This is a genomic window from Aerosakkonema sp. BLCC-F183 (genome assembly GCF_041929145.1).
Taxonomy (GTDB): Bacteria; Cyanobacteriota; Cyanobacteriia; order Cyanobacteriales; family Aerosakkonemataceae; genus Aerosakkonema.
In genome coordinates, this window is record NZ_JBHFNU010000013.1 from 1 (window position 1) to 57,671 (window position 57,671).

Annotated in this window: 50 protein-coding genes (1 of these 50 running past the window's edge); 31 read left to right on the forward strand and 19 right to left on the reverse strand. The window is 45.4% G+C overall.

Annotated elements, in window-relative coordinates:
* Positions 1–114: 114 nt before the first annotated feature.
* Positions 115–843 (forward strand): sensor histidine kinase, encoded by a 729-nt coding sequence (locus ACE1CD_RS02030; protein WP_374821215.1) that lies wholly within the window; start codon positions 115–117, stop codon positions 841–843.
* A 98-nt stretch (positions 844–941) separates the two neighbouring features.
* On the opposite strand, the gene ACE1CD_RS02035 is transcribed toward ACE1CD_RS02030, so the two are convergent.
* Positions 942–1,823, reverse strand: coding sequence for a tetratricopeptide repeat protein (locus tag ACE1CD_RS02035; protein ID WP_374799290.1), 882 nt, complete (start codon positions 1,821–1,823; stop codon positions 942–944).
* 358 nt (positions 1,824–2,181) lie between these two features.
* Here ACE1CD_RS02035 and ACE1CD_RS02040 point away from each other — a divergent pair, with 358 nt between their 5' ends.
* From ACE1CD_RS02040 to ACE1CD_RS02065, 6 genes are all read left to right on the forward strand, one after another.
* On the forward strand, positions 2,182–4,092 hold the full coding sequence (locus ACE1CD_RS02040) for an efflux RND transporter periplasmic adaptor subunit (RefSeq protein ID WP_374821218.1): 1,911 nt from the start codon (positions 2,182–2,184) through the stop codon (positions 4,090–4,092).
* A 127-nt stretch (positions 4,093–4,219) separates the two neighbouring features.
* Positions 4,220–5,434, forward strand: coding sequence for an ABC transporter permease (locus ACE1CD_RS02045; RefSeq protein ID WP_374799286.1), 1,215 nt, complete (start codon positions 4,220–4,222; stop codon positions 5,432–5,434).
* Positions 5,435–5,444: 10 nt separating this feature from the next.
* A complete protein-coding gene (locus tag ACE1CD_RS02050; RefSeq protein WP_374799284.1) occupies positions 5,445–6,200 on the forward strand; it encodes an ABC transporter ATP-binding protein in 756 nt (251 codons plus the stop codon).
* Between the two features lie 283 nt (positions 6,201–6,483).
* Positions 6,484–7,281 (forward strand): TIGR04255 family protein, encoded by a 798-nt coding sequence (locus ACE1CD_RS02055; RefSeq protein WP_374799282.1) that lies wholly within the window; start codon positions 6,484–6,486, stop codon positions 7,279–7,281.
* Positions 7,278–7,928: a helix-turn-helix domain-containing protein gene (locus ACE1CD_RS02060; protein WP_374799280.1), complete on the forward strand. Its 651-nt coding sequence runs from the start codon at positions 7,278–7,280 to the stop codon at positions 7,926–7,928. Before ACE1CD_RS02055 ends, ACE1CD_RS02060 begins: the two co-directional genes overlap by 4 nt.
* On the forward strand, positions 7,928–8,764 hold the full coding sequence (locus tag ACE1CD_RS02065; protein ID WP_374799278.1) for a hypothetical protein: 837 nt from the start codon (positions 7,928–7,930) through the stop codon (positions 8,762–8,764). Before ACE1CD_RS02060 ends, ACE1CD_RS02065 begins: the two co-directional genes overlap by 1 nt.
* Before the next feature lie 15 nt (positions 8,765–8,779).
* Here the strand turns inward: ACE1CD_RS02065 and ACE1CD_RS02070 are convergent, their stop codons facing one another.
* The 3 genes from ACE1CD_RS02070 to ACE1CD_RS02080 all read right to left on the reverse strand — a co-directional run bounded on the left by ACE1CD_RS02070 (position 8,780) and on the right by ACE1CD_RS02080 (position 15,944).
* Positions 8,780–12,190 (reverse strand): ATP-binding protein, encoded by a 3,411-nt coding sequence (locus ACE1CD_RS02070; RefSeq protein ID WP_374821221.1) that lies wholly within the window; start codon positions 12,188–12,190, stop codon positions 8,780–8,782.
* A 101-nt stretch (positions 12,191–12,291) separates the two neighbouring features.
* Positions 12,292–15,684: a response regulator gene (locus ACE1CD_RS02075; protein ID WP_374821223.1), complete on the reverse strand. Its 3,393-nt coding sequence runs from the start codon at positions 15,682–15,684 to the stop codon at positions 12,292–12,294.
* 26 nt (positions 15,685–15,710) lie between these two features.
* The gene (locus ACE1CD_RS02080) at positions 15,711–15,944 is read right to left on the reverse strand and encodes a DUF4058 family protein (protein ID WP_374821226.1); all 234 of its coding nucleotides are present in this window, start codon (positions 15,942–15,944) and stop codon (positions 15,711–15,713) included.
* A 399-nt stretch (positions 15,945–16,343) separates the two neighbouring features.
* Between ACE1CD_RS02080 and ACE1CD_RS02085 the strand changes: the two genes are divergently transcribed.
* From ACE1CD_RS02085 to ACE1CD_RS02105, 5 genes are all read left to right on the forward strand, one after another.
* On the forward strand, positions 16,344–17,531 hold the full coding sequence (locus tag ACE1CD_RS02085) for a sulfate ABC transporter substrate-binding protein (protein WP_374799270.1): 1,188 nt from the start codon (positions 16,344–16,346) through the stop codon (positions 17,529–17,531).
* Positions 17,532–17,617: 86 nt separating this feature from the next.
* Complete coding sequence (locus ACE1CD_RS02090) at positions 17,618–18,181, forward strand: NIL domain-containing protein (protein ID WP_374821229.1); 564 nt, start codon at positions 17,618–17,620, stop codon at positions 18,179–18,181.
* A gap of 92 nt (positions 18,182–18,273) precedes the next feature.
* Positions 18,274–19,131 (forward strand): sulfate ABC transporter permease subunit CysT, encoded by an 858-nt coding sequence (gene cysT / locus ACE1CD_RS02095; protein WP_374799266.1) that lies wholly within the window; start codon positions 18,274–18,276, stop codon positions 19,129–19,131.
* On the forward strand, positions 19,121–20,002 hold the full coding sequence (gene cysW, locus ACE1CD_RS02100) for a sulfate ABC transporter permease subunit CysW (protein WP_374799264.1): 882 nt from the start codon (positions 19,121–19,123) through the stop codon (positions 20,000–20,002). Before cysT ends, cysW begins: the two co-directional genes overlap by 11 nt.
* Before the next feature lie 257 nt (positions 20,003–20,259).
* A complete protein-coding gene (locus tag ACE1CD_RS02105) occupies positions 20,260–20,613 on the forward strand; it encodes an NIL domain-containing protein (protein ID WP_190465843.1) in 354 nt (117 codons plus the stop codon).
* A gap of 473 nt (positions 20,614–21,086) precedes the next feature.
* On the opposite strand, the gene ACE1CD_RS02110 is transcribed toward ACE1CD_RS02105, so the two are convergent.
* Entirely contained in the window at positions 21,087–21,731 is a 645-nt protein-coding gene (locus ACE1CD_RS02110; protein ID WP_190465842.1) for a response regulator transcription factor, read from the reverse strand.
* Between the two features lie 27 nt (positions 21,732–21,758).
* Complete coding sequence (locus ACE1CD_RS02115; protein WP_374821232.1) at positions 21,759–21,884, reverse strand: hypothetical protein; 126 nt, start codon at positions 21,882–21,884, stop codon at positions 21,759–21,761.
* 496 nt (positions 21,885–22,380) lie between these two features.
* Here ACE1CD_RS02115 and ACE1CD_RS02120 point away from each other — a divergent pair, with 496 nt between their 5' ends.
* Positions 22,381–24,009 (forward strand): cation:proton antiporter, encoded by a 1,629-nt coding sequence (locus tag ACE1CD_RS02120; protein ID WP_374821234.1) that lies wholly within the window; start codon positions 22,381–22,383, stop codon positions 24,007–24,009.
* Here ACE1CD_RS02120 and ACE1CD_RS02125 read toward each other — a convergent pair.
* Both ACE1CD_RS02125 and ACE1CD_RS02130 read right to left on the reverse strand, forming a co-directional pair.
* Positions 23,966–24,682 carry a potassium channel family protein gene (locus tag ACE1CD_RS02125; protein WP_374799257.1) on the reverse strand — a complete coding sequence of 239 codons (717 nt, stop codon included), beginning with the start codon at positions 24,680–24,682 and terminating at the stop codon, positions 23,966–23,968. The two genes, ACE1CD_RS02120 and ACE1CD_RS02125, sit on opposite strands and share 44 nt — an antisense overlap.
* Positions 24,683–24,795: 113 nt before the next feature.
* Positions 24,796–25,257: a ferredoxin gene (locus ACE1CD_RS02130; protein ID WP_374821237.1), complete on the reverse strand. Its 462-nt coding sequence runs from the start codon at positions 25,255–25,257 to the stop codon at positions 24,796–24,798.
* A 275-nt stretch (positions 25,258–25,532) separates the two neighbouring features.
* Between ACE1CD_RS02130 and groES the strand changes: the two genes are divergently transcribed.
* The 3 genes from groES (at position 25,533) to ACE1CD_RS02145 (ending at position 28,262) form a co-directional block, all read left to right on the forward strand.
* A complete protein-coding gene (gene groES, locus ACE1CD_RS02135) occupies positions 25,533–25,844 on the forward strand; it encodes a co-chaperone GroES (RefSeq protein WP_190465832.1) in 312 nt (103 codons plus the stop codon).
* Positions 25,845–25,945: 101 nt separating this feature from the next.
* Positions 25,946–27,586 (forward strand): chaperonin GroEL, encoded by a 1,641-nt coding sequence (gene groL, locus ACE1CD_RS02140; protein ID WP_374821240.1) that lies wholly within the window; start codon positions 25,946–25,948, stop codon positions 27,584–27,586.
* 187 nt (positions 27,587–27,773) lie between these two features.
* Positions 27,774–28,262, forward strand: a complete 489-nt coding sequence (locus ACE1CD_RS02145; protein WP_374821243.1) for a DUF4126 domain-containing protein — start codon at positions 27,774–27,776, stop codon at positions 28,260–28,262.
* Between the two features lie 29 nt (positions 28,263–28,291).
* Here ACE1CD_RS02145 and ACE1CD_RS02150 read toward each other — a convergent pair whose 3' ends face one another.
* Positions 28,292–29,272 (reverse strand): hypothetical protein, encoded by a 981-nt coding sequence (locus tag ACE1CD_RS02150; protein ID WP_374821245.1) that lies wholly within the window; start codon positions 29,270–29,272, stop codon positions 28,292–28,294.
* 202 nt (positions 29,273–29,474) lie between these two features.
* Positions 29,475–29,705 carry a type II toxin-antitoxin system HicB family antitoxin gene (locus tag ACE1CD_RS02155; RefSeq protein ID WP_374821248.1) on the reverse strand — a complete coding sequence of 77 codons (231 nt, stop codon included), beginning with the start codon at positions 29,703–29,705 and terminating at the stop codon, positions 29,475–29,477.
* Positions 29,706–29,950: 245 nt separating this feature from the next.
* Here ACE1CD_RS02155 and ACE1CD_RS02160 point away from each other — a divergent pair, with 245 nt between their 5' ends.
* Complete coding sequence (locus tag ACE1CD_RS02160) at positions 29,951–30,463, forward strand: hypothetical protein (RefSeq protein ID WP_374821251.1); 513 nt, start codon at positions 29,951–29,953, stop codon at positions 30,461–30,463.
* Positions 30,464–30,602: 139 nt separating this feature from the next.
* Here the strand turns inward: ACE1CD_RS02160 and ACE1CD_RS02165 are convergent, their stop codons facing one another.
* Complete coding sequence (locus ACE1CD_RS02165) at positions 30,603–32,843, reverse strand: methyl-accepting chemotaxis protein (RefSeq protein ID WP_374821254.1); 2,241 nt, start codon at positions 32,841–32,843, stop codon at positions 30,603–30,605.
* A 131-nt stretch (positions 32,844–32,974) separates the two neighbouring features.
* Between ACE1CD_RS02165 and ACE1CD_RS02170 the strand changes: the two genes are divergently transcribed.
* Together ACE1CD_RS02170 and ACE1CD_RS02175 are read left to right on the forward strand one after the other, a co-directional pair.
* Positions 32,975–33,130, forward strand: a complete 156-nt coding sequence (locus ACE1CD_RS02170) for a hypothetical protein (protein WP_374799239.1) — start codon at positions 32,975–32,977, stop codon at positions 33,128–33,130.
* A gap of 33 nt (positions 33,131–33,163) precedes the next feature.
* Entirely contained in the window at positions 33,164–33,724 is a 561-nt protein-coding gene (locus ACE1CD_RS02175) for a hypothetical protein (RefSeq protein WP_374799237.1), read from the forward strand.
* Positions 33,725–34,049: 325 nt separating this feature from the next.
* On the opposite strand, the gene ACE1CD_RS02180 is transcribed toward ACE1CD_RS02175, so the two are convergent.
* Together ACE1CD_RS02180 and ilvD are read right to left on the reverse strand one after the other, a co-directional pair.
* Positions 34,050–34,874 (reverse strand): hypothetical protein, encoded by an 825-nt coding sequence (locus tag ACE1CD_RS02180; RefSeq protein ID WP_374821257.1) that lies wholly within the window; start codon positions 34,872–34,874, stop codon positions 34,050–34,052.
* 124 nt (positions 34,875–34,998) lie between these two features.
* On the reverse strand, positions 34,999–36,684 hold the full coding sequence (ilvD, locus tag ACE1CD_RS02185) for a dihydroxy-acid dehydratase (RefSeq protein ID WP_374799233.1): 1,686 nt from the start codon (positions 36,682–36,684) through the stop codon (positions 34,999–35,001).
* Positions 36,685–37,009: 325 nt separating this feature from the next.
* Here ilvD and ACE1CD_RS02190 point away from each other — a divergent pair, with 325 nt between their 5' ends.
* A complete protein-coding gene (locus ACE1CD_RS02190; RefSeq protein WP_374799231.1) occupies positions 37,010–37,846 on the forward strand; it encodes a pentapeptide repeat-containing protein in 837 nt (278 codons plus the stop codon).
* 164 nt (positions 37,847–38,010) lie between these two features.
* On the opposite strand, the gene ACE1CD_RS02195 is transcribed toward ACE1CD_RS02190, so the two are convergent.
* Together ACE1CD_RS02195 and sir are read right to left on the reverse strand one after the other, a co-directional pair.
* Positions 38,011–40,077, reverse strand: a complete 2,067-nt coding sequence (locus tag ACE1CD_RS02195) for a tetratricopeptide repeat protein (protein ID WP_374821259.1) — start codon at positions 40,075–40,077, stop codon at positions 38,011–38,013.
* 395 nt (positions 40,078–40,472) lie between these two features.
* Positions 40,473–42,488 (reverse strand): sulfite reductase, ferredoxin dependent, encoded by a 2,016-nt coding sequence (sir, locus tag ACE1CD_RS02200; RefSeq protein ID WP_374821262.1) that lies wholly within the window; start codon positions 42,486–42,488, stop codon positions 40,473–40,475.
* Positions 42,489–43,070: 582 nt separating this feature from the next.
* Between sir and ACE1CD_RS02205 the strand changes: the two genes are divergently transcribed.
* Entirely contained in the window at positions 43,071–43,607 is a 537-nt protein-coding gene (locus ACE1CD_RS02205; RefSeq protein WP_374799225.1) for a hypothetical protein, read from the forward strand.
* Here ACE1CD_RS02205 and ACE1CD_RS02210 read toward each other — a convergent pair.
* A complete protein-coding gene (locus ACE1CD_RS02210; protein ID WP_374821265.1) occupies positions 43,600–44,685 on the reverse strand; it encodes a tol-pal system YbgF family protein in 1,086 nt (361 codons plus the stop codon). The two genes, ACE1CD_RS02205 and ACE1CD_RS02210, sit on opposite strands and share 8 nt — an antisense overlap.
* A gap of 27 nt (positions 44,686–44,712) precedes the next feature.
* Positions 44,713–45,450 (reverse strand): 16S rRNA (uracil(1498)-N(3))-methyltransferase, encoded by a 738-nt coding sequence (locus ACE1CD_RS02215; protein WP_374821268.1) that lies wholly within the window; start codon positions 45,448–45,450, stop codon positions 44,713–44,715.
* 93 nt (positions 45,451–45,543) lie between these two features.
* On the opposite strand from ACE1CD_RS02215, the gene ACE1CD_RS02220 reads away from it, so the two are divergent.
* Positions 45,544–46,053, forward strand: a complete 510-nt coding sequence (locus ACE1CD_RS02220; protein ID WP_374821271.1) for a sterol desaturase — start codon at positions 45,544–45,546, stop codon at positions 46,051–46,053.
* Positions 46,054–46,145: 92 nt separating this feature from the next.
* Here the strand turns inward: ACE1CD_RS02220 and ACE1CD_RS02225 are convergent, their stop codons facing one another.
* Positions 46,146–46,592 carry an NADAR family protein gene (locus tag ACE1CD_RS02225; protein WP_374821273.1) on the reverse strand — a complete coding sequence of 149 codons (447 nt, stop codon included), beginning with the start codon at positions 46,590–46,592 and terminating at the stop codon, positions 46,146–46,148.
* A gap of 584 nt (positions 46,593–47,176) precedes the next feature.
* Between ACE1CD_RS02225 and ACE1CD_RS02230 the strand changes: the two genes are divergently transcribed.
* Together ACE1CD_RS02230 and ACE1CD_RS02235 are read left to right on the forward strand one after the other, a co-directional pair.
* Entirely contained in the window at positions 47,177–47,293 is a 117-nt protein-coding gene (locus ACE1CD_RS02230; protein WP_374799215.1) for a photosystem II reaction center protein I, read from the forward strand.
* A gap of 115 nt (positions 47,294–47,408) precedes the next feature.
* Complete coding sequence (locus tag ACE1CD_RS02235; protein ID WP_374821276.1) at positions 47,409–50,096, forward strand: DUF3769 domain-containing protein; 2,688 nt, start codon at positions 47,409–47,411, stop codon at positions 50,094–50,096.
* Between the two features lie 209 nt (positions 50,097–50,305).
* Here ACE1CD_RS02235 and ACE1CD_RS02240 read toward each other — a convergent pair whose 3' ends face one another.
* Complete coding sequence (locus ACE1CD_RS02240; protein ID WP_374821279.1) at positions 50,306–52,204, reverse strand: hypothetical protein; 1,899 nt, start codon at positions 52,202–52,204, stop codon at positions 50,306–50,308.
* 263 nt (positions 52,205–52,467) lie between these two features.
* On the opposite strand from ACE1CD_RS02240, the gene ACE1CD_RS02245 reads away from it, so the two are divergent.
* The 7 genes from ACE1CD_RS02245 to ACE1CD_RS02275 form a co-directional block, all read left to right on the forward strand.
* Positions 52,468–52,617, forward strand: coding sequence for a hypothetical protein (locus ACE1CD_RS02245; RefSeq protein ID WP_374821282.1), 150 nt, complete (start codon positions 52,468–52,470; stop codon positions 52,615–52,617).
* The gene (locus tag ACE1CD_RS02250) at positions 52,604–52,756 is read left to right on the forward strand and encodes a hypothetical protein (RefSeq protein WP_374821289.1); all 153 of its coding nucleotides are present in this window, start codon (positions 52,604–52,606) and stop codon (positions 52,754–52,756) included. Before ACE1CD_RS02245 ends, ACE1CD_RS02250 begins: the two co-directional genes overlap by 14 nt.
* A gap of 227 nt (positions 52,757–52,983) precedes the next feature.
* On the forward strand, positions 52,984–53,154 hold the full coding sequence (locus ACE1CD_RS02255; protein WP_374821292.1) for a hypothetical protein: 171 nt from the start codon (positions 52,984–52,986) through the stop codon (positions 53,152–53,154).
* Between the two features lies 1 nt (position 53,155).
* Positions 53,156–53,329: a hypothetical protein gene (locus tag ACE1CD_RS02260; protein WP_374821295.1), complete on the forward strand. Its 174-nt coding sequence runs from the start codon at positions 53,156–53,158 to the stop codon at positions 53,327–53,329.
* 52 nt (positions 53,330–53,381) lie between these two features.
* Positions 53,382–56,681, forward strand: a complete 3,300-nt coding sequence (locus tag ACE1CD_RS02265) for an alpha-mannosidase (RefSeq protein WP_374821298.1) — start codon at positions 53,382–53,384, stop codon at positions 56,679–56,681.
* A gap of 38 nt (positions 56,682–56,719) precedes the next feature.
* The gene (locus tag ACE1CD_RS02270) at positions 56,720–57,169 is read left to right on the forward strand and encodes a hypothetical protein (protein ID WP_374799205.1); all 450 of its coding nucleotides are present in this window, start codon (positions 56,720–56,722) and stop codon (positions 57,167–57,169) included.
* Positions 57,170–57,508: 339 nt separating this feature from the next.
* Positions 57,509–57,671, forward strand: the 5' portion of a protein-coding gene (locus ACE1CD_RS02275; RefSeq protein WP_374799203.1) for a hypothetical protein. 254 nt of this gene lie beyond the right edge of the window; 163 of the gene's 417 nt are visible here — the first part of the coding sequence; the start codon lies at positions 57,509–57,511; its stop codon lies beyond the right edge, outside the window.

Sequence of the window (57,671 nt, forward strand, 5' to 3'; positions counted from 1 at the left end):
TGGAATCTCTAGATTTATTTAGTGAACAAACTGCTAAATTAATGTCTTTAAGTCCTCATAAATTACCTTATTATCAACGAGGTCATCGCGCCGAAATGCTTATCCAGTCTACCTTTGAGCTATAGTTGTCGCCCCGTCAGACTTTATCAACAGTGCTATCCCGCTCCCGATCCGCAAATTCAAGCTTTCATTGCAGAAAACGATCTCGATTTTTTGAGCGAAGATTTACCCAAAATTTTGTCTTCCATGAGATTTGGCTCAGAACGCATTCGGCAAATTGTTTTGACGTTGCGAAACTTCTCGCGAGTTGACGAAGCGGAAATGAAACAGGTCAATATTCATGAAGGTATCGATAGCACGTTAATAATTTTGCAAAATCGTCTCAAAGCTAGACCCGATCGACCAGCTATAGAAATTATCAAAGATTATGGAGATCTGCCTTTTGTAGAATGTTATGCCGGACAACTAAATCAGGTATTTATGAACTTGTTGACGAATGCCATTGATGCACTTCAGGAACAGAGGAAAGAAACCCCTGTTCCATATCTCTCGCCTTGTATCTGGATTAGTACGTCCGTTCTGAATCGGGATTGGGTGCGGATTGGGATAAAAGATAATGGGCCTGGTATGAACAACAGCATAAAAGCGCAAATATTTTACCCATTTTTTACTACTAAAGAGCCAGGTAAAGGTACTGGTTTGGGATTAGCTATCAGTTATCAAATTATTGTAGAAAAACACGGCGGCAAAATCCAGTGTTTATCTAAGCCGGGAGAGGGAGCGGAGTTTTTAATTGATATTCCTGTGCGGCAGAGCGATCGCGTACAATTAAAAGCAAGTTAATTGGGCTAGGGAAAGTCAAAAGTCAAAAGTCAAAAGTCAAAAGTCAAAAGTCAAAATTATGAATTTCTTCCTATTCCCTAACCCCGACGCCCTCACCCTTAATTAGAGGGTTTTTGCTCTGGTTGACTTTGACTTTGAGCCAGAGTAGCTTGAATTCTGGGGGTTTCTAAAAGTTTTTGCGTATCTTTAATTAGACGTTCTCCCCAAAGATTTTCTTTCAAAAACTCTACATCCCCATAGCGATCGTCCGTTTTCAGAGCTGCTTCTCCCATTGCCAAACCTTGTTCGCGATCGCCTTTAGCATAAAGCGCGACAGCTATAGCCAGTCTGGGTTCTGCCGCTTCTTTTTCAATAGCCAGCGCTGCTTCCCACTGTTTAATCGCTCCTTGCACATCGCCCTGTTCGTATTTAATCAATCCGATGTTGTTAATTGCAGGCCAGAATTTGGCATCAGATGAGACTGCTTTTTGATACTGGGCGATCGCATCGGGAAACTTCTTTAAGCGATAATAAGAGTTGCCTAAGTCGAATAAAGCTTCTGCTGAGTCAGGTTTGAGCTTCAAACCTTCTTGCAGGGAAGCGATCGCGTCTTGGTACTTCTCTTGTTGAAAATAAGCCGACCCCATCGCGAACAAAATTGATGGTTCGTCAGGTTTGAGAGACCTTGCCTGTCGTAAGGCGTCAATTCCTTTGTCCGCCTGATCTGTTTGCAAATACAAGCCGCCTAAGAGGAACCAAGCTTGATAATTTTTGGGAGCTAGCTGCGTTGCCAGTCTTGCTCGCGACAAAGCTACTTCGTATTGTTGGAATTGTGCTAATTGTGCAGCTTCTTGTGCTAGACTGATGCCCTGCTGCTCCAGCTGAGCCGAATCGAGTTGCAGCGTGTGGGGTACGAGTGCCTGTCCAGAAACTGGGCCAGCCACACTCCACATACCAAATATAAGCAGAAAATAAAACCAGGGTTTACGATTGCTAGGCACAGTACAGCCTCTAAGTCAGAAGATATCTTTAACTCACTTCAACCATACTGCATTCCATTCTGACGGACAAGTTTGTGTTCTCCCCAGACAAATTAGTTCCTGTTGAGTCCCGACCGGGCATTATTCTTGATGAATTTAACAGTTATAACAACCGAGAGCGATGGCGTCGATGGATACCCGACTGGGTGATGTCTTTACGGCACTTTAACGGTTAACATTAAGAAACATGAAGAATTAAGCGTACCTCTACGCAAATTTATTCACACTTACGCAAATATTTCGTCATTAAAGACTAGACGGCTTCTCCCAAACAGGCGACCCCCACGGCGACAGGCAGATCTTTACCCAAGAGTTGTATATGGAAATTCCCTTGATTGGCAAAAAAGTCGATCGGCGGACTCCCTGGATGATAGGGTTAATAGCCGCGACGCTTTTGACTGCCTCTGGTGGGGCTTACTTATTCCTCAATCGAGCTACACCAAAAAACTCTGATATTACGGCACTTACCGTACCTGTAGAATCAAAAAACTTGACGCTCCGAATCACCGCCAGCGGTACAGTAGTGCCATTTCAAACCGTTAACCTCAGTCCCAAAGCGACGGGTCGTGTGGCCGAGCTACTTGTCGAACAGGGAGATAAGGTAAAGCAAGGGCAGATTGTCGCTCGGATGGATGATGCAGATATTGTCGCGCAGATCGTACAGGCCAAAGCAAGATGGGAACAGGCGAAAGCTAGCTTAGCGAAAGCGCGTGCGGGAAATCGTCCAGAAGAAATTGCCCAAGCCAAAGCACGTTTGGCCCAAGCTCAAGCACAGTTAGCAGCTGCCCGTGCGGGGGCGCGTCCGGAAGAAATCGCCCAAGCTCGATCGCGTCTGGCCCAAGTCGAAGCGCAGTTAGCAGCTGCCCGTGCGGGGGCGCGTCCGGAAGAAATTGCCCAAGCTCGATCGCGTTTGGCCCAAGCCGAAGCGCAGTTAGCAGCTGCCCGTGCGGGGGCGCGTCCGGAAGAAATCGCCCAAGCTCGATCGCGTCTTTTGCAAGCCCAAGCTCAGCTAACGTCGGTACAAACAGCCAATCCCCAACAAATTGCCGCCGCCAAAGCGCAGGTAGAATCAGCGCAAGCACGGGTAGACTTAGCAAAGGAACGAGTCAATCGCTATCAAAATCTGCAACAGCAGGGCGCAATTACTCGCGATCGCTTTGACGAAGTGCTGACCGACTACCGCACGGCTACAGCTAGTGTGGAAGAAGCTCAACGCCGTTTGGCACAAGTTCAAAATGGCACTTCTCCAGCCGAAATTGCCCAGCGACAAGCGGCTGTTGCAGAAGCTCGACAGGCTTTAGAACTTCTCCAAAATGGCACCCGTCGCGAGGAAATTGCCCAGCGACAAGCGGCTGTTGCAGAAGCGCGAAAAGCATTAGAACTGTTGCAAAATGGCACTCGTCTCGAAGATATTGCTCAACGAGAAGCAGCTGTTGCAGAAGCGCGAAAAGCATTAGAACTGTTGCAAAATGGTACTCGTCTGGAAGATATTGCTCAGCGAGAAGCAGCTGTTGCAGAAGCGCGACAAGCATTAGAACTGTTGCAGAATGGCTCGCGTCCGGAAGATATTGCCCAAGCGGAAGCATCTGTTAAAGAAGCTCAGGGTCGATTGCAGCAGGTGCAAGTCCAGCTGGAAGATACGATCGTCCGCGCACCGTTTGATGGCACGATTACTCAGAAATATGCCAACGTTGGCGCTTTTGTCGCACCGGCAACATCTGGCTCCAGTACAGCTTCGGCGACTTCAACCTCGATTGTAGCGATCGCTAGAGGTTTGGAAATTTTAGCGAAAGTCCCGGAAGTAGATATCGGACAAATTAAACAGGGACAGTCGGTGGAAGTTGTGGCAGATGCTTATCCGGATAAGGTTTTCAAAGGTCGCGTGCGTCTAATTGCCCCGGAAGCTGTGATCGATCAAAATGTGACATCTTTCCAAATACGGGTAGCTCTCGATACTGGCCTTGAAGAATTGCGTTCTGGTATGAACGTCGATCTGACGTTCTTGGGCAACGAAGTGAAAAACGCCCTCATGGTGCCAACGGTCGCAATTGTTACCGAGAACGGACAGACTGGGGTGAAAGTACCCGGTACTGAGAAGAAATGCGAGTTTCGCGCCGTTACAATTGGGTCAAGCCAGGAAGACCAAACTCAGATTCTGGAAGGATTGAAGGAGGGCGATCGCATTTTCGTCGATTTGCCGAAAGAATGCCGACCGAGACCGCAGGCGTGAGCGGGGGAGTGGGGGAGTGGGGGAGTGGGGGAGTGGGGGAGAATGATCTATATACAATTCAAAATCCAAAATTCAAAATTCAAAATTCAAAATCTAAAATCCAAAATCCAAAATCCAAAATCGAACAATGGATATTTTAGAAAGCATTAAAATGGCTACCACGACATTGGTAGCAAACAAATTGCGAAGCAGTCTCACCATGTTAGGCATTATCATCGGTAACGCTTCAGTAATTGCAATGGTGGGCATTGGACAGGGGGCCCAAAAGTTAGCATCAGAGCAATTTGAATCACTCGGCCCTAACGTTTTGTTTATCATTCCCGGCAATCAGGACGCGCAAAGAAACCGCGATGTTCCGAAGACGTTGGTACTGGAAGATGCAGAAGCGATCGCACGTCAAGTTCCTTCCGTCAAAGGTGTTGCTGCTCAAATTCAAAGTAGACAAGCTGTTACTTATAGCAACAAAAATACCAATACTCAAATTCTGGGGGTGACGCCAGAATTTCTGCCAGTACGCAGCTTTAATGTTGCGAAAGGGCGGTTTTTTACTCAGCAAGATGTCAAGGCAAATACGCAAGTAGCTGTTTTGGGGCCAGATGTAGTTAAAAAACTGTTTGGCAATAAAGATCCGATCGGCCAAAGAATCAGGATCAAAAATATTAGCTTTCAAGTTATTGGCGTGATGGAACCGAAAGGTTCTTTCTTGGGAAGCAATCAAGATGACACTGTTTATACCCCTGTCACCACACTCGCTAACCGCATTATAGGGCGCACTTCTCCCTATGGCTTGGAAATATCGTTTATCTCGGTTTCTGCTAAAGATTCCAATAGCATTGGTGCAGCGCAATTTCAAATTTCCAATCTGTTGCGATTGCGCCACAAAATAACTACTGAAGATGATTTTACTGTCCGAACTCAAAAAGATGTGCTGACAATTGTCGGGACTATTACTGGTGCGCTGACCCTGATGCTGGCTGCGATCGCAGCTATATCGCTGTTTGTGGGTGGGATTGGCGTTATGAATATTATGCTGGTTTCTGTAACAGAACGCACTCACGAGATTGGACTGCGGAAAGCGATCGGCGCTACTCAGCAAGATATCCTGATTCAGTTTATGATTGAGGCAATCATTTTGTCAGCAGCTGGTGGGATAGTTGGTACTGTTATTGGCGTCAGCGGTATCATGTTAATTGGTGCTGTAACCCCTTTGAAAGCTGGGATTTCACCTGTGGCGATCGCAATAGCTGTAGGCGTTTCTGGTAGTATCGGTTTGTTCTTTGGTGTTGTACCCGCACGACGCGCCGCTAAACTAGATCCAATTGTCGCTTTGAGAAGCGCTTAATCAATTAAAAATGCAACAAATCCAAACTCAAAATCAAGAATTGAATACGGAATTTAAACCTGTAATTATTCGTCTGGAAAACATTACTAAGGTTTACGGTATAGGCGAAACTACAGTACACGCGATCCGAGATGCCAGTTTAATTGTAGAGCAAGGTGAATATTGCTCTATTATGGGAGCATCCGGATCGGGGAAATCTTCAGTTATGAATATTATCGGCTGTCTCGATCGTCCTACTTCCGGTCACTATTATTTGGATAAGGTAGATGTGTCGCAATTGGGAGATGCTGAATTAGCAAAGATTCGCAATCTTAAGTTGGGGTTTGTGTTCCAACAATTCCATCTGTTAGCGCAATTGACTGCGGTAGAAAATGTGATGTTGCCGATGGTTTACGCGGGTGTGAAAGCTGGGGAAAGACGCGATCGCGCTGTGGAAGCGCTGACAAAAGTAGGCTTGGCAAATAGATTGAACAATAAGCCGAATCAACTTTCTGGAGGACAGCAACAACGGGTGGCGATCGCACGCGCCATTGTCAATCGTCCGGTTTTATTATTAGCAGATGAACCGACGGGTGCTTTGGATTCCAAAACCACCCAGGAAGTGATGGATATTTTTACGGAATTGAATGAAAGCGGCATTACCATTGTGATGGTGACGCACGAACCTGATGTAGCGCGTCAAACTCGTCGGATTGTTTGGTTTCGCGACGGACAGGTGCTGCATTCTCATCTGAAGCCAGATGAAATTGGCCATGTGGCAATATAACCAAGATACTTGCCGATGGTTATAGTTTGACTCAGGGCTTGGCGTATAGTCAGCGGCAGCAGGTATCATTAAAGCCCAGCGCTAGCAGCATTCATCAGTGTGCTACGCCACCCTTGTTCGATCGCTTCTGCCACGATTACACCAGAAGCCTCTAGATAAAGCTTACTCAAACTTCACACTATACTTCACACTTTTGGTGTATGGTAGATCCAAGGAAGATTAGATAGTATTCCCAGAGTAGGGGTACTTACAGCTTCCATGAAAAGAAAAAGGATGGAAAGCATTGGTTAACACGAACCCACTCATCGCACAGCCACCTAGAGAGGTTCCTTTAAAGGAAGCACCTCTCATTCGTGTGCTTGCACAAGTGCGCTTCCCACCTATTCTCTCGATTCAGGACAGCAGCTTTGTTGCTCCCTTTCAGGAAGCGATTCGAGAAAATTATCCTATTCTAGATCCGGAGCAGACTCGTGGTTTTATCTTGGGTTCTCAAGGGGTAGAGCAGACCGAACTGACTACGATTTGGAGGTTTAGGGCTGCTGACGGTAACTGGCGGGTATCGCTAGCACCTGACTTCGTGGCGCTTGAGACAATTTCGTATTTAAGTCGGAGCGATTTCCTAAAACGACTGGAGAATGTACTCATAGCGCTTGATGTACATATCAAACCTCAAATCGTTCAAAGATATGGCTTGCGATATATCGATCGACTTACAGGTTCGGACACAAAAGATATCCCGAAGCTAGTGCGATCGGAGATTGCTGGTATTGTCGCAACAGAGTTGGGGAACTACCTACACCAAACGATCGCAGAGTCTCTATTTAACTTACCAAAGGAAGAGGGTCAGTTGATCGCACGGTGGGGGCTTCTACCTGCTGATACAACTATCGATATAGCAACAATTGAGGCAATTGCTGAGCCTAGTTGGGTACTAGATCTGGATATGTCCATCTCGAAACAGCAAGAATTCAGTACTGAAGCGCTTATGAGTGAAATGGAGCGGTTTGCCGAGCGAATCTATACTTTCTTCCGATGGGCGGTAACTGACGATTTTTTACGGCGCTTTGGAGGTGAGCCATGAATAGTCTGTTAACCAAAAGGCAATATTTGGGGAGTCATCGACCTATTACGGTTCCAGTTTTTCCGGCTCCTTCTGAAACAACCACTACTGAACCAATTTCTGATTGGGATTTGTTGATTGTTTCGGAGCGAACAACAAGCGGTCTTTCTTTGTCTCCCCAACCAACAGCTTCTACAGAAGCAACTCGAACCGCTCTCAACGAACTCAGAAAACTAAGTGGGTTAACATGGGAGCAACTTGCTAGGCTCTTCAATGTCTCACGAAGAAGTCTCCACTTTTGGGCAAGTGGTCAGCCACTTTCTCGTTTTAACGAAGAGAGTCTCAATCGACTGTTGGGTACTATCCGATATATCAACCGAGGTAGTGCAAGTATCAACCGCAGTATTTTACTGAGTCCTAGCAGTGACGGTAAAATACCCCTCGATCTACTGGTGGCTGGTCGGCATGAGGAGGTGAAACAGCTTATAGGTTCTGGTAATGCACCTCAAAGACCACAGCTTCAACCTCTCTCTCCAGATGCAATTGCATCGCGTATACCCCAGAAGCCAGAAGAGTTGGTTGATGCGCTTCACGATCCCATTCACCGCGAAGTCGGAAGGTCGCGAGCTGTCCGAGCGGTAAGAAGCCGCAAACCTGAAAACAAGTAATGAAGGAAGAATTAGTTCGGGAAGTAGATGCTGTTCTCAAAGAGTGGTGTCAGGGTGATTTTGTACTTGGCGAGCAAGGGTTTGTTTATCGCATCGATCCTCAGCGACCTCTGACAGAGGCATCGCTAGATGCTGTAGCGGAAGCGAGCAATCTCGATCTTGTCGAGATCGAGGTCAGAGGCTTTGTTGTGGTTACGCAAACGTGCGATATTGTGCGCCCCTGTTCTTCTCGTCCGTTTGTAGAAGTGGTTCCTCTTGTGGAAGTTGATGAACAAGATTTGCACGAGATTCAACGAAGCAGACGACCTCAGTACGCATTTATTCCAGGGGCAGCAAAACATGGCCTTGTTGCCGATCTCGATCGTGTAATGACGCTGGAAAAGTCTGTCGTTGCTCTCTGGAAGCGTCAATCTGGATGCCAAAGCGATCGAGAAGTCAGAACACTCGGTCAAGCACTTGCACGAAAACGGGTTCGTTTTGCTTTTCCTGATGACTTCACGCAATGTGCTGGAAAGCTCCAAAGTCGATTTCGAGAAAAACATCACAAGTCAAGCTCTGAGGGAGAGGCACTTCGATCTCTACGTGAAATTAGAGTACGAGCAACACCTTCTTGGAATGACTCTGAGATCCAACTGATGTTTTGGTTTATTAGGCATGAAGAACAAGTTCAGTTTCAGGGAACGGAATGGGATAAACTACTTCAACAGTGGTTGAAACTAATTCCTGAGTCAGGGCGCTTTAAATCTGTTGAAGGTCAAGTGGTTACTCTAGAGGATATTACAGCGAAAGACTATGTTGAAAGCGATCCTCTCGATCTCGAGCACCTATCTGGGTAAAGGTCTCTCGCCTCATTACTTCTCATCTATAGCTTCCACTCCATCCCACCCCTCCGGTACTCCATATAGTCGATGATGTTCGCATCGTTTTATATAAACGCTCGCCGCTTTATCTTGGGGATTGACTTGTAAAACTTCCTGAAATATTTGTTGCGCTTCTTCAAATTGTTTTTGGTAGTACAGAAATACCGCTACTTCAAAACGCGCCTGAGTTTGACTCTTTAATCGCTTTTGTTCTGGCTCATCTCCCTCATACACTTCAAACACGGCGACGGCTGATTTTTTCCCTTTTACTGTCACACGATCCAAAAATCGGAAGTGTTGTTCTTGATAATAATCCAGACAACAAAGGGTTTTATGACTGATTAAAATACCCGCTCCGTAAAGCTTGGTCAATCCTTCCAAACGAGAAGCTAAATTAACCGCATCGGCAATTACTGTGGTTTCCATTCTTTCTGATTCGCCAATCGTTCCTAACATTAAATTGCCTGTGTGCAAACCAATGCCGATCGCAATCGGTGGGTAACCCATTTTTTGCCGATCTTGGTTGTAAGTTTCTACTTCTTTTTGCATGGCGATCGCAGCTTGCACCGCATCATTGGCAGATTCAGGAAATAATGCCATAATTGCATCGCCAATATATTTATCGATAAAGCCGTTATGCTGGCGAATCGCCGGACTGACTCGACTTAAATAAGAGTTGATGAAATTAAACGTCTCTTGCGGCGTCATCGCTTCCGATAAAGTTGTGAAGGAGCGAATATCAGAAAACATTACCGTCATTTGTTGCTGTACTTGGTCGCCCAATCTAACATCAATAATACTTTCTTTCTCCAAAAATTTCAGAAAATTGCGCGGCACAAATCGCCCGTAAGCTGAAGTCAACTTGGCGAGAGAAATATGGGTTTTGATGCGAGCTAACATTTCTTTTTTTTGAATCGGCTTCGATAAATAATCATTGGCTCCCGATTCAAATCCTTCTACGATATCTGTGACTTGATTTTTCGCAGTGAGCATAACAATGGGAAGTTCGTAGGCGGGAAAGCGATCGCGTATTTTTTGCGCCACTTCATAACCCGTCATCCGTGGCATCATCACATCTAGTAAAATCAAGTCAGGAATAAAACCATCTTCCATTACCGCCAAAGCTTCTTGTCCGTTACTTGCTTCCGTAATCGCGTAATTGTACAGAGAAAGATTGTTGATTAGTACCTGGCGATTAATCGGTTCGTCATCGACGATCAAAACTTTGAACTGTTTTTGAGTATTAATCGTCGCTTCTAAATGTTGACTGAGTATTGAGGTTGTTAACTCTATATTTTGGTTGTCTTTGATAGCAATAACAGGTCTTGAAATTTCCACTTTACCGATGGAGGAGATGGGTAAAGTAAATGTAAATTGCGAACCTTCTCCCACTTTAGACTTAACGCTAAGTTCACCTCCATGCAATTGCACCAATTTTTTCGTGACTGCCAATCCCAGTCCCGTTCCGCCATAATCTCTCGCCGTAGAACCTTCTGCTTGTTCAAATGATTCAAATATCCGGTCAAATTTCTCTTCAGGAATGCCAATCCCGGTATCGGAAACGGTAATTTGAATTTTGCATTTGGCATTTGGGATTTGGGATCGGTCAGCGCTGGCTAATACCTTTTCAAAAGGCACCAATTCTGCTAGGACTTCCACTGTGCCAGCAGGTGTGAATTTAATCGCATTGCCGACAAGATTATGCAAAATTTGTTGCAAGCGATTTTCGTCAGCTTCTGCGGGGGGAAAGTCAGCCGGAATAGAATTGATCAATTTCAAATTTTTGTGAGCAACTAGCGGCTGACTGAGGGTAAGAATCACATTGGTAATCGATCGCAAGTCTACAGGTTTGAGTTGCAGTTCGATATTCTTGTGTCTGAGTTTGGAGAAGTCGAGAATGTCATTGATTAAATTGGACAGACGGCGACCGCTCGATACAATTAAATTCAGGTTGGCTTGTGTAGTTTGTGGGAGTTCTCCAGTTGCACCATCAATCAGAGATTCGGCGATCCCGATAATGCCGTTGAGGGGAGTGCGAAGTTCGTGGGATGTGTTGGCAAGGAATTCGTTTTTGAGTTGGTCGAGATGTTTTAAGTCTTCATTTTGCTTTTCTAGAGCGGCAAAGTAATCTTGGAGTTGCTTTGCCATGCTATTAAATGAATTTGTCAGCTTTTCAATTTCGATGATATTGCTAGGTTCGATGTGCTGTTCTAACTTACCTGCGGCAATTTCTTCCGAGGCAACAGAGACTTTTAACATTGGGCGGGTAATCCACCGTGCGGTGAGAATGCCAACAATAATTGCCAACAACAATGCTAGGCTACATAACAAAAGGGTATGTCGGGTATTGGCATAAATTTGCGCCATAAAGTCGGATTCGGGGATAACTACGACAGCTAGCCAATCGATACCTCGTCCATCCCGAATTGGCATGACCTCAACGTAGTGCCATGAATTTTCGATCTTAAACTTGAGGTTTTGACTGCCATCTATCGCTGCGAAGTCACCAAAATGTTCTTTTAAATAGCGAGTAGTAGAACTTACTATCTCATTTTGACTGTTATCTGCGGGAATGCGATCGATCTCCCGGTCTTTCCCTTCACCTTTGATAATGAACGGCTGGCTAATAGTTGAGCTAGCAATTAGTTCGCCCGATCGCTCGATAATAAAACTCTGCCCGTTTGGACTGATATTTAGACTTTTGAGGAAATCTGTAATTTGTCTCAAACTGAGGTTGATTGATAAAACTCCCAGAAGCTTATTATTAGAGTCGTAAATAGGGCGAACAGGAGAAACTACCAGAGAAGTATTTTCGCGAGAAAAGGAAGAAAAGATCGGACTCCAAGTGGCTTTGCCAGCAAGTTTTGCCGCTTCATACCAAGGGCGGGTGCGGGGGTCGTACTCCGCCGACTTCAATAGTTTTTGTTTCCCGCCAAATTCGTCTAACAAATAAATCTCCCGAATCGGTGCAGTAGCAGTTGTCCGCAGTCTGAGTTCGGCGCTACCATCTTCCATGCGTTCGACGCCGACAAACTCGCCTCGATCGTTCCCAAAGTAAATATAACTTTCCAGTTTTTCCTTTTGCACCACCTGCCAGAAATAGCGCCGCAATCCAGGAAAGTTATCTAGCTGTAAATTACGACTCTGCACGCCGGCTTCAATGAGTACGAGAACGTTATAAGATTTATCGAGATAGTCCGAAACGTGCTGATTGATGCGGACACCAATTTCTTTATTTAACTGAGTTGCCAGGTCATCGATCGCTCGCTGTCCGTTGCGGAAGGAGAGGTAGCCGACTAAGCCTACAGCAGCAACGATTTGCAAGAAAAAGGGAACCACCAGCATCGTTCGCAGACGAACTTTTCCGGAGATGTTGTATAAAGCGCCTTTTAATATGAGCATCGCGAAGCAGTTGGTTTACTTAAGGATGATTTAGATAGATAGTTGCACACCTGGTAATTAGTCGAAGTTCGGAATAAGGATGAGATCGAGATAGCCGAATATTACTTAAAATCCAAATCTGCCACACCTTCCCATCCTTCGGGAACGCCATATAGTTGATAGTGCTGACAGCGTTTCACATAAAGCATCGCCGCCTTATCTTCTGGGTTGATAGCTAATATTTCTGTAAATATTTGTTGTGCTGTATCAATATGTTGCTCATTATAAGCTATCGTCGCTTGCTCGAACATTGTCCGCGTCTGCATTTTTAACTGATTGGATAAGCTCAGGGATTCATCATAGATTTCATAAATCGCGACAGGTTCTTTTTTCCCTTTCACCCGCACGCGATCGAGAAATCTATCTTGATAATTTTTAAATCGATCCGCACCGGATATAGTATATTCGCTCACCAATATTCCGGCTCCATAATGCTTAGTTAATCCTTCCAAGCGAGAAGCTAAATTAACTGCATCGGCAATCACTGTTGTTTCCATTCTTTCTGATTCGCCTATCGTTCCCAACATTAAATTTCCCGTGTGCAAACCAATCCCGATCGAGATCGGAACATAACCTTGTTCTTGTCGATGTTTGTTATATAGTGCGACTTGTTTCTGCATCATCAGAGATGCTTGCACCGCATCCGAGGCTGAGTTAGCAAACAACGCCATAATCGCATCGCCAATATATTTATCAATAAAGCCATTGTGCTGGCGAATAATTGGACTCACTTCGCTTAAATAGGAATTGATAAAATTAAAAGTCTCTGGTGGTGTCATCGCTTCTGACAAAGTTGTAAAGGAACGAATGTCAGAGAACAAAATAGTCATTTCTTGCTGGACTTGATCGCCTATCTCAACATCAATAATGCTTTCTTTTTCTAAAAATTTCAAAAAATTACGCGGCACAAATCGCCCATAAGCTAAAGTCAGTTTTGCCAGAGAAATATGGGTTCTAATCCGAGCTAGCATTTCCTGCTTTTGAACCGGCTTGGACAGGTAATCATTGGCTCCCGATTCAAATCCCTCCACGATATCTGTGACTTGATTTTTGGCGGTGAGCATCACAATGGGGAGTTCGGAAGCAGGAAAGCGATCGCGAATTTTTTGGGCTACTTCATAACCTGTCATGCGCGGCATCATCACATCGAGTAAAATTAAGTCCGGGATAAAGCCTTTTTCCATAATTTCCAAAGCTTCTTGTCCGTTACTCGCTTCTGTAAGCGTGTAATTGTACAAAGATAGATTGTTAACCAATACCTGACGATTTACGGGTTCATCATCAACTATTAAAACTTTAAATTGTTTGTTGTTGGGTGAGCCAGAAGTAGTGTTTTGAATTGATATTAGAGTAGCTAATTCAGAAGTCTCGCTGTCTCGAATTGCACTAATTGCTTGAGTCGATCGATCTTGGTTCTGCGAGATGGCCAAGGTAAAGGTAAATTGCGAACCTTCTCCTAACTTAGACTGCACCCTAATTTCACCGCCGTGTAATTCTACCAGTTCTTTCGTCACGGCTAATCCCAGTCCCGTACCGCCATATTCTCTAGCCGTAGATCCTTCAGCTTGTTCAAAAGATTCAAAGATGCGATCGAGTTTATCTTCTGCGATACCAATTCCTGTATCAGCAACGGTAATTGCTAATAGTTGATTTTTGATTGTTAATGGCTCATAGCTATTAACTATTTTGGCGGATATTTCTACCTTACCATGATGTGTGAATTTGATGGCGTTACCGATGATATTGTGGAGAATTTGTTGGAGGCGATTTTCATCTGCTTCTGCGCTGGGGAAGTCTTCAGGAACCGCGTTTAGAAGTTCCAAATTTTTGCTTTTCGCTAGGGGTTGACTGAGTGCGATCACCACATTGGTAATTGCTCTGATATCTACAGGTTTGAGTTGCAGTTCTAGGTTTTCGTATCTGAGTTTAGCAAAGTCGAGAATGTCATTAACTAAGCTGGACAAACGGCGACCGCTGGAGACAATTAAGTTGAGGTTAGCTTGGGTAGTTGGAGATATTTCTCCAGTTGCACCATCAATGATAGATTCAGCAATACCAATAATACCGTTGAGGGGAGTGCGAAGTTCGTGGGAGGTGTTGGCAAGGAATTCGTCTTTGAGTCTATCCAAACGTTGTAAGTCTGCATTTTTAGCTGACAAAGAGGCAAATGATTCTTTCAACTGGCGTGCCATTTGGTTAAAAGATTCAGCTAAAACTGCCAATTCCTCAATGCTTTTGACTTTGACAAAATTGTCTAATTCTCCATTGGCAAGGTTGGCATTAGCAGCTTGCTTCGCTAATGTGCGAGAAGCTTCGCTTAACTGGTAAATCGGTTGAGTAATCCAGCGTGAAGTGAAGATTCCCAGCACGGTAGATACTGCCAATGCACCCAAGCATAAAAAGATAGTATGGCGCGTGTTTTGGTGAATGCGCTCCATAAAATCTGCTTCGGGAACGACCACCACAATTAACCAGTCCAATCCTTGGTCGTCCCGTAAGGGTGTTACTTGTACAAACTGGCGTTGACCGTCAATAAAAAACTCAAGCTGTTCCGATCTCGCTTTGGCAACCTTGCCAAAGCGATTTTTTAAATGTTGTGCTGTAAGTCGAATTAATTGATTGCTACTATTGATTGCCAATTGTTGTTCCTCTTGACTGTCATTAGCAATATTAGAGGCGTTTTCATCAGCGGAGGAAGCTACTAGCAACCCAGAGCGATCGATCACAAAAATTTGTCCTGACTTACTGACTTTGATGCCTTTGAGAAATTCAGATATTTCTGAGAGAGTACGGTAAGTAAAAACTACTCCCAGCAATTTTTTAGTTTTGTCATAGACGGGTTCAGAGAGAGAAATAATTAGTTTTTTATTGACAAAGTGTGGAAAAACTGGGCTCCACACCGATTTGCCAGCTCGCTGTGCAGCTATATACCAGGGTCTATTTCGAGCATCATAATTTTTGACCGCACTGAGCAGTTTGGTTGGATTCCCTCCATTATCTAGGGCATAAGTACGAAAGTCGCCACTAACCTTGTCCGTTGTGTTCAGTAAAAAACCGTTTCCTACCCGTTCAACGGATGTGTTTAACCCCTGATTGCTACCAAAGCCACAAAGATTTACCGAAGGATAGAATATCTGCACCAACTCCCAGCACTGTTTTCTCTGGCTGTCAAAGTCCTCTATACTCCAATAACCGCTACGTATAGCCTTTATATTTATTTGATTCACTTTACGAGGTGCATCCAAATAATTAGCGATTTTCTGCTGAATGCGGACGCTTACTTCGTTGTGCAGTTGGCTTGCTAGGTCATTAACTGCTCTGTGTCCGTTGCGAAATGAGAGATACCCTGTCAGCCCAACTGCGCCGAATATTTGGATCGCAAAGGGTACAAGCAAGACTTGGCGCAGCGGGATTTTTTTGGGAATTTTGGAAACAATATATTTTAGAGGTTGCATTGATATTAGGGTAGTCGTTCCATTTATTAATGGATTACATTAGACCTCTCCACAAAAGAATCTCTCTCGGCAGGCTGGATGCCTACCCCACAAGAATTTTTGAAGATGTCTATTGAGAGCATCGGACTCAGACCAAGGTGTTTCGGTATCAGTTGCGGAATTAACCCTCTAGCCAGTGCAGCCACCAACTGATTGTGGAAGTCTGACCAATATTCTGGCCCTTCCAAGTAAGGGTTCATTCCAGGAAATGGGTTAGGCATAGGACTTATAGCTTAAGGATTCATCATTTTGTTGGGTTTTTTACTTCACTTTAACTAAAAAGTAAAGCTGGTTCCGATCGCATCTCTACTTCGATCGAATGATGCTAAATTTTAATCGATGTAGTATATGATGCAGTCTAACAAATAGTTGCTCCGCTACACGGTCGTAGAACAGACTCCTTTGCCCGATAAATAGCTCATTTCGCCTACATTGACAAGTTTTTGGCTCTTTTAACGGAAAGATCGCACAAATCGACCAGACCAACTGCGACAGCGCCCGATCGCAAACCTTTGAAAATACCCATTGCGTTTTTGCCGCAGCCTGGTTAGGATGTAAAGTCATAAGCATTAAATACGGTATTCCTAGCAATTAACCGTAGATTCTAAGGAGAACGTGGGATGGGTCTGTGGCAGGGTAGAAAAAAACCAGGGTTATCGGCAGTTGAGCCGGTGACTCGTCGAGCAGCTGAGTTATGGAGGTACACAGGAAATTGGTGCAAACAGCAGTTGAGAGGCAAGTTAAAGTTTAGTTCCCTAAAGGGCTTTGTGTCCTTATTCTTAGTTGGTGTGAGTATAAGTGCCGCGATCGCATCCTGCTCTCCTAACAATACCAGCCCCAGCGCCACATCGACAGGTGCAGCTAGCCCAGCTGCAAAATCTGGCGACATCGAACTGACCCTCGTTTCCTACGCAGTCACCCGCGCCGCCTACGAAAAAATAATTCCCCAGTTCGCAGCCAAGTGGAAACAGGAACACAATCAAAATGTGACCTTCAACCAAAGCTACGGCGGGTCTGGTTCGCAAGCGCGTGCGGTAATTGATGGTTTGGAAGCAGATGTAGTGGCGTTAGCTTTAGCGCTGGATACCAAAAAAGTCGAGCAAGCTGGATTGATCTTACCCGGATGGGAAAGCGAAGCTCCCAATAATGCGATCGTCACTAAATCCGTCGCCGCCTTAGTCACTCGCGATGGGAATCCCAAAGGAATTCAAACTTGGGCAGATTTAGCAAAAGATGGCGTCAAAGTGATTACCGCTAACCCCAAAACTTCCGGTGGCGCACGCTGGAATTTCTTGGGTTTGTGGGGTGCAGTAACGCGCACTGGAGGAGACGAAGCCAAAGCCGAAGAATTTGTCACCAAAGTTTACAAAAATGTACCCGTTCTACCCAGAGATGCTCGCGAAGCCAGCGATGCCTTTTTCAAACAAGCTCAAGGAGATGTCTTGATCAACTATGAAAACGAAGTGATTCTGGCTGGGTTAAATGGAGAAAAACTTCCTTACGTTGTACCGGATGTAAATATCTCGATCGACAATCCGGTTGCCGTTGTAGATAAAAACGTCGATAAACACGGCACCAGAGCAGTTGCAGAGGCATTTGTCCAGTTTTTGTACACCCCAGAAGCGCAACGAGAATTTACCAAAGTTGGCTTTCGACCCGTCGATTCCACAGTAGAACAAGAAGTAGCCAATCAATTTGCCAAAATCAAAACTCTCTTCACCGCACAAGATTTAGGTGGTTGGGATGAAATCCAGAAGAAGTTTTTTGATGATGGCGCAGTTTTTGACAAAATTCAGTCTGGCAAATAATGACTGAATTGGGGTGTAGCGTGGAGAGGAATCTCCGCCCCACTCCCCCCACCCTACTCAATGCTTGCTGAAAAAAGGAGCTGACCGTGACTGCCATCTTCGTCGGCTATCTAGCCATAAGTTACACATTTTCTGGCTTTTTTTGCTATTTAGCTTTTCTGAAGAATTCCAAAAAACAGGTTGAGCCAAAAGAATTGCAAAGCCAGCAAATGCCGTTAAAAAGCTTTGCGCTGACGCTATTGTGGCCTGTTTGGATGATTCGGGAAAGTCTGAGGGACAAAAGCAGGCTCGACGATCGCATTTATCTTTTAGAACCACAAAACCTCTGTCCCGAAGCGTGGTTTGAATTTGCCCCTCAAACAGATAGCAGTTGGCAGAACATCCCAAAGCATCCGTTGGAATCGGTTAGCTCGACACCGCAGCGAATTAAAATAGAGATTCCTCAAAATTATCAAGAAGAACCTGTAATTTCCCGCCTAACCTCCGAATATGGTCTAACATTCAATATTACAGAGGCAATCCTCGAAAAGAGTAACATAGGAAATGGGTTAGTCGCTCTTGAATTATATGGCACACCTCAACAAATTCAATCGGCTCTTGATTACCTTTGGCACCTAAATGTAAAAATTTTGGAAATTAATTGCTCATAGTTCAAAGTTATATTGTTTGGAAATAAACAATCAACAATAAACCGCGATCTGCAAGCAATTCGCAAGTGACAATTAACCGCAAAGAAAGACTTATGAGTGTATCTGTTCATCCCGCATCGACTCCAGCTTGGAAAAACTATCTGTATCAGGTAGGCAAACTTTCCTGGCCGTGGCGAATTACATTGGGTTATCTTAGCATAATGCTAATATTGCCCGTATCGGCGCTGATATTAAAAGCGAGTACAGAAAGTCCGATTAACTTTTGGAGAATTGCGACCGCTCCCGTAGCGCTGGCTACCTATGACGTTACTTTTGTGACATCCTTGATTGCAGCAGCAATTAATGGAATATTTGGCTTTTTAATTGCATGGGTTTTAGTCAGGTACGATTTCCCCTTAAAGCGATTTGTTGAAGCTGCGATCGACTTACCTTTTGCCTTACCGACTTCCGTGGCTGGTTTAACTTTAGCAACCGTGTACAGCGAAAACGGCTGGATCGGTTCTCTGCTAGCACCGTTGGGAATAAAAGTAGCCTTTACTCGCTTAGGAGTAGGTGTCGCAATGCTGTTTATTTCCTTGCCATTTATAGTCAGAACTTTGCAGCCGGTGATGCAACAAATGGAAAAGGAAATTGAAGAAGCATCCTGGTCTTTAGGTGCATCTCAATGGCAAACATTTTGGCGCGTTGTTTTACCCCCGTTGATGCCAGCACTTTTAACTGGTGTCGCCCTGGGATTTGCTCGTGCTGTTGGCGAATACGGTTCCGTTGTGATTGTAGCTTCCAACGTTCCATTTAAAGACTTAATCGCATCCGTGCTGATTATTCAAAGATTGGAACAATACGACTATTCTGGCGCAACAGTGATTGGTGTCGTTCTGTTGGGAATCTCACTGTTAATACTCTTAGCAATTAACCTTATACAAGCTTGGGGGCGACGTTATGAACTCTAATTTAGCAGGGCATTCTTTCCAGCCAAATTCCCAGGATTCCCCATCCTCTTCATCCAAAGAAGAACGCACCTGGGTAAAAGTAGTTCTGATTGTGGTAGCGATCGCCTACTTATCGTTAATCTTGTTTATTCCTGCCGTTAACGTCTTTGTACAAGCATTTAAACAAGGCGTCGGCCCTTTTTTAAACAACCTCACAGAACCTCACTTTCTCCACGCCGTAAACCTGACCCTATTAATTGCTCTGATTGTCGTGCCTGTAAACACGATATTTGGATTGTGTGCAGCTTGGGTAATTGCACGCAATCAATTTCGCGGTCGCACCTTTCTAATTAGTCTTTTAGACATACCATTTGCGGTATCCCCAGTTGTAGCTGGACTGATGATTGTTCTTCTCTACGGACGCAATGGTTGGTTTGGCCCACTCCTACAAGCGTTAGACATTAAAATTCTTTTTGCCACACCTGCAATGGTACTGGCGAGTTCATTTATCACCCTGCCTTTTGTCGCCCGCGAAGTGATTCCCGTTTTGGAAGAAGCTGGTTCCGAACAGGAAGAAGCCGCTAAAACTTTGGGTGCAAATGACTGGCAAGTATTCTGGCGCGTCACCCTACCCAATATTAGTTGGGGTTTGCTTTACGGTGTAATTTTGACCAACGCCAGAGTCATGGGCGAGTTTGGTGCGGTTTCGGTTGTATCTGGCAATATTGCCGGGAAAACTCAAACTTTGCCGCTGTTTGTAGAAGAAGCTTACAAGCAATACCAGACTCAAGCAGCGTTTTCTGCTGCCGTACTACTTGCTGGTTTGGCATTTGTCACGTTGGTTTTGAAAGAAATTTTGGAACGTAAAACCAAAATTAAAGAAGTTGAATGAGACAAATTTACTAATTTCAAATTTTAGATTTCGGATTTAAAATTTATTTTTTCCATCTGAAATCTAAAATTTGAAATCTGAAATTACCTCTTACCCATTCAGGAGGATATTTATCTAATCGTAGGGTGGATTAAGCACGGCCCATAAGTTTAACAATTTCAACCAACAATTAACTTGCCGTGCCGTAACCTATTATGTACACATCTTTAACATAGCAAAGACTTTATACCATAAACCTGAAAGATCCGGAGTAAAAAATGGTACTTCAAAACAGCAACAACATTCCATCAGAGCAATTTGATACCTCTGCATTAAGTAAGGAATTAGACCTTCCTACTTCTCCTGATGACAACAGACACACACAAGTTAGGATTCGGGTTCGCATCCCCAAACATTATCATGAGGAACCAATTATTTCACAGTTGATTTCTCAACACGGCGTCACAGTCAACATCGCCGCTGCATTACTTTCAGCCAATGCACGAGATGATGGCTGGTTTGACTTGGAACTCAAAGGTACTTCTGGGCAAATTCGCAGCGCTTTAATTTACATCAATGACTTGGATCTAGAAGTTTGGCATGATTCTAACTTCCAAGAAGAAAGTTGGTGATTGATAGAACTTTATTTCAGTTTTGCAGACGGTTGCTTACCCTCTGGAAGCAGCCATAAAAGCATCTTGTTTTATTTTGACCGATACAGAAAGTAAGCAGAGTTTGGTGCAGTATCGTTTATTTCGGAAAACTTTATTCGCCAAACTCATACCTTGTCACTGTTTCTGATATAGCAACCGCCAGGGCTGTTAGGGCATCCTAAAACGCCAGAAGCAATGCACAGCAAGCATTTCAATGAGTGACTTTTGAATGATTGACTTTTGACTTTTGCTATACTTCCCCGCTAAAAAGACGGGGGCTCCCTATGTCCCGCTATACCTGGTAAATAGTGTTTAAAAAGATTAGATAGAAACAGCTTTGCTAACTGCTGTTCCTCGCCCATTTAGCCTAAGTCACCTTTGTCTTTAAGTAAACCCTGGAGGAGCTTAAAACCGCGTTCGAGAGGTAGATGGCTAATCACTAATCTTTGGGTTTAGGCCATGCTGTTTTCAATTGCCCAGCGTGCCAGTTCTGTGCGGTTATGCAGACCTGTTTTGCCCAGCATATTGGATACGTGGCTTTCGACAGTGCGCTGGCTGACATTTAGTTCATCGGCAATTTCACGATTAGCTAAACCCCGCGCTACGTGCTGTACTACTTTTAGTTCGGTCGGAGTTAACTGCACATCGAAGGGAACGTGGATTCTCTGTCCATCTTCTCCCTTACTATGGTGAGCGATCAAACGTTCGGTATGTTTCAAGGAAGACTCCACTTGAGCCACTAATTCTTCTGGCTCAAATGGTTTAACCATGTATACATCTGCACCTGTGTTGAGACCTTTTACTTTGTCTTGGCTTTGACCTTTAGCGGAAAGGAATAAAACCGGAATCCAACTGGTTTCTGGATTTTCCCTAACGTGCTTCACGAAGGTATAGCCGTCCATCTCCGGCATCATTACGTCGCAGATAATCAGGTGGGGTTTATCGGTCTCCAACAATTCCAGGGCTTCGCGCCCATTTTCTGCTGTAAGCACCTCATATCCCCGAAATTCCAGATAATCCTTGACTAGCAGGATTAGGTTGGGGTCATCATCAATCAGTAGCAATCGTTTTGTATCTCTGAGGCGAGGTTCTTTCATGCTGTGCCACTGGTCCTAGCGAGGAGGTTAATTAACTTTGTCAATGGCCTTACCTTTGTTACCTGCATGATGCCGATCGAGCTGTTGCGTATGACCTGTGAGCAAGGTAACAACCGCAATACTGCACTGGGAGTCAGCATTCTCTGGAAACATCGGCAAGTCCAGTAGTAATACGTAAGTATGGTGTTCAATTGCAATGATAGTATGGAAAGTTTACAGAGATCAAGCCACAAACCCCACTCGCTACTGGAGTTGGGCTCGATCTGTCACTGGCAAGATAAATGGCAATTTGTGAATCATAAACTGGCCAAACAGCTATGGAATGGCGAACTTTAAGACGCCTATTCTTGACAGAGGAAACTCTATTGTCAATTTACGAAGTGTAATTTGGGTTGCTACCTTGTGAAGCATAATTTGGCATTTTACGCCAATTTATGCTTCAATTGACATAAAATCAGATGATTTGCTTTCAATTATGCGGTTTGGAAAATCTCGATTTGATGAGATTGCGAACCAGATCTTTCCTAGATTCAAATTTTTACTTAGTTAACTAACAGTACTCTGATGCAGCATTAATCCTTCAAGCATAGCTGGAATTCCTGTAGACTCAAACAGTAGTCAACCTTTGGGCTCTGGGGGATAGCGACTTATGGGAGGATCTGCAATGGAGTGGATTGTCGCGCAGCAAAATCCATTAGACAGAAGCCCTGTTGAAACCAGTCAGGCGGCAGGCAGCATTCCTGAAGTAGTCATTATTCTAATTATTTTGCTTATGATCGCAACGGTGGTTGCCCTTGTGACCCAGCGGTTGCGAATCCCCTACGTAACAGGGTTGGTGCTGGCAGGGTTGCCCATTACAGAGGTTTTCTGGCGGCGGATTGGGTTAGACCCCTCTCTCGTCCTCAATCTTTTCCTGCCCATTCTGATTTTTGAAGCGGCAATCAATACCGACATCAGCCGCCTCCGCAGTACCTTCAAGCCGATCGCCCTGTTAGCAGGGCCAGGGTCAATCTTCTCGTCGGCAATTATTGCAGCCATCGTGAAGTATGGTTTGGGGCTGGACTGGATTCCTGCCTTACTGATCGGAATCATTCTGGCAAATACCGATACCGTTTCGATGATTGCCGTTTTCAAGGAAATCCGTGTCCCTTCCAGGTTATCCACCATTGTCGAGGGAGAAACCCTGTTTAATGATGCGGCTGCCCTGGTTTCCTTTAATTTAATTTTGGTTATTTATACAACAGGCTCCCTTACGGTTGTAGATGGCATCAAAGAACTGCTGATTGTTGCTTTGGGTGGGGGGCTTGTGGGAGCGATACTGGGTTATCTGAGCTTGCCTATCTTTACCCGCCTCAACGATCCATTAAGCAGTCTGTTGTTAACTGTCGCCCTAGCATTAGGAACATTTCAAATTGGGCAATTCCTGGGTGTGTCGGGGGCAGTTTCTGTAGTCATTGCGGGACTGATCTTTGGCAATCTTGGATTGCCCCGCAGTTCGTCTGCCTCCGATCGTATGTCTTTACTGAGTTTCTGGGAATATGCTGGCTTCGGAGTCAATACCTTTATCTTCCTGCTGATCGGTATTGAGATTAACCCAATCACGCTGTGGAGAATTTTGCCTGCCATCTTGCTGGTCATTCTGGCCTATCAATTGGGACGAATTCTCTCAGTTTATTTATTGCTGGCAGGGTTGCGCTGGTTCGATCGCCCGATCCCCCTGCGCTGGCAGCACGTTCTATTCCTGGGCAATATCAAAGGGTCTCTGTCGATGGCACTGGCACTGAGTATTCCCCTGGCATTGCCTGGACGGGAAGGCATTATTGAATTAGTGTTTGGTGCAGTTTTATTTTCCCTTGTTGGACAGGGATTAAGCTTACCCTGGTTAGTCAAACGGCTTAAAATTAGCCCCGTTTCAGATGCAATGGAGCAAGTTGGAAAGCTTCAGATTCAGTTGATTGCCGCAAAAGCAGCTCAGGACGAACTGGATAGTTTGCTGAAATCAGGTGTGCTGCCCAAAGCTATATACGAAGAACTCTGGGCATCCTATCAAGCGCGAGTTGCACAGTCGGAGCGGGTGTTGCGCGATCTTTATAACCAATATCGGGCAGGTCAGTTGAAAAGCGATCGCAGCGGACTCGATACCATTCGACGACAATTGCTTCTGGCAGAAAAAGGAGCCGTTCGTGATGCCCTCCGCAAACGAATTGTTCCAGAAGATCTGGTGCAGCCCTACATCAAAGATTTGGATGAGAAACTTCTAACGTTGGAAGATGACTAGCCTGAATTCCCAGAAAATCAATCATGGGATGAACTGACTCAGGACGAGTCACAACCAGAATGGTTGAACCCGCTGCCAATACCGTATTGCCATTCGGGATTTCCAGATTTGCACAGGAGTGGCATTGATATCCAATGATCAGGGAGCCTGTTGGGAAGCGAGGATCTTGAGCGATCTGGGCAACGGTGCGCCCTGCTGCATAACAATCAATCGGAACAGGAAGCTTCAGCACCTCTACTTGTCCTTGCTCAAAATGCATCATCGACTCTACTTCAGGGTATTCGATCGCATTTGCCATCGTTGCAACTGCTAAATCCACTGTACTGATAATGTGGCTGGCTTGAGCCAGACGATAGGCTTCCAAAAACTCGCGATCGCGCATCCGCACTGCGATATGAGAGATCCCGTAGCTTCTCGATAGGGTGACCAATGCTAAATTGAGCGCATCATCTCTCAAGGCTGCCACTACCGCATTTGCCTGTCGAATCCCTGCTTCTAAGAGAACGGTTGTGCTGACGGCACTTCCTTCAAATGCCATCACACCGATTTTTTCTCGCGCAAAGCGGCAGGCAAGTGGATCGATATCAATGATGGCAACCGTATGCCCCTGTTTTAGCAATTGCTGGGCTAGCCCCAGTCCCATCATCCCCGCACCACCAATCACCACATACATCGCTAATCCTCACCGTCAAAAATGTACATTGTAAGTTGCATTCAAGCGATCGTAACTTTCTTTCTCGCTCCATCAGATCTCCACTCAGTTACACTTTTGACTGCAACTTGCTATCAGTCGGCGATCGAATTTCCAGACGGCTCCGGTAAAGGATGAGTTAAAAAGGCGTATTCCCGAACTACTCGATTACCGATCAAATGTTCTTGGATAATTCGCTCAATTACTTCTGGGGTGGCGTGGCGATACCAGACACCATCTGGGTAAACAACCAAAATCGGCCCTTGGGAGCAAACTCGCAAGCAGTTGGCCTTGGTGCGAAAGATGCAGCTAGGTCTAGTGGCGGTTGGCTTTTCCAGTTTTAGTTCTTTGAGACGTTTTTTGAGGTAGTTCCAAGATTCCAAACCAGCTTCTTTGGCGCAACATTCGGGTACGGTCTGGTCTGCACAAATAAATATATGCCGCTGAATTTGGCTCAGTCCCAAAGTTTGCACGCAAGCTGCCAAAGCGTTCTCGCCTGACCCTTCATCAATCTGACAAACTTCATCAACTGGCAAAGCTACGGAGTCTTCTGTCATTGTGCTGCTTTTGTCCGTGAATCCTATTCACTTAAATTGTCTCTCCCATTCGCTACTATCGGCGCTGAGTATTTGTACTTTGTTGATGCTGCGCCTGCCCCTGTTCGGGAACCCGTACAAACAAATTTGTTGCGATCGCACGCCCCGTCGTTTTAAATTAGCACTCAGGAGATGAGAGTGCTAACTCAAGTAAGGGCCAGGGACAAGGGACAAGAGAAAGAACGCCCGATGCCCGATGCCCAATCACTAATCATAAAGTAGGAGAAAATTTTTGTATGGCAGCAGTATCTCTAAGCGTTTCAACCGTTAAACCATTAGGCGATCGCGTCTTTGTCAAAGTAAGCGCTTCTGAGGAAAAGACCGCTGGCGGTATCCTCCTACCCGACACAGCAAAAGAAAAGCCTCAAGTTGGGGAAGTAGTCCAAATAGGCCCCGGCAAGCGCAATGACGACGGTTCCCGTCAAGAAATGGAAGTAAAAGTCGGCGACAAAGTTCTCTACTCCAAGTACGCCGGCACAGACATCAAACTCGGCACCGAAGAATACGTCCTGCTCTCGGAAAAAGACATTCTCGCCGTCGTTAGCTAACTGCTGAGTGGAGAGTTCTGAGTAACTCATTCCCAGCGCCAAATAGTCAGTTAATCCAAAATCCAAAATCCAAAATCTAAAATCCACAATCATTGACACATATGGCTAAGCGCATCATCTACAACGAAAACGCTCGTCGCGCCCTTGAAAAAGGTATCGATATCCTGGCAGAAGCTGTTGCCGTCACCCTTGGCCCTAAAGGGCGCAACGTAGTGCTGGAGAAGAAATTCGGCGCACCTCAAATTGTGAATGACGGCGTGACGATCGCCAAAGAAATCGAGCTGGAAGACCACATCGAAAATACCGGCGTTTCCTTGATTCGTCAAGCTGCTTCCAAAACCAACGACGCTGCTGGCGACGGTACCACAACTGCTACCGTTCTCGCCCACGCGATGGTGAAAGAAGGATTGCGTAACGTTGCTGCTGGTGCTAACGCGATCTCCCTCAAGCGGGGTATCGATAAAGCTACCAACTTCCTGGTAGAAAAGATCAAAGAACACGCCCGTCAGGTAGAAGATTCCAAATCTATTGCCCAAGTCGGTACCATCTCTGCCGGTAACGATGAAGAAGTCGGCAACATGATTGCCGAAGCAATGGACAAGGTGGGTAAGGAAGGCGTCATCTCCCTGGAAGAAGGGAAGTCCATGACCACCGAACTGGAAATCACCGAAGGGATGCGCTTTGACAAAGGCTATATCTCTCCCTACTTCGCTACAGATGCTGAGCGGATGGAAGCTGTTCTCGATGAGCCTTTCCTCCTGATCACCGACAAGAAGATTGCCTTGGTACAAGATTTGGTGCCAGTGCTAGAGCAAGTTGCTCGTTCCGGTCGTCCTCTGCTGATTCTCGCAGAAGATATCGAAAAAGAAGCTTTGGCTACCCTGGTGGTCAACCGCCTGCGCGGTGTGCTGAACGTAGCTGCTGTCAAGGCTCCTGGCTTTGGCGATCGCCGCAAGGCTATGCTGGAAGATATCGCCGTCCTCACTGGCGGTCAACTGATCACCGAAGATGCCGGTCTGAAGCTGGAAAATACCAAGCTGGATATGCTGGGTAAAGCTCGCCGCATCACCATCACCAAGGACAACACCACGATCGTTGCTGAAGGTAACGAAAAGGCAGTTAAGGCTCGCTGCGAACAAATCCGCCGTCAAATGGAAGAAACCGATTCTTCCTACGATAAGGAAAAACTGCAAGAGCGTTTGGCTAAGCTGGCTGGTGGTGTAGCAGTAGTTAAAGTTGGTGCTGCTACCGAAACCGAAATGAAGGATCGCAAGCTGCGCCTGGAAGACGCCATCAACGCTACCAAAGCTGCTGTAGAAGAAGGTATCGTTCCCGGTGGCGGTACGACTCTGGCTCACCTGGCTCCCCAAGTGGAAGAATGGGCTAACGCCAACCTGAAGAACGAAGAGCTGACTGGTGCTTTGATTGTCGGTCGTGCGCTATCTGCTCCTCTGAAGCGGATTGCTGAAAACGCCGGTCAAAACGGTGCTGTCATCGCCGAACGGGTGAAAGAGAAGTCTTTCGATGTTGGCTACGATGCAGCAAAAGGCGAATTTGTCAATATGTTTGAAGCTGGTATCGTTGACCCTGCCAAGGTGACTCGTTCCGCTCTGCAAAACGCGGCTTCGATCGCAGGTATGGTGTTAACTACCGAGTGTATCGTGGTTGACAAACCCGAACCCAAGGAAGGCGCTGCTGCTGGTGCTGGCGCTGGCATGGGTGGCGGCGATTTCGATTACTAATCTTTGAGTTTGTGGGGTGGGCATCTTGCCCGCCCTCTCACAGGCAAGATGCCTGTGCCACAATTGTTCAGAAAACAGCTGCTTTATGGTGGAGGCGGCTGTTTTTTTGTTTTATCCGTACAAGCTCTGATGTAGCAAAGCAGTGGCTAACTCTACCATATACAAAGTAAAGACTGCTTAAATGATTATGGAAACCTTATTTACAATTTTTTCCGGTATCTTTTTAAGTGCGGCCTGCGGCTTTAGAGTATTTGTGCCGCTGTTAGTGATGAGTATAGCATCTAAGGCTGGCCAAGTACAGCTGCCACCAGACTTTGAGTGGATTGGAACAAATCAAACACTATTGTTGTTTTCAGTTGCTACGGTTATTGAAGTTATTGCCTGTACCATTCCTGTTGTTGATAATTTATTGAAAATATTAGCTACACCAGTTGCTATAATTGCAGGAATTATTATCACTGCTGCGTTTGTCACTGATATCAGTCCGCAAATGAATCCACAGTTTCGGTGGACGCTAGGTTTTATTGTTGGCGGGGTAGCAGCAGGAAGTACTCAAGCTGTATCAATTTGGGGCAGATTTTTAACTGGAATGATGCCTATAGTACCAGCGCTAATAGAACACATAGCGGCTTGTATTGCTTCATTACTACCATTTCTATTACCTCTTTTGTTTTGAATAGCCTGATTTCCGGCTATATTTAGATATTACTTTATCAATGTTGCTAATTCTTGTATAAGTAATTCCTGCTCCTGTTTAATGGTATCTAGCCTAGAAAGAATATGTACTACTCTTTCTTGTCGCTCGCTGGGATTAAAAGTCAAACCCGATCCGGCAGTAACTAATTCATTTCTTCTCACGTTATCTACGGATTTATGACCCAATCCCAACATGGCCCGAAGCAGTTTAAAAGGCACTTGAAAAATAGATATCCATGTTTTCTCTGACAGGCTAGTTATTGCTCTTAAAAGTCCAGATACTAAGAAAATTACTAATAAAATAATGAAAAATAAAACCGCCAAACTTGGTAATGGGTGATTCCATATCCATAAAATTAGTGGGTGTTTATTCAGCCAATCATTGATAAATGAATTAATAGCAGTTTGAATTCCTTCGGAAAATGACAAGCTCAAACCTTCAGTTTTTTGAATAGTTTCTTCTAAAGAAGCTTTAGCTTTTTCGCTTACTTCATTTATATTTGCAACAGCCTTGTTAGTGGTTTCGGATAACGCCCCTTTTGCTTTTTCAGTTATTTCAGTAACTGTTCCAAGCGCTTTGTTTGTGACTTGATTAACGCTATTTACGGCTTGACCTGCTGTATTGGTTATTACATCTTTCGCTTTCTCCGTAGTTTGAGTTACAGATTCAACAGCTTTATTTGTAGTTAACGTGACGTTATTAGCAGCTTGACTAGCAGCTGTAGATAGACTATTCTTCGCTTTTTCAGCAGTTTCAGCTACTGTTCCCAGAGCTTTGTTGGCAGCTTGGTTAAGGATATTAATAGCTTGGCTAGTCGTGTTATCAAAAGTATATTGTGCTTTTTCAGCAGTTTCATGCAACGATCCTTTAGCTTTGTCTGTTGCTTCTGTTAAAGAAGTTACTGTATTTATAGTAGTTTGGTTCAAAAAATCTTTTGTCTTCTGAAGGTTTTGGGAAAGTCCGTCCAGTAATGCTATGTAGTTAATCATTCTCTTATCTCCTCCTCATTGACTGCCTACTCAAAAATAGTAGACAGTAAAATTGCCAAATGAAATTATATTACTTTACTGAAAAAACAAAGTGGCAATTTATAAAAATTCACACTACTTATACTTACTTATTAGTTGAATCTGCTTAACATCTGTGTTGCTCTTTGCTCAACGAAACCCACCCAATCTACCCATAATTTGACTACTGCCCCACTACTAAGGGATAATCAAATCGATCGCCTACAGGTTGCAAGCCATCTGGTTGCTTACGTTCAGCCATTGCCTCTAGTAACTTTTGCGCTACATCACGAGCAATTTCCAAGGTTTCAGCAATTGTCTGTCCCTGTACTACTAGCCCCGGAAGGTCTTCTGATGTTGCTAAATAAACCCCTTCTGGTAGTTTTTCAATTTTAAGGTTAATAATTTTTTCCATTTGGTTTTTCCCTATCGTAATTTACGATTAATTTTGATTATATCCAGGACTTAAGCACACGGAGGCCAGAAATCGGTTTTCTGTGTACAGTAGAGGCACGACATCAACTATCCTTAATGAATCCTTGACGAAAGTCAACAAGATTTGCTGATGCGTGTAAAGATATAGATACAACGCAGACAATAAACATCGCTTGGGTCACAACTGACTGGCTGTTACCCAGAGAATGTCGGGAGGTAAGCTGAGTGTCCGCAACCATCACAATTAGCCGCTCGGAAATTCGGGAAATTTTACAGCCGCCGCGCACTTCTAATTCTTCGCGCCTTTGGGAAATTGCACAAAAGGCAAATACTTTAGCTGTTATGGTGGAAGATCGTTGGGAGAACTTTACCGACGAAGATAGAGAATTGCTCAAAACTTTTGCTTATGCAGTGATTGAACCACCCAAGGGAATATTAGATACTATTAGTGAGTTGGTAAGCCGTTTTCTTTTTGCTTTGTTTTTGGCTGCGATCGCTATTAAAGGTGAAGCAGACGCTTTTGCTGCATATTCTAATGGCTCTAACCGTCTTATTAACGCAATTTTGGGTAGAATTGAACGAGAAGATATCGCTTATCAAAAAGCACTATCTGAAGCGATTGAAGAGGCTTTTGCCAATTTGGAAACCAGCAAGGCTATGACAGCGGAGGAAGCGTGTGAACGGATCGGGCGAATTTCAGATAAAATTATCGGAGAACATGGTTCTTACAGGAAATAATAGAATCTTCAGCTATATCGAATGAAATTGAGTCTCTAGAGAGCATAAAAACAGATGATACAGAAGAAGCAAAATGAAGTAGCAGCAACAGCAGGTGATAATGAAAATGTTATCTGCAACTGAGAATTTAACGATAAACTCACGAGTTTACCTTCATAGAGATGATACTCTGGAGGACGAAGGCGGTATCATTCAATTGCTCCAGTACCTGATTAGTCTGCTGTAAGGATGCCACAGTCTGCTGAGAAGCTTCACTTAAGTGAGATATCGCATTACTGATTTGTTGCGCCCCTTTGAATTGCCCTTCCATATTGTGACTGACTTTCTCAAATTGCGGTGTGAGACTTTGCACTTCAAATATTACAGCAGCGATTTCTCCACTGATGCGCTCAACCTGTTTTACATAGCGACTTACCTGTTGGCTGAACTTATCCATTTCCGCAACACCTTTGGAAACAGATAATTGTATATCTTCGATCATCTCCTCGATTTCCTGGGAAGCAAGAGCGGTGTTATCTGCTAGTCGCTTGACTTCTCTAGCAACAACAGTGAAACCCACCCCATGCTCTCCTGCTTTCTCCGCTTCAATGCCGGCGTTGAGGGAAATTAAATTGATTCGATCGGCTACTTTACTAATCTTGGCCACCACGCTATTGATGTTATTAGCTTTTTCATTCATGATTGCCAATCTAGAGGAGATCGCGGTCGTGGCAGTTGCCAATTGATACATCCCATCTGCCATTTCCATCAGGGAGGCTTGACTATTACTTGCAGAAGCAGCAGTTGCTTGGGCTTTTTGTGTAAGATCTTCCATCGTCTTAGCTAATACCCCGTTAGTAGCAGCAATCTCCGAGGCTGTAGCTTTCACTTCGTTAGTGGAAACCGCTTGCTTTACGACAGTAGATTCTAATTGCTTGCCCGCAGTAGTAATTTGCATCGTGGAGGAGGTAACTTTCATACCTACTTGATTGGCTTGCACAATTACCTCATTGAGCTTGTCAAAGGAGGTTTTCAGTTGCCCAATCATATCGTTGAAGGAGTTTGCCAATTGTCCGACTTCATCGGAGCGATTGAGGGGTAAGATATTATGCCATTTACTAGGGTCAATTTGGCTGGCATTCAACTCAATATCTCTAGCTACCTTATTCAGGCTTTGAATTGGTTTAATAAGTAGGTATCTTACTGAAACTAAACCTAGAAATGCTGCCATCACAACAATGAGTGCCGAACGACTGATTAGGAGATAAGCCATCCTAGAAGCTACTAGCGTTGATTCAGACATCGGCTTGACAATTACTACTTTCCAATAAGAACTGGGTACGTGAAATATATAAACGGTGGATCTTTCCTGAAGTAACCAGTCATTTTCGATTTCAAATTCCTGAAAGCGTTGATTTTGCTGTTGTTGTTGCTTTAAAGGATCGGCAAGTACCGCCACCATGAGTTCAGCTTGTTGTCTATCGATTAGGTCACTTTGTTCGTCTAACTTAGCTGCTGTTTCATTACTATACTTAGGCATCTGCTCCGCCCGTATAAGAATTTTCTGGTTAATCGCTTCTAAGGCTGTAGATATGGGTTTAAATGAAGGTTGTTTAACAGCAAATTCAGATGCTTGGATAAATTCTTGTGTTGACTTACCGGAACTATCAGTCTCAATTTTTTTGACTAAAGAGAGTTGAGGAAAAGTGATGAATTTATTGTCTCGATCGACAATGAAAATATAGCCACCTGTTTTTCGCTGCCAGGATTCAGTAAATGCTTGTAAACCTCCCAGTTTCAAATCGATAGTCGCAACACCGGAAAATTTTCTATTGTCTTGGGTTGCCACTGTGCAGGTAACCATTGGTTCGTTGGAGTAGGGGTCTACATAGGAGCGGCTCCAAAAACAACGTCCTGGTTCTAAATATTTTGCTACAACGTACCAGTCCGCATTGTGGTATCCCGATTTGTTATAGTCATCGTAGTATTTGAGGGAATTATTTGTCTCTCTACCCCAGAAGAAACTTCTACGTTCAACCTTGGAATCAAATGCGTAAGGTTCTGGCCAAAATCCCCCTCCCGCTACAGCCAAATCTCCTTGAAAGTCAATCACTTTTGGCAGAACTTGTTTAAATACTATTTCTGATTTTGGTAATTTTTCTGCTGTTGCCCCTATGCTTCGGGTTAAGGCAGCAATTTCGCGAGAGCGATTCTCTAAATCTGAAACAGCATTGTCACCTGTTTGTTCGATCAGGCGTGAAGATTCAGCAAAAACTAGCTTTTTGCCTTCAATTTCGATCGCCATAATCAAACTAGCGATTAAACCAACCGCAATTACACCCACACCAATGAGGGTTTGAGTATTCAAGCTTTTATGCCATTTAACATTTGAGCTTTTCATTATCTGTTTGATTTAGTTCCTCAACTTGGTTAGTCTCTTGCCGGAATGCAACGGTTCGCACAGACGCTTATTATCAGTAAAGCCTTAATATGTAATCTATCCCAAGTATGAGCTAAAAGCAATCTGGGGCGATGGCAACAATCTGTCATATCAAATCCGGGCGAGCTACCCCTGTGACGATCGGCAGAAGATATGAGAGTACCTGGGACGGTCAAATACCAGATTTCTTCAAGAAATGTGGTATCAAGAAAACCGCGCTCAGACTGCTGTTAGTGTATCCTAAATAAAAAGTTGCCCCACAATCCAGGAGATCCCCCACGATGAAATTAAAAATTTTAGCTACTGCTATCCTGACAGCTACTATTTGCCTACCTGCGATCGTCAGAGCGGAAAATACTTTACAATTAAGGCAACTGGGCGCAGTTCGATCGTCTGTTTTAGTAGCGCAATCGGATTGGGGTGAATTTTCTTCTGTGGCGGGGCGCTTTACTGTCTTAATCCCCGGTACGCCTACTCAGGAAAGTGAAACTAACGAAGATGGCTTCGTCGAACACTCATTCACTCTTACTAAGGAAAGATCTGCTTTTCTGATTCACTATTCAGACATTCCAGAAGCAGAAGAATTAAGCGACACGGAGATTCAACAACTTTTGGATAGTACGCCAACTGACTTTGTAAAAGAAGCTAAAGCTCAATTACTCGCTTCTCGCAGTATTACACTTGATGGCAATCCTGGTAAAGAATTCGAGTTTACTCTCCGCGATGGTACTCCTGGTGCAGCTAGGGTATATTTGGTGAAGCAACGTCTATACGTAATTGTGGGAATGGCATCTGACGCTGAGAATACACAAAAGTTTGTTAATTCGTTTCGTCTGCTTTGATAGGCTATATTGTTCGTAGTTCTGGTTTCATTGAATTGCTCATAAGCTATGAGCTAAAACTACAACAAGTTTATCTAAGGTATTAGGGTTTATTCCATAATTTCACCACAGATGAAAACAGATAAACGCAGATAAACACAGATATAAACGCAAAATTTTTCCGCTACTGATGCAACTGGATACCATCTGAAATGGTAGATGGCGGCACGGGAAATTAATTATTGGTTTCAAGTGCTGACCTTACCGCCCGTGCTTAACCAATCCTACGATTATATAACGTCCTTTTTGTCAATTTATTCTACTGGACTGACGCTCTAGCCGCTAGTTAAGGAGTATTTTCACTCGATGCCAGTATAGTTGTTACTTCCTGTAAGAGCTGGTTTTGTTCATCTCTGATTGCTTCTAACCTATTCAATATATATGTGAGTCGTTCTTTCTTGTTCTCACTAACTGTCGCAGGAATCGCAGGATTCAAAGATAAAACATTTACTTCTGATTGTTTGATAGTATTTCTATTAAAATTTAACTTACTCAGAGGTGTAAGGAACAATCCTAAAAGGAATTTAGTAAATTTTCCGGGCGCTTGTAACACAAATAAAAAAGTTTGCTCCAGAAACTGACCGAGAGCTATAATGAATCGCCGTAGGACAAAAATACTAAAAATTATCAGAATTATGCTTAAGATGGGATGATATATTCCCCATACGAAAGCTTTAGTTATCGATGATAATATTGCATGAGAATCAATCCAAATTCTGATGCTATTCAGTTGCTTATCAATGTAAGCGCCAACAGAATTTTCAATAGCTGTAGAAGTAGTTTCCGTTATATTATCGACAGCCTTATCGGTTGCAGTCGTAATATTATGAACTGTAATAGATGCAGTTTCAGTTAAAGAATCTTTCGCTTGTGCGGCAGTAGTGCTAACCCTACTGACAGCTTGATGAGTTGCTTCAACTAAAGTGTTGACTGCATTGGCGGTAGTTGCCGTTATGGAATCTTTTGCTTTCTCCATTGTTTCGCCAACAGTATTAATTGCTCGGTCAGCAGTTTGGCTTACAGTATCAACTGCATTGCGAGTAACTTCTGTGGAGAAATCTTTAACTCGATCGAAGCTTTTAACAACCTGCTGAGGGAGACTTACTTCCATAATTGCGATGTTGTCCTCTCAGATAATTTGAAATTTCAGAAGTGAGATTGCAAATTGAATAATTACTTTGTTCAATCTGCAATCTGCAATCTTGTTGAAGATGCGATCGCATCTACTCATCGGCTTAGAATAAATCTAAATCGGTCACGGCACCAACACTGCTGGAAGATACCAACTTAGCGTATTTTGCCAACACACCCATCGTATAACGCGGTTTGGGCGGTTGCCACTCGGCCTGACGACGTGCTAACTCTTCATCGGAGACGTGCAGGTGCAACGATCGCGCATTGGCATCGATCGTAATGATATCGCCTTCCTTCACCAGAGCGATCGCACCACCCACAGCTGCCTCCGGCGCAACGTGACCGACGACCATCCCGTAAGTTCCGCCGGAAAAACGCCCATCCGTAATCAATCCTACCGAATCTCCCAATCCCGCACCGATAATTGCCGAAGTGGGTGCCAGCATTTCCCGCATTCCCGGCCCACCTTTCGGCCCTTCGTAGCGAACGACAATCACATCCCCAGGCTTAATTTGTCCGGCGATAATTACCATCAAGCACTCTTCTTCCGATTCAAACACCCGTGCTGGGCCAGTAATCTGCGGCTTCTTAATGCCGGTAATTTTTGCTACCGCACCTTCCGTAGCTAAATTTCCTCGCAAGATAGCCAAATGTCCTTGAGAATACATCGGGTTACTCCAAGGACGGATAACTTCTTGATTGGCGGGCGGTTCCTCCGGAACATCGCTTAACACTTCCGCAATTGTTTGACCGGTGATGGTGAGGGCGTCGCCGTGGAGCAAATCGTGTACCAACAGCATTTTCATCACTTGCGGAATCCCGCCAGCTTTGTGCAAATCAGTCGCCACAAATCTACCCGATGGTTTTAAATCGCACAATACGGGAACGCGAGCGCGAATAGTTTCAAAATCATCGAGGGATAATTCGACACCAGCAGTGTGAGCGATCGCCAGCAAGTGCAGCACCGCATTCGTCGAGCCGCCCACAGCCATAATTACAGATATGGCATTTTCAAACGCTTTACGGGTGATAATATCGCGGGGTAGCAGTTGCTTGCGAATTGCCTCCACCAAAACGAAAGCAGATTTTTCCGCGCTTTCCTCCTTTTCCGCATCTTCCGCAGCCATAGTGGAAGAGTAGGGCAAACTCATCCCCATCGCTTCAAAAGCGGAAGACATGGTGTTAGCAGTGTACATACCACCGCAAGAACCGGCACCGGGACAAGCCTTGCGTTCCACTTCCAGCAGCTCGTTAGCATCAATTTTCCCGGCGCTGTATTGTCCCACAGCTTCAAAAGCGCTAACAACAGTGAGGTCGCGTCCGTTATGATGGCCGGGTTTGATCGTACCCCCATAGACGAAAATAGCTGGTATATTCATACGAGCGATCGCAATCATCGCCCCTGGCATATTTTTATCGCAACCGCCAATTGCCAGCACCCCATCCATACTCTGGCCCATACAAGCAGTTTCGATCGAATCGGCAATCACTTCCCGCGACACCAGGGAATATTTCATCCCTTCCGTTCCCATCGAAATGCCGTCGCTGATCGTGATCGTGCCAAACATCTGCGGCATCGCACCCGCCGTCCGAATAGCCGTTTCAGCGCGAATAGCCAGCTGATTTATGCCCATATTGCAAGGGGTAATCGTGCTATACCCGTTGGCAACACCCACAATAGGTTTAGTAAAGTCATCATCACCAAAACCAACAGCACGCAGCATAGCCCGATTCGGCGATCGCTGCGTTCCCTGAGTGACGACTTGGCTTCTAAGATTGTCCGGCATTCTTTTGTCCTTTGTCAGTTGTCAGTTGTCAGTTGTCAGTTGTCAGTTGTCGTTTGTCTTTTGTCGTTTGCTTTTGACTAATGACTGATGACCAATGACACTTGACCGATGACCCTTGTTTTTGATTTTCTCAGAAGGCATCGTTGTTGCGTAGCTAAAAATAACAGAATGCAACAAAAGCTTGTGGCATTTGGGATGATCGATGAAACAAACCATTACCAGTACAGGATAAAGTATTTGTTTGTGCAAACCCTTGTGGGCACGAGGGAATGCCCAAAGGCAAATGCTTCGCCTCTGGGGATAAAGTCACAAATGGACATACAGTATGGATGCCAATGAATTGCTGAGGCGATATGCGACGGGTGAGAGAGATTTTTGGGAAACCAATTTGCGGGGAGTATCTCTGATCGGTGCAGATTTGAGCGAGATCAACCTGCGCGGGGCAGATCTCAGTCAAGCGAATTTCACAGGAGCCAACTTAATGGGGGCTAATCTGCGGGAGGCTAACTTGCGGGGAGCCATCCTGCGAGCTAATTTGACTGAGGCTAACCTGATTGCAGCCAATCTAAATACAGCCGACTTGAGTGAAGCTTGTTTGACCGATGCTAGCCTGCGGGGAGCCAATTTGGAGGGAGCTAATCTGAGTGGCGCTATCTTGACCGAATCTAATCTCAGTGAGGCCCAAATGCGAGGCGCTGACTTGAGTAGAGCTAAACTAATTGATGCTCCCATGAATCGGGTCAATTTGATCGATGCCAATCTGAGCGAAGCTATCCTAGATGGAGCAATTTTAACAAATGCCATCTTAAGTAGAGCTGTTTTGGAGAAAGCCCACCTTATCAATGCCATCCTCACCGGAGCTGTTTTAGAGGGAGCTAATCTAACTGGAGCAGATTTGAGCCGCGCAAAACTCAGCGGCGTCAATTTGACTTCTGCCAATCTCAGTCAAGCCAATTTAAGGGGCGCAAACGTAAGTTGGGCAACCCTAAGAAGTACTAACTTCCAAAAGGCCAATCTCTATCGAGCCAAACTTTGCTGGTCTAATCTGACGGGGGCTATTCTGAGCGAGGCTATACTGATTGATGCCAATCTGAATCGGGTTAACCTACGCGGTGCCGAACTCAAAGGCGCAATTATGCCCGATGGTAGAAGCCACGAGTAATGTCAAATCCGCTACGATTACCACTGTTATGCAAAGGGGGGAGTAGGGGAGCGGGAGAGCGGGAAAGTGGGAGAGTTGGGGAAGAACATTGAGGCCCAAAAAGGGGGTAGTAGTCTGTTGAGCGTTGAGTCAAAAATACTCCCAGTTGAGTTTTTGAGATGAGATTAATTTTTCTTTTCGATCGAGGGTGCATCATCTAAAGCTCGCAATTCTTCAGCCACGCGCACAAATACGCTCTGCCAATCTCCGGGATGTTGCTGACGAAATAGTCGTGCTGTGGGATACCAGGGACTGTCTTCTCTTTGCAACATCCAACGCCAGTCAGGATCGTAAGGCAATAAAATCCACACTGGCTTACCCAAGGCTCCAGCTAAATGTGCAACTGATGTGTCTATGGTAATCACTAAATCCAGCTGCATTAAGATCGCAGCTGTGTCGGCAAAGTCGTTCAGCTCTTGAGATAAATTTTGCAGGCGGGTTGTTTGGTTTAACTGGTTGAGGTCTCGCTCTTCGATATCTTTTTGCAGGCTGTAAAAGGCCATCCCCGGTATATTTATCAGTTCTAGGAAATGAGCCAGCGGACACGATCGCTTTCTCGCTGTCTTACCCTTGGAGTAGCTCGCCCAAAGAATTCCCACCTTCAATTTAGTGTCAGACAAAACTTTTAGTCGAACAGAAGATTGTGGCGCTCTCAGATAGGGAATTTCTGCTGGTACGGTTTCTATTGTAGTTCCCAAGATCCAGGGCAAGCTCATCAGGGGTGCGTGAGTGTCAAATGCTGGCAAAGGGCTATCCTGGGGAATTAGTCGATCGATACAGGAAATACTTGCCAACAATCGCATCAGGGATGCAGGACATTCGACGATGATGCGACCGCCATAAGTTGCCACCAAATTAGCATATCGAATGAACTGAATTGTATCTCCCAATCCTTGCTCGGCGTGCAGCAGAATCGATCGCCCTTCTAGGGGAGATCCGTCCCACAAAGGCACAGAAAAGGGACGCGGCGGAGTTTCCCGACTTTGCCACCGACTCTCGTATTCGGCGAATCCGCGTCGGAAATCGCCAGCCAATAGTAGCAGATATGCGCGATCGAAACGATCGTCTGGATTGAGTTGGCTGTTCGGTTGTAAGTAAGTTAATGCTTTCTCTATCTCGCCTTGAAATATCAGTGCGTGGGCTAAATTGTTCTGGGCCATTGCCAAGTTGGGATTTAATCCCAAGGCTTGACGGTAGCAACTAATGGCTTCGGCTGACTGACCTCCCTCTTCTAAGGCGCTGCCCAAGTTGTTGTAAACTTCTGGCAAGTTGGGATTGAGCGCCAAGGCTTGATGGTAGCAGGTAATGGCTGCGTCGATCTGACCCTGCTGTTTGAGCGCACTGCCCAAGTTGCTATAAGCATCGGTGTATTCTGGCTTGAGGGCGAGGGCTTTTTGATAGCAAGTAATCGCTTGCTCTAGCTCGCCCATCTCTTTGAGGGTAACGCCCAAATTGTTGTAAATTATCGGATGATCTGGTTCGATCGCCAAGGCTTTTTGATAGCAAGCAATGGCTTCTGCAAAGCGGTACAGCTTGTGAAGCACACCGCCTAAATTGCCGTAAACTAAAGCATTATCTGGTTTGAGCGCTAAAGCTTGGCGATAGCAGACGATCGCTTCTTCGAGTTGTTCTAGCCCAAACAGCGCACTGCCCAAATTGCTGTATGCTTCAGCATAGTTTGGTTTAATTGTCAAGGCTTGACGGTAACAGGCGATCGCTTCAGTCAACAGTCCCTGTTGCTGGAGGACGGCACCCAAACAATTGTAAGGTTCGGCATAATCGGGTACGAGGATGGTAGCTTGCTGGTAGCAAACGGTTGCTTCTGGCAGGTGACCTTGTTCTTGCAGTGCCTTGCCGAGATTGTAGTAAGCTCCAGGATGATTCGGTTCGAGGTTTAATGTTTGTCGGTAGCAAGCGATCGCTTCCTCAATCTGCCCCTGCTGTTGTAGCACCATAGCCAAATTGTAGGGAAAGTCTGGCACAGTAGGAGCAATGTTGACGGCTTTGCGAAAACATTCTATTGCTAGCTCGTGTTTGCCCAGCCTAACGGCAGTTAAGCCCAGTAATTGCAACGCATCAAGATTATCTGGCTGCTTTTGTAGAATTTGACGATATATCTGTTCGGCTGGCGCTAGGCGACCGGCTTCGTAATGTTGGATAGCAGCGAATAAAGATTCTGAGACAGTTGTCACCCGATTTTAGATTTTGGATGAGAGGATTTTGGATTGGCTGGGCCTAAAAAGGACAGAAGCTTTCCTAGTGACAGATTGAGAAGACCATCATCGGGTTAAGTCCCGAACTTGTTTCCCAACGTGACAATAGCAAATGAGACAGGAAGCCAACACTTACTGCTTGCAGTAAGTGTTGGTACTTCACCAACAAAGCTCACGGCTTTGAGCCAGTGAGCTTTATTGTTTGCCTCAGTCGGATTGTTTCTGAGACAACAAGAGATCGCCACAAGATTTGAGAAAAATATGGCGATCGAAAAGAAAGGATGCAACAAGGGTGATAAGCGATCGCATAATTGTGGTATGCGATCGCCTGAGAGAAAGCGTAACTTGGGTAGCGTTTCCAGTCGAACAAACCTTTAGGAGGGTTGTGAGTCTGAATTAGCGTTTAAATACGCTTCGATCGCCTCGGTTGCTAATTCAACCACTGGCTTGCCTTGACTGGCGGCTGCCTCCTTCAGACGTTGATAAACGTCATCGCGAACAGTGACGCGACGTCGAATTTTCGTAGCAGTAGCAGTGGTTTCGGAAGGTGTCTCGACTATAGTCTCGCCCATAACAGAAGAAGCTGAATGACCGTTGGTAAACTCTAACGCAGCTGGTGCCGATCGATAACTAACGGCAAAACTGCGAAGGGCCTCTAAACCTACTCTATGACAAAAGTTACCAAAACTTTCCGGTTCTACCTGTTGTTGGCGTTCTTCTTTGAAATAAACAAACAGAGGTTCTAGGGCTGCTTCTAGATCTTGGATATCCAACTTCTCTATGTAAGGTTCTGCCAGACGAGTTTGATGGGGGTCTGCACCCAGCCACAGCTGGTAAACGTTGGGAGCTCTACCGACAAAGCCGAGTTCGGCCAGATAAGGACGAGCGCAGCCGTTGGGACAACCTGTCATCCGCACGACAAAGTGTTCTTCTGGCAATCCTACTTTGGAAAGTAAGGCCCGAATTCGATCGAGAATACTGGGTAATACTCGTTCTGATTCGGTGGTGGCTAAACCGCAGGTGGGTAGGGCGGGGCAAGCCATCGAGTAACGCACTATGGGGTCGATCTCGGATACTTTTTTGATGCCGCAGCGATCGAGTATTTGCTGTATTTCCCCCTTTTGCTCTGGTGGGATATCGTAGAGAACGACATTTTGATGGGGTGTCACCCGCATGGGTAGTTGAAGTTTCTCGACGATTTCCCGCAGGGCGGTTCTCAGTTTAAAGTTGCCTTCATCTTTGATGCGACCGCTTTCGATGGAAATACCTAAGAATAGCTTGCCATCTCCCTGTTCGTGCCAACCCAAAAAGTCGAGATATTTCCATTCCGGCAGAGGTTTTAAGGGTGCGATCGCTTTGCCGAAGTAGCCTTCTACAACACTGCGGAACTTATCTACGCCCCATTCTTCCAGCAGGTATTTCAGCCGTGCATGACGCCGATCGGCGCGATCGCCATTATCGCGCTGGGTGGCGACGATCGCTTTGACCAATTCGTAGACATCTTCTTTTGCTACATAACCGATCGGATCGGCAACGCGGGGGAAGGTTTCTTCTTTGTTGTGGGTGCGTCCCAGTCCGCCACCTGCGTAAACGTTAAATCCTTCTAACTCTTGCCGATCGTTGGTTATGACTACCAAGCTCAGGTCTTGGGAGAACAAGTCAACCGAATTATCCCCCGGTACGGTGACGCTGCACTTGAACTTCCGGGGCATATAATTTGTGCCGTAAATCGGCTCTTCTTTCTCTTGGAAGGTCGTGCCGTTGCTGTTGCCTTGCCGCGCCGCTACTACTTCTGGGTTTTCTTCACCCGTGACAAATTTTTCTCCATCCAGCCAAATTTCGTAGTAAGCGCCTGTTTGAGGCGTGAGCAAGTCGGCGACGTTGTTGGCGTATTCCCACGCCCAGTCGTATTCCGGGCGATTTTTAAAGGGTGCTGGTGGTGCCATAACGTTGCGGTTGAGATCGCCGCAAGCACCCAAAGTTGACCCCATACTTTTGACGATCGCGGCGATCGCGGCTTTGAGATTTTTCTTTAAAATCCCGTGCAGCTGAAAACCTTGTCGCGTAGTCGCTCGTAGCGTATGATTTCCATATTCCTGAGATAACCGATCCAAGGTAAGATACAGCTGCGGCGGAATAAATCCACCCGGAGAGCGGGTACGCAGCATGAACTGATAGTCCTTTTCTTGACCCTTGACCCGATTATCCCGGTTGTCTTGCTGATAAGATCCGTGAAACTTGAGAATCTGAACGGCGTCTTCGCTGAAGCTGTTTGTGTCTTGCAGTATTTCTGTGGCAACGGGTTCCCGCAAATAATTACTGCGTTCTTTTAATCCTTCTACTTTGGAAAGCTTGGGAACGTTAGGAGTTTGAGTCGGAGACTGAATCATGGGAAATAGGAGTGCAACTTTAAATTAAGTATTTTAACCAGGTGTCCGTTGCCGCCACAGACTTTTGGATGGTTGAACCCTGATTTGGCGAAAACCGATATTCCGGTCGGGAATATGTACAATACCACAATTTTAACACTACAAAAAGCTGGGTCGCGCAGCCAGGGGCAACGGGCAATCTAGCAGCGGGCATTACACCGCAAACAATAGAAACAATATCTAATTTTCTATACCCACTCCTCAATACTTTTCTTTATCAAGAAATTCTTAAATATTCTGTCAAGTTATTTTAGTAATAAATACTCACTTATTCCTCAAGCCTTTCCCAGATGAAATTGAAAAGTTAAAAATTGTTAAGCAATGTAAAAAAATCTTGCAATAAGTAGTGTGAAACTTCATAATTAAACCTGAACGCACACAAGTTCTAATTTTTTGATTGTCACACGCTAAAAATCTTAAGCTGTGCATGAACTTATGTGTCTTGACAGCCAGCCTGTAGGTTTTTAGTTGGAAGCGGCAGAAATTTGAGATACGTTTTCAACCTTTTCTCAGTCCACTTGGTAACCTTCAGGGGTAATTCTCATGTTTGGTTTTATCAAAAACATATTTGGGGGAATTATGGCCTTTTTTGGCGGAATTTTAGGCATTGGGAAGAAGTCCAAGGAAGATAAATCAAACGCTCCTAAAACTCGTAAGGGACGTGGATACTACTTGGAATTAGATGAATCGCAAGCTGCCCAAACGGGTAATGGCAGTAAACCTGCACAAGCCGAAGCGGTGAAAGTAGAGTCAGCACCCAAACCGGAACCTGCCAAAGTTGCAGAGGCGGTAGCGGCTGCACCTGCACCAGTTGCAGCTGCCCCAGCACCCAAACCCCAGCCTGCCAAAGCAGAAGCAGCACCCAAGCCAGAAACTGTCAAAGCAGCAGCACCCAAGCCAGAACCTGTTAAAGCAGCAGCACCTGTGGCAAAAGCTAACGCCAAGAGTGAACCCCAAGCTCCTTCTACGTTTGCTCCCAATTATTTGCTTACCCTCTCAAGCACAAACGGTCGCCGACGTCCTGGCGCTAATATGAGCTCATTTCTGGATATGGCCCGTCAGGTAAAAACTTCTAAATAGCATCTGACGGTAAATATTTGAGGAAAACTAGCCCGCTGTACAATTGGAAGGCTGGGTCCCAGTAGGACTCAGCCCTACGAAACAGCTCGATGTGGGGTGGGATAGTGTCTAAAAGTTCGCTGCGATCGAGTGCTGTTTCGGCAAAGCTGGTAAAGTCAGATAAAACTTTGGCATGAGGCAGTCGAGAATTGAGAAAATCGCTCAACCGATTCCAGTTTCTCCTGTTGGTAGCCATTTCGTGTTCGGAGGTAAAGTCAACCCCCTGCTGAAATTCGTAGGCGCTATCGTAAATGCGGAGAATCGAACGCCTGCTGGGTAGGTGTAGGTCGCAAATTTGGGCGTAGTCTTGAGTTTCCACTCGGCGTTGCAATCTCCTGAGATGGTCGTGGTCTACAACTTCTTCAAAGATGGGCAATCGCGCTGGGATGACTTGGCGTACTTCTTGCCAATTAAAGCTGAGGGAACCGAGCTGATTTTGCTGGTTGTGGCAAACGACTGTGGGTTGAGGGGAAACTGACTGGAAATGGCTGACGCGAAAAACGTTGATTTTTTGAATATCGGCTAGGATGGCACAAAAGTTGGGAATGTTTGCAGAAAGCAACTCTTGATTGTATACTTGCAGTTCGCCGATCGCACCTGTGCGATACAGCCGCCAACCTCGACTGGGTAGCAACAGCCGCGCTTTGTAAGGATCGAGGTTCATGATGCGGGCAAAGTTTTTGGCAGCTTGGGTTTTCACTTCAGTGCTTATCGGTTCTAAGATGAGGACGCCCGGTTGCGTATTTTTGGGGTCGGCTTTTGCTATTGCGATCGCTTGTTGGCGTCGTTGTTTTTCATTTTGTTCTAAACGCTGCAATCCTTGACGAGCTCCAGACATAATTTTGGGAATGGTTGTGTTACGCAGCAACTGGCGATAAGCTTTTTCTGCGGCTTCCAATTTGCCAGTGACTTCGTGCAGGCGTCCGATATAAAACTGCACCCAAGGGTCTTGGGGCGATTGCTGTGTTAGTTGTTTGAGTAAGCGGGCGGCTTCTCGGTAGTCCTTGCGATCGAATGCAGCGGCAACTTGGTCTATCATGGCTATCTTAAATAAGGATTGAGAATTTTAGATTTTCGCTTCTTTATTCATTTTTCCCATTTCTGCGGCTGCTGCCACTAGCGAGAGGGCGACAATTGGTGCGAGTACGGCAGTCAGGATGCGGCGACCGAGAGAAACTGGTTGGAAAGAAGCGGCGCAAGCTTTTTCGATTTCTGCGTCTGTCCATCCTCCCTCTGGGCCGATGGCAACAGTCACTGCTGAGTTGGGTGCGTGCATTAGGCAATTTATTAGGTGGAGATGGTTACCGCGTTCGACGCAGATATATTGACGATCGGCTTGACATAATTCTAATGCTGTGGTAAAGGGAACGGGGTCGAGGACTGTGGGTACGATTTGGCGTTCTGATTGTTCGGCTGCTTCCGTGGCGATGCGCCGCCAGCGATCGAGTTTTTGGGGACTGGGTTTGAGGAGGGTGCGATCGCTTATCGTCGGTACTAGAGAAGATACGCCCAGTTCGGTAGCCTGACGCACCACTTCGTCAAATCCATTTCCTTTCGGTAAGGCTACTAGGAGGGTAACGCTAATCGGTAACTCGGTTTGGACAGCGATCGGCTCTAAGATTTCCGCTTGTTCCCCTTTTAGTTTAGCCAGCCACCATTGCCCTTGTCCGTTCATGGCAATAAAGCGATCGCCCGCCTGTAAACGCAGTACCCGACTCAGGTAGTGCAACTGCTGGGGGGTAAGGATGATTTGGCTGTTTTGGAGTTGATTGGGTGCGATCGCCAATCTTTGTAACTGAGTCAATCTATATCTCCGTATTCATCAACATTTAATCTTTAACTAATCAAATATTAACTTTCATATAGTAATCTAACTTTTGGTTGTGAGGGCTCGATCTTGGCAGTTCTTAGATGTGTTTTATCAGCTTTACTTCTTCTGCTAATAGGAGATTTTATTTCCACATTTTTCTATCATGTTCCAGCACACGTTTTTGGTAAATTTCATACATTAGTTCATCACGGTCAGAAGCATCGCAGTTTCACTTATTATGCTATAATCACTAAAAATCCGCTAGTTCTGCTGCATGGATTTCTGGGCGTACTTCCTTATTTAATTGTTGTACCCTGGCTTTGGCAGTTATCTCCTGTGGGCACTATTCTGGGGCTTTTATTAGCTGAACTTCATGTTTTGTGGAGGCATATTCCCATCAGCGAGCGGAAAAATTTAAACACTTTCGATCGCCTCTGCAATCTGTTTTTTATCACAACTCCCGAACGGCATTCACTTCACCATCTTAATGCAGATGTTGCTTATGGGGATATTTTTACGTTTTACGATCGACCCGGACGACAATGGTTGGCATATTTGCGGTTACTGAAAAGAAGATTCGCCCCGCACCAAAGCTAGCAGATTTTCTCACCAGATAGGCAAAGCAAAAGATTTCAATATTTGAGACATATTGGCATCATATTTCCAGGTGTTTTCGCTTTGTGCGATGCCTAATTGATGCGATCTCGCAATATCTCTCGTACTTCCATCAAAATTTTACCTAACATATTATTCCCGCTACCATCCGCACCGCAACCCCAATAGTAATCAATCGGAGAATTTTCGACAATTAGTTCATCTCCTGTGGAAATTAACACTTCGCGGATATCGGTATGAGTCTGGAATTTTCGCAAAACTCCTCGTCGCATAATATCGTCTTTTACCTGTTCCCAGTCGGGACGGAGGGGAAAAGAGCGATCGCGTCCCATATTGGCGGCATCTTTCGGCGTTTTCACCAGACGGATGCGATCGACGTAGGGTGTGCCGACAAATTTTTGCGCTTGAAAATAATGTTCGCTGGTAGGCCAATAAAAGCCATCCAACTCAAAGCCATGAGGTGAAAAGTTGGAGAAACAGCCGTATGGTTCTTCGCGATTGCTGTAAAAGTAAATAGTCATTTTATCAAAAAATTGGGTTTAAAACCTTGCCCTTTTAGGGCGACTTTGTGAGATAATATTGTTAGGTCGATGACCGCAGAAACGATGAGAAAACAGGTTCAACGTCCTACTCCGTAATCCTGAAATGCCTAACAGTCAATGGTGTAAAAAAGTAAGTCCAAACTGTAAGGCCGAAAAAGCAATTAAATACTGTGGGGCACACAGAAATTTACGCTTGGGGAGTAGTCCATAAGAGCGCTTGCTGTAAAAGGTGTAGTCGGACGCTTACATGAAACTGTAAGACCCTCGTTGACACAGGTCAATAGAGGCAGGATTCAGCCCAAGAATCACCGCCCTAGAAGTGCGGTGAGTGTCAAAGCGGCTGTATAACATATTTTCTCTGTGTTGCCTGCTATTTCTCTGCCCCTCTGCCCCCCTGCTCCCCTGCCCCCCTGCTCCCCTGCCCCCCTGCTCCCCTGCCCCCCCTCCCCTACAGAAATTCGCGATCGCGACGCTAAAAAATGAGCCATATTTCGGTATCATATAAAGCTGTCTTGTCTAGATGACACTCACGTTCTGCTGTTCACACCTTCGGAGATACCAGTATGGTGACCCTCAAGATCGTTGTTTATGTTGTTGTCCTTTTCTTCGTTAGCCTGTTTGTCTTCGGATTCCTGTCTAACGACCCCTCCCGGAACCCCAAACGGCGCGATTTGGAATAAACATCGGTTGTTTAAGTATGCCTTAGGCCGTCTGGGCGAGGCATATCTCGCCCGCACAGCCTCAACGCCGAAAAATATGCGTCTGGGCTGTCAATTCGCTTCATTATTATAAAAGATGCCCTACGCTGTTCCGCCGCCCGAACCGCCTGCTATTATTAGCCATTTGTCACCGATAAGTGACAATGGACAACTGACAGACGATCGGTCTTTGTTATTGAGGAGTCAGTCGTCAGTCGTCGGTAGCAATGCGCCGATAAGTGACAACCAACAATTGATAAATGATTTGTTATGGGCAGTCAGTAGCGAAGTAGCGATAACTGACAAGCAAGAACTGACAGCTGCAACGCCAGTTTTATCAACGACAGGTCATCAAAACATTCCCGCCGCAACGGTGGCGAACGTTGCGCCGTCAAAAGAAGAACCTGTGCCCGATCCAACCGCTGAGACGGCGAAAAGCGCTGCCGTGTTGGGTTCGCCGTTGAGTGTGGCAATACCTTCCGATGAGGTGGAAGAGTTGGCTACTACTGGCAATATCGCTCCGGAAGTAGCACAAAATGAGGAATGGGGTTCTCAGTCTCTGCCGGGGAAAGAGATGGCCCCAACAGACCTATCCTCCGATCTTGCGGTTATTGATGAAATACTGATAGGGGGTGAATCGGAGAAATCTGCTGCTTTGGCGACGAAAGAAGGGGAATTGTCGTATTTTACGGTGCGGGATACGGAATTAGTCCAGACGCCGAACCCTTCGAGATCGATCGAAATCGATCCGGAACCAGTATTTTCTCCCACTCCAGAAGCAGAAATCTCACCGACGGGACATATTGGCACAAGCAGCGGCAATATCAGCAACAGACGCCAAAATCAAAGGCGGCAATCGCAAAGAACGCAGTCTCAAGGCAGACAGCAGCAACCGCCAGCTACGGGGACGCCTGTGAATATCCCCCCTACTGTGGGGGTGATCGAACTGTTTGCAGACCGCTTGGAGTACGATGCGGCGCGGCAAATTTTTACAGGGGTCGGGAATGTGGAGATGCGCTATCAGGGTGGGGTGCTGACTGCCGATCGCGTGCAGGGCAATTTGGTCAATCGCGTTGCTGTGGCTGAGGGTAGTGCTGCTTTTCGGCGCGGTCAGCAGAATCTGCGCGGCGAAAGGATTGTTTATAATTTTGTTCAAGATAGCGGTAATATTCGTAACGGTAGTGGCGAGATCTTTTTGCCTACTTCTGGTACTGACTTGGCTTTTAATTTACCGAATACGGGTGTGGTTCCTCCTGTGGTGGCGGAACGACCGTTGAGCGATCGTCTGTTGGGAAGTCAAGCGCCGCAACAAGTTACCAGTGTGGGTGGAATTAATTTGGTATTCGGTGGCACTAGACCGGGCAGCGGTTTACCGAGTGCGGGAAGGGGTGGCGAAGTTAGGCGGATACGTTTTGAGGCGGAGAATGTTGATTTTTATCCTAGAGGTTACAGGGCGAGAAATGTGCGGTTGACTAATGACCCGTTTTCGCCGCCAGAATTGGAAGTTCGCGCTGACCAAGCGATTGTCACGCAGGTGAGTCCGTTGCGGGATGAGGTGGCGCTGACTCGTCCTCGTTTGGTGTTCGATCAAGGTTTTGCTTTGCCGATTCCGCGATCGCGCTATGCGTTCGATCGCACTGAGAGCGAACCGCCGATCTTCCAAGTTGGTTATGATGAGCGAGAGCGGGGTGGGGTTTATATTTACAGGGGTTTTGAGGTCTACAGAAGCAGTAAGGTCAGATTTTCGGTCACGCCCCAGTTTTTTATTCAGCGGGCCATATCTGAGGGTTTTGGCAACGTTCCGGAATTGTTTGGTGTGAGGGCTAGGTTCAGCGCTACGGTTGGCCCGCGCACTCTAGTGGGGTCTTCTGTGAGTGTCAACAATTTCGGTTCGGAAGGAATTGCAGAGAAAATACGGGCAAATACGCGATTGGTGCAGGTAATCGGCACTCGTTGGCCGCACCGATTAACGTTGGAATATAGCTTCCGCGATGAATTGTTCAACGGGTCTTTGGGATATCAAACTGTACAACAAGCGATCGGCGGTGTGCTGACTTCCCCTGTCTTTCCTTTGGCGAAAACAGGAGCTAATTTGACTTATCAAGTTGGGGCTCAGTATATTAATGCGGATACCGATCGTCTGGAATTGCTTGCACCTGTGCGGACAAATAACCGCACTAGCTTAGGTCGCTACCAAGCTAGCGTTTCTATCAATCGCGGTATCCGTTTGTGGCGAGGACAAGCTTTACCGGCGACTGCATCTCAGGGTTTGCGATATACGCCGGTTCTTGTTATTCCTTTCGTTTCCTTGGTTCCTAGCGTTACCGGTACTAGCAGTTTGTATAGCAACGGTGAAACTCAGACTACTTTTACGGGTAGCATTGTTTTGTTAGGACAATTCGGTCATTTTTCTAAGCCTGTTCTAGATTATACTGGGTTTAATCTCCGCTTGACGCGGGTGTTTAGAAATGGTGAATCGCCTTTCTTTTTCGATCGCGTTGTTGATGAAAGGGTACTTTCTTTTGGTGTGACGCAGCAACTTTACGGCCCGTTTAGGATCGGTTTTCAAACTGCTATTAATTTGGATACTAATAAAAGTATCAGTACGGATTATTTTTTGGAATACAGTCGCCGCACTTATGGGATTACTTTGCGTTACAATCCAGATGTGCAGTTGGGTGCGATTCTGTTGCGAATTAGCGATTTCAATTGGAATAACGGCGGCCAACCTTTCGGCGGGACTGGGGTAAGATTTGTGGATTTTGGCGTTCTTCAAGATTACTAGAGCGCCAGTCCAGTAGCATAAATTGACAAAAAAAACGAAATATATATTGTGTAGGGGCTCTCGCATTTGGGCGACAATTCATAACTCAAATTCAAGATCTTTCTGTCCAAATGCAACGCCGGAGCCAAGGTCCTGATTGAATGATTTTATGTTTGTTTTGAGTTGCGATGAATGACGGCAATAGTAAGTTAGGTAAAAGCGATCGAATTTTACTTTTTACTTGTGAAAAGCTTATGCGCTAATTGGAAACCTTTTACTATTAGTTCTTCTAGCCACAACATCGCCAAATCTAGCCATTCTAATATCTGTTCTAATGGGTGCTTTACATATCCGGCTGGCTTGGCTTTAATTTCGATCCAATCTGATTCGGAATTACGGACAGAAGATTTGCGATCGCGCTCATTTGTGTTACGATTAGATGCTGCCAGCGATGTGTTAGCAGAAATGCTTTTTGTTGTTTTATTTTCAGTCGGCTTGCTTTTGGGATGAGTATTTTTGCGACCCTCTTCTCTATCTGAATGACGATTTTCTGAATGGCGATTTTTCACAACTGATTTCGGACGACCTGTTTTTGGTTCGGAAATCAGGGTCGCTCTCATATATATATTATTGTTTTTTTCCATATCTTCTCCCTCCCCAAGGCCAGTCTCTTGGACGGGAGGGGTTTGTTTCCCAGCTATTTGGGTTAACTTTTCAGGTGTTCGAGATCCGGAATTACCAAATAAATCTGATTCTGTCAGCCAGGGATCTTCATCTTGACTTATTATTGCAGTTTGCAAGCTGGCTGTCAATATCTCAGATGCGGGTGATTTTGGCGATTCGCGGGGGAGAAGTTTGGACAAGTTGAATAGGGGTTGCTTGGATTGTGGCACACTAGGAGCGATCGCGGGGAGATTTTCGATCGGCTGTTCGGAAGCAGTAAGCGCGGGGATTGTTTGCGAAGGTAATTTGACCGCGCTGTTCGCGCCAAAAAAGTAATCGATCGCAGCTTTAATTAAAGATTGAACTTTAAATTTGAGATGATGTGCTTCTGCATCGTCGATTTCCGAATTTTCTACTTCGATGACTGTAGCGTGAGAATCGATCCAGCGAGTTTTTACCACTTGGAGGAATTCTTGACTGCGATGCGCTAAAGATGCGGTTACTTCGGTCACCACCGCCAAGTTACCGGATTCCAATTGTGCGATCGTACTGTCGAGACTATATATAAAGGATGGAACGATAATTTCTTCTGTTTCTGGGAGAGGAGTTTCCGTTAGCGTGGCGACAACATCGGATTGTATTTCTGTTTCTGGCGATATCGCATTTTCGGATGTTTGCTTCGTGGCGACAACGGCTGACTTTTCAATTTTTTGTTGTAACTCTTGACTCTTAAGTTTGAATTCCTGACTTTTGAGTTTCAACTGCACAGTCTTAGCTTCCAAATCGTGAAGCAAAGTTTCTTCTTGGAAGAGATTGACGAGAGTCGCCACCGGTCCCGTTTGCATCCAAGTCATGAATTGACGGAATAGACGAACGGGTGGGAAAAGTTGGGGACGGTCTTCTAAAATGGGGAGATAATTTGCGAGTGTGGCTTTCGCAGTTGACGCGACAAATTGCTGATGGTAGTAGTCGGATAATTCAAAGGTAATTCGTTTGTGCAGTTCTTGTTGGTCTTCGGCTGTTAAAATTTCCCTAATTTCATTTTGGGGAGTAACGAGTACTAAGTTGCGCGTATCGAGGAGGGAGGCTATGGCCTGGATTTCCCTTTCTTGTGCAAACTTGTCACTAAAATCGATATTTTCTGCTGTGCTGACTGCTTCCCCCAGTACATCTGGGGGTGGCGAGAGGGAAATCGCTGTTTCCAGGACTCGTTGAATCGGGATATCGGCGGAGGGCAGATTTTTGGTTGTAGAATTGCTGTGACTGACGGCTTGTTTGAGTTGCTTGCCTGCCAGTCGTACTGCCTGAACAGTGAGGTATGCTGGGTAAAGGAGGATCTGCGCTGTCCACGTCGCACCTACTTGGAGATGTCTGAGTGCGCGATCGCTTTTATCTTTCATACGGCGATATTGCCGTGACAAGACGTTGAATAATCTGCTGCGATAGCGACCGGCTGGGGAAGGCATAATTTTTACGGAGAAGGGCGGCTGGTGAAAATCGGACAGCTTTTTTATTGTACATGACGATCGTGGGTGAAATGTCGGGTGAGGATGTTTTTACCGCAGATGTTTGCAGATGCACGCGGATGAACGCTGATGTTTCGTCGAAAAAATGTCATCTTGGGATATGTTTACCGCAGACGATCGCAAATGTGTTGTCGATGAAATGTCGATTTTGGATATGTTTACCGCTCTCGATCGCGGATGAACGCTGATGATTTGTCGGTGCAATGTCGATTTTGGATATCTTTACCGCTCTCGATCGCAAATGTGTTGTCGGTGCAATGTCATCTTGGGATATGTTTAACGCGCTCGATCGCAAATGTGTTGTCGCTGAAATGTCATGTTTGGATATGTCGATCGCAGATGAATGCGGATGAACGCAAATGTGTTGTCGATGAAATGTCGATTTTGGATATGTTTACCGCTCTCGATCGCAAATGTGTTGTCGGTGCAATGTCATCTTGGGATATGTTTAGCGCAGACGCTCGCTCTCGATCGCAAATGTGTTGTCGCTGAAATGTCGATTTTGGATATGTTTACCGCTCTCGATCGCAAATTTGTTATCCCTGCAATGTGAATTTTGGATATGTTTACCGCTCTCGATCGCAAATTTGTTATCCCTGCAATGTCGATTTTGGATATGTTTAGCGCTCTCGATCGCACATGATTTGTCGATGTCATGTCAATTTTGGATATGTTTACCGCAGATGAACGCGGATGAACGCTGATGTTTTGTGGGGGAAATGTCGATTTTGGATATGTTTAACACAGACGATCGCAAATTTGTTATCCCTGCAATGTCGATTTTGGATATGTTTACCGCTCTCGATCGCAGATGTGTTAGCGCTGCAATGTCATTTTGGGATATGTTTAGCGCAGACGAGCGCTTCGGAACGCAGATGAGTTGTCAGTGAAATGTCGATTTTGGATATGTTTACCGCTCTCGATCGCAAATGTGTTGTCGCTGCAATGTCATCTTGGGATATGTTTACCGCCGATGAACGCAGATGTGTTATCCCTGCAATGTCGATTTTGGATATGTTTAGCGCTCTCGATCGCAAATGTGTTGTCGGTGCAATATCGGGTTAGGATATTTTTAGTGTAGATGCCCTAGCCTCTAGCCCCTAGCCCCTAGCTATAAATGACAGCCCCAGTTCGAGTTATCGAGTTATCAATAGAAAAATTGCGTCGCCTCACGCAGGTCGATGTTCGATCGAATTGGCGATATAGCGCTGTTGATTTGCCTTGGACGAGTGTGCGATCGTCTGATGAATGGCAGGACTGGCCGTTTGTCGAACTGAATGAGAAAGGACAGATTGTTTGGGAAGGCGGACGCCAAGTTTTATGGCTGGTACAAAAGTTGGTGATTCCCAATAATTTGCAAGGTTATCCTTTGGAGGGATTGACTTTGCGACTGGCGTTAACTTGGTGGGCGGAAGATGTTCAAATTTTTGTTAACGATCGCTTAGTGCAGTCGGGAGATTTATTCGATTATTTCACGCGGGTGGTGTTGAGTGCATCTGCGATTGAAGGTGAGGAAATTTCGATCGCTTTGCGTTTGGTTAGTCCAAGTCACGATCGCGGTGCGTTGATGCGATCGCTTTGCGTTTACGAATCTGGGGATGAGGATTTTCTCGAACCTGGTTTTGTCGCCGATGAGTTGGCGGTACATCTATATTATATAGAGAGTTTTGCACCGGAAAAATTAGATGTTCTCGAAACGGCTGTGGCGGAGATTGATTGGTCGATATTGCCAGATCGAGAAAAGTTCGATCGCTGTCTTTCTAAATTACGTCAAACTCTTCAATCCCAAATCCAAAATCCAAAATCCAAAATTTCTTTGTTGGGTCACGCGCATTTAGATATGGCGTGGTTATGGCCGGTGAGCGAAACTTGGATCGCAGCTCAACGCACGTTTGCATCCGTTCTACAATTACAGCAAGATTTTCCGGAATTAATCTTCTGTCACTCTACGCCAGCTTTGTACGAATGGATCGAAAAACATCGCCCGGATTTATTTGCGGATATCCAAAAACAAGTTATCGCCGGACGTTGGGAAGTGGTCGGCGGAATGTGGGTGGAACCGGATTTGAATTTAATTGATGGTGAGTCGATCGTTCGTCAAATTCTCTACGGTCAGCGCTATGTTCGGGAAAAGTTCGATCGCTTCAGCACAATCGCCTGGGTGCCGGATAGTTTTGGCTTCTGCGCGACTTTACCGCAATTTCTCAAACAAGGCGGAATTGAATATTTTGTGACGCAAAAGTTGGCGTGGAACGATACGACTAAATTTCCCTACGGTGTTTTCTGGTGGCAGTCGCCGGATGGCACACAGATTTTCAGTTTGATGTCTGCTTTAATTGGGGAAACGATCGATCCAATTAAAATGATGAGGTATGCGATCGATTGGCAAATCAAAACTGGTTTACATGATGCGCTTTGGCTACCCGGTGTCGGCGACCACGGCGGTGGCCCTACCCGCGATATGTTGGAAACTTCTAGGCGTTGGCAAAAATCTCCTTTCTTCCCGAAATTGGAATTTACAAGTGCTGAGAATTATTTGTCTGCGATCGCTACCCCCCCCCTTCCCCCCCCGTCTACAGGGGGGGAGGAAAGAAAAGAATCTGACAGCGAACAACTGACAGCTGACATTCCCGTTTGGCATGAGGAATTATATCTAGAATTCCATCGCGGTTGCTACACAACTCACGCGGATCAAAAGCGTTCCAATCGTCGCTGCGAAGCTTTGCTCTACCAAGCGGAATTGTTTTCCTCTCTCGCTGCGATCGCTGTTGGCTTAGCTTACCCGAAAGCCGAATTGTCAGATGCCTGGAAAAAAGTTCTGTTTAACCAATTTCACGATATTCTGCCCGGAACTTCGATCCCGGCAGTTTTCGCGGATGCGAATCGCGCTTGGGGGGAAGTCGAACAAGTCGGCGCGGAAATATGGCAAAATGCGATGAGTGCGATCGCTTCTCAAATCGCCCTTTCTTCACCACCTCATCCCGACGCTTTGCCACTCGTCGTTTTCAATTCCCTCAACTGGGCGCGATCGGCTGTCGTTTCCATCCCTTTACCCACCTCCGAGACGCTTTGGCAAGTTTTCGACTCCGAAAAACAACCCCTCTCCTCCCAGCTATCCCACGAAAAGACGCTGCTGTTTGTGGCAAATAATGTTCCGTCTATCGGGTATCGCGTCTTTTGGCTATGCCCTCAAAAGGCTGAAACGCTTGCAAATTCGTCGCTAAAACCGGAAATATCGCCTATAGGCAATAGTATGAGCAATCATAACATATCTATCTTACAACAAAATCGCGAATTTGTCCAAAAAGATAGTTTAGTCGCAAAAGATTGGATTTTAGAGAATGAATTACTGCGGGTAATCGTGGGGGGGGAAAGTGGTAACTTAACCAGTGTTTTCGATAAAGTCAATTGTAAAGAAATCCTCCAAGAAGCGGGAGGAAATCAACTGCAAGCGTTTCAAGATAGCGGACAATATTGGGATGCTTGGAATATCGACCCCAAATATCAAGAACATCCATTACCAGCAACTGTGCTGAAATCAATTGAGTGGATAGAAAGAGGAGAAGTGCGACAGCGATTGCGAATAGTGAGAGAATTGGGAGAATCGGAAATATGTCAAGATTACGTATTAGATGTGGGAGATGCAGTTCTGCAAATCGTCACCAGCGCCAACTGGCAAGAAAATCACGTTTTGTTAAAAGCAGCCTTTCCGCTCAACTTAACTGCTGATAGTGTCACCTATGAAATTCCTTGCGGTGCGATCGGCAGAACAACTCGACCAGAAACAGAGCGAGAAAAAGCGAAATGGGAAGTGAGCGCTTTGCGTTGGGCAGATTTGACAGAAAAGATTTCAGATTTCAAATTGCCAATCGAACAACCGATGTACGGTGTCAGTTTGCTGAACGATTGCAAATACGGATATGACAGCCAGCCAAATCAATTGCGTTTAACGTTATTGCGAAGTCCGAGTTGGCCAGATCCGCAAGCCGATCGAGGTTATCATCAATTTACATATGCCCTTTATCCTCACAGTGGCGATTGGCGATCGGCTGGTACAGTGCGACGCGGGTACGAGTTGAATTTACCATTGCAAGCGATACCGATCCGATCGGTAGGCGAAAAAGCAAATTCTCGCTTGCCAGATGTCGGTCAATTGTTGAACTTATCAGCAGAAAATCTAATTTTAATCGCATTTAAACAGTCAGAAGATCGTAGCGATCGATGGATTTTGCGGTGTTACGAATGCCACGGCGAAGCAGCGCAGTTGCAATTACAAAGCGATGTCGGATTGGAAATTGTCAATCCTGTTGATTTACTAGAGCGACCTGTTGATGCACCCGCACCTTTACCCGATAATCAAACATTTAACATTGCGCCTTGGAAAATCGTCAGTTTTCAGATTAAGTCTAGCCGATAATGATATAATAACTCAAATTTAATAAGATAACAATCAATATGAAAGGCGCGTTTGTAGAAAAAATTGTTCTGTTTATGCCGATCGCATCTGCTTTGCTAACGATGAATTTAGTTACAGCGACACCTGGCAGCTCGCAAACTGTCGCTCAATTCAGAATCCACTGTATGAGTCGGATTATGTATTCTGGGAATCTTCGCCGCTCGGAAATAATGGAAAACGCTGCTTCCACAGCTTGTCAAAACGCCACAACCGCAGAACAAAGTGTAGGTATAAGTAACTGCTTTAAAGACACTATGTACAATTCTAGCGGTCGCATCCGAAATGGTATGAATGCCAGCACATCTGCCACAGTTTGTCAAAATGCTTCTAATACAATATTAGGTCAAGAAATAAGCAAATGTATGAAAAATAGTATGTATGACGCACGCGGTCGCTTACGCCAGGGCATGACAGCCGAGCGAGCGGTAAGACAGTGCAGTCGCTCTTAATATTAATGGAGATTTTCCGTTTGTGGATAAGCAAAAAGTGCTGTCAGCATTGAGCCAGTAGGAGCGGATCTATCTGTTGATAGATGCTGTAATTTAAGAAGATCGTTTTGATCGACAAAACCAAAGATAAGTCACTTTTGTATAAGTTGTAATATCTGGGAAAAAGCAAGTCAGACAGCAGAAAAACGGTTGCGTGCAAGTAATAGTCCCTCAGTTAGCCACTCAGGAGCCAAAAGGCAGAGAAAAGCGAGATCCCAACCTCACACCAAAGATAGTTACCGCTGACTTTGCACAAAGTTAATCTGAGGTATAAGAGATAGTTTTTTTGAGGCTTTAATCATGGATAAAGAAACAAAGAAAAATATAGAATCTGCTGCGGATACATCTGAAAGAGTTGCAGGCGATCGGTACGATCCGCATCTCGTTCCCGCTGAAACAGCAGCACGCAGAGAGCGGGAAGGCGATACCTTCAAAACATTTCCCACATTAGAACGGGAAGAAG

What these genes read in the sequence shown, in the direction of transcription:
- ACE1CD_RS02040 (WP_374821218.1), top strand. Translation starts at nt 2,182, where the DNA reads ATGGAAATTCCCTTGATTGGCAAAAAAGTCGATCGGCGGACTCCCTGG.
- ACE1CD_RS02045 (WP_374799286.1), top strand. Translation starts at nt 4,220, where the DNA reads ATGGATATTTTAGAAAGCATTAAAATGGCTACCACGACATTGGTAGCA.
- ACE1CD_RS02050 (WP_374799284.1), top strand. Translation starts at nt 5,445, where the DNA reads ATGCAACAAATCCAAACTCAAAATCAAGAATTGAATACGGAATTTAAA.
- ACE1CD_RS02060 (WP_374799280.1), top strand. Translation starts at nt 7,278, where the DNA reads ATGAATAGTCTGTTAACCAAAAGGCAATATTTGGGGAGTCATCGACCT.
- ACE1CD_RS02065 (WP_374799278.1), top strand. Translation starts at nt 7,928, where the DNA reads ATGAAGGAAGAATTAGTTCGGGAAGTAGATGCTGTTCTCAAAGAGTGG.
- ACE1CD_RS02070 (WP_374821221.1), bottom strand. Translation starts at nt 12,190, where the DNA reads ATGCTCATATTAAAAGGCGCTTTATACAACATCTCCGGAAAAGTTCGT.
- ACE1CD_RS02075 (WP_374821223.1), bottom strand. Translation starts at nt 15,684, where the DNA reads ATGCAACCTCTAAAATATATTGTTTCCAAAATTCCCAAAAAAATCCCG.
- ACE1CD_RS02080 (WP_374821226.1), bottom strand. Translation starts at nt 15,944, where the DNA reads ATGCCTAACCCATTTCCTGGAATGAACCCTTACTTGGAAGGGCCAGAA.
- ACE1CD_RS02085 (WP_374799270.1), top strand. Translation starts at nt 16,344, where the DNA reads ATGGGTCTGTGGCAGGGTAGAAAAAAACCAGGGTTATCGGCAGTTGAG.
- cysT (WP_374799266.1), top strand. Translation starts at nt 18,274, where the DNA reads ATGAGTGTATCTGTTCATCCCGCATCGACTCCAGCTTGGAAAAACTAT.
- cysW (WP_374799264.1), top strand. Translation starts at nt 19,121, where the DNA reads ATGAACTCTAATTTAGCAGGGCATTCTTTCCAGCCAAATTCCCAGGAT.
- ACE1CD_RS02105 (WP_190465843.1), top strand. Translation starts at nt 20,260, where the DNA reads ATGGTACTTCAAAACAGCAACAACATTCCATCAGAGCAATTTGATACC.
- ACE1CD_RS02110 (WP_190465842.1), bottom strand. Translation starts at nt 21,731, where the DNA reads ATGAAAGAACCTCGCCTCAGAGATACAAAACGATTGCTACTGATTGAT.
- ACE1CD_RS02115 (WP_374821232.1), bottom strand. Translation starts at nt 21,884, where the DNA reads ATGTTTCCAGAGAATGCTGACTCCCAGTGCAGTATTGCGGTTGTTACC.
- ACE1CD_RS02120 (WP_374821234.1), top strand. Translation starts at nt 22,381, where the DNA reads ATGGGAGGATCTGCAATGGAGTGGATTGTCGCGCAGCAAAATCCATTA.
- ACE1CD_RS02125 (WP_374799257.1), bottom strand. Translation starts at nt 24,682, where the DNA reads ATGTATGTGGTGATTGGTGGTGCGGGGATGATGGGACTGGGGCTAGCC.
- ACE1CD_RS02130 (WP_374821237.1), bottom strand. Translation starts at nt 25,257, where the DNA reads ATGACAGAAGACTCCGTAGCTTTGCCAGTTGATGAAGTTTGTCAGATT.
- groES (WP_190465832.1), top strand. Translation starts at nt 25,533, where the DNA reads ATGGCAGCAGTATCTCTAAGCGTTTCAACCGTTAAACCATTAGGCGAT.
- groL (WP_374821240.1), top strand. Translation starts at nt 25,946, where the DNA reads ATGGCTAAGCGCATCATCTACAACGAAAACGCTCGTCGCGCCCTTGAA.
- ACE1CD_RS02145 (WP_374821243.1), top strand. Translation starts at nt 27,774, where the DNA reads ATGGAAACCTTATTTACAATTTTTTCCGGTATCTTTTTAAGTGCGGCC.
- ACE1CD_RS02150 (WP_374821245.1), bottom strand. Translation starts at nt 29,272, where the DNA reads ATGATTAACTACATAGCATTACTGGACGGACTTTCCCAAAACCTTCAG.
- ACE1CD_RS02155 (WP_374821248.1), bottom strand. Translation starts at nt 29,705, where the DNA reads ATGGAAAAAATTATTAACCTTAAAATTGAAAAACTACCAGAAGGGGTT.
- ACE1CD_RS02165 (WP_374821254.1), bottom strand. Translation starts at nt 32,843, where the DNA reads ATGAAAAGCTCAAATGTTAAATGGCATAAAAGCTTGAATACTCAAACC.
- ACE1CD_RS02170 (WP_374799239.1), top strand. Translation starts at nt 32,975, where the DNA reads ATGGCAACAATCTGTCATATCAAATCCGGGCGAGCTACCCCTGTGACG.
- ACE1CD_RS02175 (WP_374799237.1), top strand. Translation starts at nt 33,164, where the DNA reads ATGAAATTAAAAATTTTAGCTACTGCTATCCTGACAGCTACTATTTGC.
- ACE1CD_RS02180 (WP_374821257.1), bottom strand. Translation starts at nt 34,874, where the DNA reads ATGGAAGTAAGTCTCCCTCAGCAGGTTGTTAAAAGCTTCGATCGAGTT.
- ilvD (WP_374799233.1), bottom strand. Translation starts at nt 36,684, where the DNA reads ATGCCGGACAATCTTAGAAGCCAAGTCGTCACTCAGGGAACGCAGCGA.
- ACE1CD_RS02190 (WP_374799231.1), top strand. Translation starts at nt 37,010, where the DNA reads ATGGATGCCAATGAATTGCTGAGGCGATATGCGACGGGTGAGAGAGAT.
- sir (WP_374821262.1), bottom strand. Translation starts at nt 42,488, where the DNA reads ATGATTCAGTCTCCGACTCAAACTCCTAACGTTCCCAAGCTTTCCAAA.
- ACE1CD_RS02205 (WP_374799225.1), top strand. Translation starts at nt 43,071, where the DNA reads ATGTTTGGTTTTATCAAAAACATATTTGGGGGAATTATGGCCTTTTTT.
- ACE1CD_RS02210 (WP_374821265.1), bottom strand. Translation starts at nt 44,685, where the DNA reads ATGATAGACCAAGTTGCCGCTGCATTCGATCGCAAGGACTACCGAGAA.
- ACE1CD_RS02225 (WP_374821273.1), bottom strand. Translation starts at nt 46,592, where the DNA reads ATGACTATTTACTTTTACAGCAATCGCGAAGAACCATACGGCTGTTTC.
- ACE1CD_RS02230 (WP_374799215.1), top strand. Translation starts at nt 47,177, where the DNA reads ATGGTGACCCTCAAGATCGTTGTTTATGTTGTTGTCCTTTTCTTCGTT.
- ACE1CD_RS02235 (WP_374821276.1), top strand. Translation starts at nt 47,409, where the DNA reads ATGCCCTACGCTGTTCCGCCGCCCGAACCGCCTGCTATTATTAGCCAT.
- ACE1CD_RS02240 (WP_374821279.1), bottom strand. Translation starts at nt 52,204, where the DNA reads ATGCCTTCCCCAGCCGGTCGCTATCGCAGCAGATTATTCAACGTCTTG.
- ACE1CD_RS02245 (WP_374821282.1), top strand. Translation starts at nt 52,468, where the DNA reads ATGTCGATTTTGGATATCTTTACCGCTCTCGATCGCAAATGTGTTGTC.
- ACE1CD_RS02250 (WP_374821289.1), top strand. Translation starts at nt 52,604, where the DNA reads ATGAATGCGGATGAACGCAAATGTGTTGTCGATGAAATGTCGATTTTG.
- ACE1CD_RS02255 (WP_374821292.1), top strand. Translation starts at nt 52,984, where the DNA reads ATGTCGATTTTGGATATGTTTAACACAGACGATCGCAAATTTGTTATC.
- ACE1CD_RS02260 (WP_374821295.1), top strand. Translation starts at nt 53,156, where the DNA reads ATGTCGATTTTGGATATGTTTACCGCTCTCGATCGCAAATGTGTTGTC.
- ACE1CD_RS02265 (WP_374821298.1), top strand. Translation starts at nt 53,382, where the DNA reads ATGACAGCCCCAGTTCGAGTTATCGAGTTATCAATAGAAAAATTGCGT.
- ACE1CD_RS02270 (WP_374799205.1), top strand. Translation starts at nt 56,720, where the DNA reads ATGAAAGGCGCGTTTGTAGAAAAAATTGTTCTGTTTATGCCGATCGCA.